This is a genomic window from Streptomyces sp. CNH189 (assembly GCF_000527195.1).
In genome coordinates, this window is record NZ_AZUS01000001.1 from 171382 (window position 1) to 227596 (window position 56215).

Annotated in this window: 54 protein-coding genes and 1 riboswitch (1 of these 55 cut by a window edge); of the genes, 22 read left to right on the top strand and 32 right to left on the bottom strand. The window is 73.4% G+C overall.

What is annotated here, in order from left to right; genetic code table 11:
- The 3 genes from B100_RS0100755 to rsmH form a co-directional block, all read right to left on the bottom strand.
- Positions 1 to 17 carry the 5' end (the start) of a penicillin-binding transpeptidase domain-containing protein gene (locus B100_RS0100755; RefSeq protein ID WP_024882562.1) on the bottom strand. Its footprint begins 1942 nt before the window's first position, so 17 of the gene's 1959 nt are visible here — the first part of the coding sequence; its start codon is at positions 15 to 17; the stop codon falls past the left edge of the window.
- 5 nt (positions 18 to 22) lie between these two features.
- The gene (gene ftsL / locus B100_RS0100760) at positions 23 to 517 is read right to left on the bottom strand and encodes a cell division protein FtsL (RefSeq protein WP_024882563.1); all 495 of its coding nucleotides are present in this window, start codon (positions 515 to 517) and stop codon (positions 23 to 25) included.
- A gap of 86 nt (positions 518 to 603) precedes the next feature.
- Positions 604 to 1557, bottom strand: coding sequence for a 16S rRNA (cytosine(1402)-N(4))-methyltransferase RsmH (rsmH, locus tag B100_RS0100765; protein WP_486585574.1), 954 nt, complete (start codon positions 1555 to 1557; stop codon positions 604 to 606).
- A gap of 412 nt (positions 1558 to 1969) precedes the next feature.
- On the opposite strand from rsmH, the gene B100_RS0100770 reads away from it, so the two are divergent.
- The 4 genes from B100_RS0100770 (at position 1970) to B100_RS0100785 (ending at position 7595) form a co-directional block, all read left to right on the top strand.
- Entirely contained in the window at positions 1970 to 2518 is a 549-nt protein-coding gene (locus tag B100_RS0100770; protein ID WP_024882565.1) for a beta-class carbonic anhydrase, read from the top strand.
- 261 nt (positions 2519 to 2779) lie between these two features.
- On the top strand, positions 2780 to 3850 hold the full coding sequence (locus B100_RS0100775; protein WP_024882566.1) for an AAA family ATPase: 1071 nt from the start codon (positions 2780 to 2782) through the stop codon (positions 3848 to 3850).
- On the top strand, positions 3850 to 5211 hold the full coding sequence (locus B100_RS0100780) for a DUF58 domain-containing protein (protein ID WP_024882567.1): 1362 nt from the start codon (positions 3850 to 3852) through the stop codon (positions 5209 to 5211). Before B100_RS0100775 ends, B100_RS0100780 begins: the two co-directional genes overlap by 1 nt.
- Positions 5208 to 7595 carry a transglutaminase TgpA family protein gene (locus B100_RS0100785; RefSeq protein ID WP_024882568.1) on the top strand — a complete coding sequence of 796 codons (2388 nt, stop codon included), beginning with the start codon at positions 5208 to 5210 and terminating at the stop codon, positions 7593 to 7595. The genes B100_RS0100780 and B100_RS0100785 overlap by 4 nt, the downstream gene beginning before the upstream one ends.
- A 328-nt stretch (positions 7596 to 7923) precedes the next feature.
- Here B100_RS0100785 and B100_RS0100790 read toward each other — a convergent pair whose 3' ends face one another.
- The 3 genes from B100_RS0100790 to B100_RS0100800 form a co-directional block, all read right to left on the bottom strand.
- Positions 7924 to 8331: a DUF3040 domain-containing protein gene (locus B100_RS0100790; RefSeq protein WP_024882569.1), complete on the bottom strand. Its 408-nt coding sequence runs from the start codon at positions 8329 to 8331 to the stop codon at positions 7924 to 7926.
- Between the two features lie 287 nt (positions 8332 to 8618).
- Complete coding sequence (locus tag B100_RS0100795) at positions 8619 to 9389, bottom strand: methyltransferase (protein ID WP_024882570.1); 771 nt, start codon at positions 9387 to 9389, stop codon at positions 8619 to 8621.
- 134 nt (positions 9390 to 9523) lie between these two features.
- Positions 9524 to 10087: an SAV_6107 family HEPN domain-containing protein gene (locus tag B100_RS0100800; protein ID WP_024882571.1), complete on the bottom strand. Its 564-nt coding sequence runs from the start codon at positions 10085 to 10087 to the stop codon at positions 9524 to 9526.
- Positions 10088 to 10259: 172 nt separating this feature from the next.
- Between B100_RS0100800 and B100_RS0100805 the strand changes: the two genes are divergently transcribed.
- From B100_RS0100805 to B100_RS0100820, 4 genes are all read left to right on the top strand, one after another.
- Positions 10260 to 11189: an ATP-binding cassette domain-containing protein gene (locus B100_RS0100805; RefSeq protein ID WP_024882572.1), complete on the top strand. Its 930-nt coding sequence runs from the start codon at positions 10260 to 10262 to the stop codon at positions 11187 to 11189.
- The gene (locus tag B100_RS0100810) at positions 11161 to 13245 is read left to right on the top strand and encodes a YhgE/Pip domain-containing protein (protein ID WP_024882573.1); all 2085 of its coding nucleotides are present in this window, start codon (positions 11161 to 11163) and stop codon (positions 13243 to 13245) included. Before B100_RS0100805 ends, B100_RS0100810 begins: the two co-directional genes overlap by 29 nt.
- Before the next feature lie 35 nt (positions 13246 to 13280).
- A complete protein-coding gene (locus B100_RS0100815) occupies positions 13281 to 13910 on the top strand; it encodes a TetR/AcrR family transcriptional regulator (protein ID WP_024882574.1) in 630 nt (209 codons plus the stop codon).
- A 429-nt stretch (positions 13911 to 14339) separates the two neighbouring features.
- The gene (locus B100_RS0100820) at positions 14340 to 15827 is read left to right on the top strand and encodes a phytoene desaturase family protein (protein ID WP_037722357.1); all 1488 of its coding nucleotides are present in this window, start codon (positions 14340 to 14342) and stop codon (positions 15825 to 15827) included.
- An 81-nt stretch (positions 15828 to 15908) separates the two neighbouring features.
- Here B100_RS0100820 and B100_RS0100825 read toward each other — a convergent pair whose 3' ends face one another.
- From B100_RS0100825 to B100_RS0100845, 5 genes are all read right to left on the bottom strand, one after another.
- Positions 15909 to 16844, bottom strand: coding sequence for an SCO2102 family sporulation regulator (locus tag B100_RS0100825; protein WP_024882576.1), 936 nt, complete (start codon positions 16842 to 16844; stop codon positions 15909 to 15911).
- Between the two features lie 56 nt (positions 16845 to 16900).
- Positions 16901 to 17824, bottom strand: coding sequence for a methylenetetrahydrofolate reductase [NAD(P)H] (metF, locus tag B100_RS0100830; protein WP_024882577.1), 924 nt, complete (start codon positions 17822 to 17824; stop codon positions 16901 to 16903).
- 127 nt (positions 17825 to 17951) lie between these two features.
- On the bottom strand, positions 17952 to 18611 hold the full coding sequence (thiE, locus tag B100_RS0100835) for a thiamine phosphate synthase (protein ID WP_024882578.1): 660 nt from the start codon (positions 18609 to 18611) through the stop codon (positions 17952 to 17954).
- A 317-nt stretch (positions 18612 to 18928) separates the two neighbouring features.
- The gene (locus B100_RS0100840; RefSeq protein ID WP_024882579.1) at positions 18929 to 19294 is read right to left on the bottom strand and encodes an Rv2175c family DNA-binding protein; all 366 of its coding nucleotides are present in this window, start codon (positions 19292 to 19294) and stop codon (positions 18929 to 18931) included.
- Between the two features lie 87 nt (positions 19295 to 19381).
- Entirely contained in the window at positions 19382 to 20611 is a 1230-nt protein-coding gene (locus B100_RS0100845; protein WP_024882580.1) for an FAD-dependent oxidoreductase, read from the bottom strand.
- A gap of 152 nt (positions 20612 to 20763) precedes the next feature.
- Positions 20764 to 20875: riboswitch (TPP riboswitch) on the top strand.
- Here B100_RS0100845 and thiO point away from each other — a divergent pair.
- From thiO to B100_RS0100870, 5 genes are all read left to right on the top strand, one after another.
- Positions 20873 to 22039, top strand: coding sequence for a glycine oxidase ThiO (gene thiO, locus B100_RS0100850; RefSeq protein WP_024882581.1), 1167 nt, complete (start codon positions 20873 to 20875; stop codon positions 22037 to 22039). Its footprint overlaps the riboswitch before it by 3 nt.
- Complete coding sequence (thiS, locus tag B100_RS0100855; RefSeq protein WP_024882582.1) at positions 22036 to 22257, top strand: sulfur carrier protein ThiS; 222 nt, start codon at positions 22036 to 22038, stop codon at positions 22255 to 22257. The genes thiO and thiS overlap by 4 nt, the downstream gene beginning before the upstream one ends.
- Before the next feature lie 2 nt (positions 22258 to 22259).
- The gene (locus B100_RS0100860; RefSeq protein WP_024882583.1) at positions 22260 to 23054 is read left to right on the top strand and encodes a thiazole synthase; all 795 of its coding nucleotides are present in this window, start codon (positions 22260 to 22262) and stop codon (positions 23052 to 23054) included.
- A gap of 111 nt (positions 23055 to 23165) precedes the next feature.
- Positions 23166 to 25091: a Stk1 family PASTA domain-containing Ser/Thr kinase gene (gene pknB / locus B100_RS0100865; protein ID WP_024882584.1), complete on the top strand. Its 1926-nt coding sequence runs from the start codon at positions 23166 to 23168 to the stop codon at positions 25089 to 25091.
- 48 nt (positions 25092 to 25139) lie between these two features.
- Positions 25140 to 26018, top strand: coding sequence for a deoxyribonuclease IV (locus tag B100_RS0100870; RefSeq protein ID WP_024882585.1), 879 nt, complete (start codon positions 25140 to 25142; stop codon positions 26016 to 26018).
- A gap of 41 nt (positions 26019 to 26059) precedes the next feature.
- On the opposite strand, the gene B100_RS0100875 is transcribed toward B100_RS0100870, so the two are convergent.
- Positions 26060 to 26707, bottom strand: coding sequence for a sulfite oxidase-like oxidoreductase (locus B100_RS0100875; protein WP_024882586.1), 648 nt, complete (start codon positions 26705 to 26707; stop codon positions 26060 to 26062).
- 185 nt (positions 26708 to 26892) lie between these two features.
- On the opposite strand from B100_RS0100875, the gene bfr reads away from it, so the two are divergent.
- Positions 26893 to 27411: a bacterioferritin gene (gene bfr / locus B100_RS0100880; RefSeq protein WP_024882587.1), complete on the top strand. Its 519-nt coding sequence runs from the start codon at positions 26893 to 26895 to the stop codon at positions 27409 to 27411.
- Between the two features lie 18 nt (positions 27412 to 27429).
- Here the strand turns inward: bfr and B100_RS0100885 are convergent, their stop codons facing one another.
- Both B100_RS0100885 and B100_RS0100890 read right to left on the bottom strand, forming a co-directional pair.
- Positions 27430 to 27666, bottom strand: a complete 237-nt coding sequence (locus B100_RS0100885; protein WP_024882588.1) for a (2Fe-2S)-binding protein — start codon at positions 27664 to 27666, stop codon at positions 27430 to 27432.
- Between the two features lie 154 nt (positions 27667 to 27820).
- Positions 27821 to 29173, bottom strand: a complete 1353-nt coding sequence (locus B100_RS0100890) for a class II 3-deoxy-7-phosphoheptulonate synthase (RefSeq protein ID WP_024882589.1) — start codon at positions 29171 to 29173, stop codon at positions 27821 to 27823.
- Between the two features lie 96 nt (positions 29174 to 29269).
- Between B100_RS0100890 and B100_RS35115 the strand changes: the two genes are divergently transcribed.
- Entirely contained in the window at positions 29270 to 29326 is a 57-nt protein-coding gene (locus tag B100_RS35115) for a trp operon leader peptide (RefSeq protein WP_078493144.1), read from the top strand.
- Positions 29327 to 29433: 107 nt separating this feature from the next.
- Positions 29434 to 31317 (top strand): anthranilate synthase family protein, encoded by a 1884-nt coding sequence (locus tag B100_RS0100895; RefSeq protein WP_024882590.1) that lies wholly within the window; start codon positions 29434 to 29436, stop codon positions 31315 to 31317.
- Here B100_RS0100895 and B100_RS0100900 read toward each other — a convergent pair.
- From B100_RS0100900 to B100_RS0100920, 5 genes are all read right to left on the bottom strand, one after another.
- Complete coding sequence (locus B100_RS0100900) at positions 31269 to 32264, bottom strand: 2-hydroxyacid dehydrogenase (RefSeq protein WP_024882591.1); 996 nt, start codon at positions 32262 to 32264, stop codon at positions 31269 to 31271. The two genes, B100_RS0100895 and B100_RS0100900, sit on opposite strands and share 49 nt — an antisense overlap.
- Before the next feature lie 280 nt (positions 32265 to 32544).
- A complete protein-coding gene (locus B100_RS0100905) occupies positions 32545 to 33573 on the bottom strand; it encodes a 6-phosphofructokinase (RefSeq protein ID WP_024882592.1) in 1029 nt (342 codons plus the stop codon).
- Positions 33574 to 33699: 126 nt separating this feature from the next.
- Positions 33700 to 34392 carry a response regulator transcription factor gene (locus tag B100_RS0100910; protein WP_024882593.1) on the bottom strand — a complete coding sequence of 231 codons (693 nt, stop codon included), beginning with the start codon at positions 34390 to 34392 and terminating at the stop codon, positions 33700 to 33702.
- Positions 34389 to 35627, bottom strand: a complete 1239-nt coding sequence (gene macS, locus B100_RS0100915) for a MacS family sensor histidine kinase (protein ID WP_024882594.1) — start codon at positions 35625 to 35627, stop codon at positions 34389 to 34391. Before macS ends, B100_RS0100910 begins: the two co-directional genes overlap by 4 nt.
- Before the next feature lie 35 nt (positions 35628 to 35662).
- The gene (locus B100_RS0100920) at positions 35663 to 36466 is read right to left on the bottom strand and encodes a lysophospholipid acyltransferase family protein (protein ID WP_024882595.1); all 804 of its coding nucleotides are present in this window, start codon (positions 36464 to 36466) and stop codon (positions 35663 to 35665) included.
- 196 nt (positions 36467 to 36662) lie between these two features.
- Between B100_RS0100920 and B100_RS0100925 the strand changes: the two genes are divergently transcribed.
- Both B100_RS0100925 and B100_RS0100930 read left to right on the top strand, forming a co-directional pair.
- On the top strand, positions 36663 to 37460 hold the full coding sequence (locus B100_RS0100925; RefSeq protein ID WP_024882596.1) for an alpha/beta fold hydrolase: 798 nt from the start codon (positions 36663 to 36665) through the stop codon (positions 37458 to 37460).
- Positions 37453 to 38037, top strand: coding sequence for a hypothetical protein (locus B100_RS0100930; RefSeq protein WP_024882597.1), 585 nt, complete (start codon positions 37453 to 37455; stop codon positions 38035 to 38037). The genes B100_RS0100925 and B100_RS0100930 overlap by 8 nt, the downstream gene beginning before the upstream one ends.
- 28 nt (positions 38038 to 38065) lie before the next feature.
- On the opposite strand, the gene B100_RS0100935 is transcribed toward B100_RS0100930, so the two are convergent.
- The 6 genes from B100_RS0100935 to B100_RS0100960 form a co-directional block, all read right to left on the bottom strand.
- Positions 38066 to 38821 (bottom strand): endonuclease/exonuclease/phosphatase family protein, encoded by a 756-nt coding sequence (locus tag B100_RS0100935; protein WP_024882598.1) that lies wholly within the window; start codon positions 38819 to 38821, stop codon positions 38066 to 38068.
- A gap of 83 nt (positions 38822 to 38904) precedes the next feature.
- Positions 38905 to 39858 (bottom strand): ROK family glucokinase, encoded by a 954-nt coding sequence (locus tag B100_RS0100940; RefSeq protein ID WP_024882599.1) that lies wholly within the window; start codon positions 39856 to 39858, stop codon positions 38905 to 38907.
- 133 nt (positions 39859 to 39991) lie between these two features.
- The gene (locus B100_RS0100945; RefSeq protein WP_024882600.1) at positions 39992 to 40528 is read right to left on the bottom strand and encodes a DUF5304 domain-containing protein; all 537 of its coding nucleotides are present in this window, start codon (positions 40526 to 40528) and stop codon (positions 39992 to 39994) included.
- A 58-nt stretch (positions 40529 to 40586) separates the two neighbouring features.
- Positions 40587 to 41747 carry an ArsA-related P-loop ATPase gene (locus tag B100_RS0100950; RefSeq protein WP_024882601.1) on the bottom strand — a complete coding sequence of 387 codons (1161 nt, stop codon included), beginning with the start codon at positions 41745 to 41747 and terminating at the stop codon, positions 40587 to 40589.
- Positions 41748 to 41842: 95 nt separating this feature from the next.
- Positions 41843 to 42280, bottom strand: coding sequence for an SRPBCC family protein (locus tag B100_RS0100955; protein ID WP_024882602.1), 438 nt, complete (start codon positions 42278 to 42280; stop codon positions 41843 to 41845).
- Positions 42281 to 42422: 142 nt separating this feature from the next.
- Positions 42423 to 43220 carry a metallophosphoesterase gene (locus B100_RS0100960; protein ID WP_024882603.1) on the bottom strand — a complete coding sequence of 266 codons (798 nt, stop codon included), beginning with the start codon at positions 43218 to 43220 and terminating at the stop codon, positions 42423 to 42425.
- Positions 43221 to 43516: 296 nt separating this feature from the next.
- On the opposite strand from B100_RS0100960, the gene B100_RS0100965 reads away from it, so the two are divergent.
- Positions 43517 to 45313, top strand: coding sequence for an AMP-dependent synthetase/ligase (locus B100_RS0100965; protein WP_024882604.1), 1797 nt, complete (start codon positions 43517 to 43519; stop codon positions 45311 to 45313).
- Positions 45314 to 45499: 186 nt separating this feature from the next.
- Here the strand turns inward: B100_RS0100965 and B100_RS0100970 are convergent, their stop codons facing one another.
- Positions 45500 to 46642 carry a glycosyltransferase family 4 protein gene (locus B100_RS0100970; RefSeq protein WP_024882605.1) on the bottom strand — a complete coding sequence of 381 codons (1143 nt, stop codon included), beginning with the start codon at positions 46640 to 46642 and terminating at the stop codon, positions 45500 to 45502.
- 121 nt (positions 46643 to 46763) lie between these two features.
- Here B100_RS0100970 and B100_RS0100975 point away from each other — a divergent pair, with 121 nt between their 5' ends.
- Complete coding sequence (locus B100_RS0100975) at positions 46764 to 47999, top strand: glycosyltransferase family 87 protein (protein WP_024882606.1); 1236 nt, start codon at positions 46764 to 46766, stop codon at positions 47997 to 47999.
- Between the two features lie 141 nt (positions 48000 to 48140).
- On the opposite strand, the gene B100_RS0100980 is transcribed toward B100_RS0100975, so the two are convergent.
- From B100_RS0100980 to B100_RS0101000, 5 genes are all read right to left on the bottom strand, one after another.
- Positions 48141 to 49331, bottom strand: coding sequence for a hypothetical protein (locus tag B100_RS0100980; RefSeq protein ID WP_051489901.1), 1191 nt, complete (start codon positions 49329 to 49331; stop codon positions 48141 to 48143).
- A 33-nt stretch (positions 49332 to 49364) separates the two neighbouring features.
- Positions 49365 to 50378 carry a C40 family peptidase gene (locus B100_RS0100985; RefSeq protein ID WP_024882608.1) on the bottom strand — a complete coding sequence of 338 codons (1014 nt, stop codon included), beginning with the start codon at positions 50376 to 50378 and terminating at the stop codon, positions 49365 to 49367.
- A gap of 187 nt (positions 50379 to 50565) precedes the next feature.
- Entirely contained in the window at positions 50566 to 51606 is a 1041-nt protein-coding gene (locus B100_RS0100990; RefSeq protein WP_024882609.1) for an NlpC/P60 family protein, read from the bottom strand.
- 231 nt (positions 51607 to 51837) lie between these two features.
- Positions 51838 to 53181: an NYN domain-containing protein gene (locus B100_RS0100995; protein WP_024882610.1), complete on the bottom strand. Its 1344-nt coding sequence runs from the start codon at positions 53179 to 53181 to the stop codon at positions 51838 to 51840.
- Positions 53182 to 53248: 67 nt separating this feature from the next.
- A complete protein-coding gene (locus tag B100_RS0101000) occupies positions 53249 to 53488 on the bottom strand; it encodes a hypothetical protein (RefSeq protein ID WP_024882611.1) in 240 nt (79 codons plus the stop codon).
- Positions 53489 to 53644: 156 nt separating this feature from the next.
- Here B100_RS0101000 and B100_RS0101005 point away from each other — a divergent pair, with 156 nt between their 5' ends.
- Together B100_RS0101005 and B100_RS0101010 are read left to right on the top strand one after the other, a co-directional pair.
- Positions 53645 to 54370 (top strand): rhomboid family intramembrane serine protease, encoded by a 726-nt coding sequence (locus B100_RS0101005; RefSeq protein ID WP_024882612.1) that lies wholly within the window; start codon positions 53645 to 53647, stop codon positions 54368 to 54370.
- Entirely contained in the window at positions 54367 to 54648 is a 282-nt protein-coding gene (locus tag B100_RS0101010) for an Lrp/AsnC family transcriptional regulator (protein ID WP_024882613.1), read from the top strand. Before B100_RS0101005 ends, B100_RS0101010 begins: the two co-directional genes overlap by 4 nt.
- A 34-nt stretch (positions 54649 to 54682) precedes the next feature.
- Here B100_RS0101010 and B100_RS0101015 read toward each other — a convergent pair whose 3' ends face one another.
- Entirely contained in the window at positions 54683 to 56059 is a 1377-nt protein-coding gene (locus B100_RS0101015) for an aminotransferase class V-fold PLP-dependent enzyme (RefSeq protein WP_024882614.1), read from the bottom strand.
- Between the last annotated feature and the right edge of the window lie 156 nt (positions 56060 to 56215).

Genomic DNA, 56215 nt, shown 5'->3' on the forward strand with positions numbered 1-56215 from the left:
GGTTCCCTGTCGGACACTTCCGTCACCTGCCGGGGGTCGTTGCGTGCGGGGAACGGGGGGCGGACGCCGAGGCGGGGGGCGGGGCCGTCGCCGTGGCCAGCGCCTCGGGGGCGAGGACCAGGGGGGCGCGGGCGCCGGAGACCTCGCTGGGCACGCCCTTGACCTTGCCGTCGGGGCCGAGGAAGGCGGGGTCGCCGCCGGGCACCATGCCCAGCTCGCGGGCGCGGCGCTGGAGGGCGTCGGGGGCGGAGTAGGCGTCGATGTCTCGCTGCAGGGCCTGCTCCTCGTCCGTGAGTTCCTTGGTCTCCTGCTGGAGGTCGTCGAGCCGGAACGCGCCCTCGCTGAGCGCGGAGTTCAGCACCAGCAGGCCGATCAGGCCGCCACCGAGGAGCAGGACCACGAGCAGGACGAAGGGGGTGCGGGCCGCCTGGGCACGGCCGGTGGGCAGCAGGTGCGCGAGCCGGGCCGCTCTCCCCCGCAGCTCGGGCCGCCCCTTCAGTTCGGGTTTCCTACTCACTCACGCTCCCCTGAGTTCGCTCGTCCCGCCCGTCCGCCCGGCCGTCACCCGCCCTCGGGTCCGGCCGGTGCCTCACCGCGGCCGCCTCACTCCACGTCCTCCCGGATCCGCTGCGCGCCGCGCAGCCGCGCGGGGGCCGCGCGGCGGTTCTCGGCGATCTCCTCCTCGGTGGGAAGTTCGGCACCACGCGTGAGCAGCTTGAGCCGCGGCTGGTACTGCTCGGGGACGACCGGCAGCCCGGGCGGGGCGGTGGTGGCGGCGCCCGCCGCGAACACCTGCTTGACCAGCCGGTCCTCCAGGGAGTGGTACGACAGCACGGCGATGCGTCCGCCGACGTCGAGGGTCTTCACGGCCGCCGGGACGGCCCGCTCCAGCACCGACAGCTCGCCGTTGACCTCGATGCGCAGTGCCTGGAAGGTGCGCTTGGCCGGGTTGCCGCCGGTGCGCTTGGCCGCCTGGGGCAGCGCGTCACGGATCAGTTCGACCAGACGGGCGCTGTTGTCGAACGGCTCCTTCTCGCGCTCCCGCACGACCGCGGCGACGATCCGCTTGGCCTGCTTCTCCTCGCCGTAGGCGCGCAGGATGCGGACGAGTTCGCCGGGCGGGTAGGTGTTGAGGACCTCGGCGGCGCTGACGCCGGTCGTCTGGTCCATGCGCATGTCGAGGGGGGCGTCCTGGGCGTAGGCGAAGCCGCGGTCGGCCTCGTCGAGCTGCATGGAGGACACCCCGAGGTCGAACAGGACGCCCTGGACGCGCGCGATGCCGAGGCGGTCGAGGACGTCGGGGAGTTCGTCGTAGACGGCGTGCACCAGGGTGGCCCGCTCGCCGAAGGGGGCGAGCCGCTCGCCGGACAGGCGCAGCGCCTCCTTGTCGCGGTCCAGGGCGACGAGCCGCGCCTCGGGGAAGCGGGTGAGCAGCGCCTCGCTGTGGCCGCCGAGGCCCAGCGTGCAGTCGACCACCACCGCTCCCGGCCGCTCCAGGGCGGGTGCCAACAGGTCCAGGCACCGCTGGAGCATCACCGGGACGTGTCGCTGGCTCAAGAGGCCCTCTCAATTCCGGCACGGCGCTCACGCACTGCCGGGTTCCCGCCCTCCCCGGGTGAGGGGGCGGCCGGCGCCGGAGGCGTCGGCCGGGCGGCGGCGGGAGGAGGCCGAGCCGTACGTACGCGCCGCGCACGCGGGAGATCCCCTGGTCGTGGCCGGGGGATCGGGGAAGTCACAGCGGCGGGCAGTCTCGCCTCCCGCTTCGCGTCACTTTAGTCCACGGTCCGGCCCGGTCAATCAACCGGACTGCGCGTCGCGGCCCGCGCGGGTCAAGGGGTGGATCGGACACATCACCCGGAGGAAGGGGGTCACACCACTCCTGTGGGTTACCTCACACCAAGGTGCGCTGACGTTCTTTGTCGCCTGTCACAGCGGGCCTCACGCCCCTGTGACCATTACCGTCATAGGTATGACGACTTCTGCATCCGTACCCGCCGGTTCCGGAAACGCCGGGGCCGACGCCGGCACCGTGACCGACCGTCTGGTCGAAGCCAACGAGCGTTACGCCCACGCGTTCACCGATCCCGGGATGGACGCCCGTCCCGTCCTCCACGTCGCGGTCGTCGCCTGCATGGACGCCCGCCTCGACCTGCACGACGCGCTGGGCCTCTCCCTGGGTGACTGCCACACCATCCGCAACGCGGGCGGCGTCGTCACCGACGACGTGATCCGCTCGCTGACCATCAGCCAGCGGGCGCTGGGCACGCGCAGCGTGGTCCTCATCCACCACACCAACTGCGGCCTGGAGTCCCTCACCGAGGAGTTCCGGCACGACCTCGAGATGGAGGTGGGACAGCGTCCGGCGTGGGCCGTGGAGGCCTTCCGGGACGTGGACCAGGACGTCCGCCAGTCGATGCAGCGCGTGCGGACCTCGCCGTTCCTGCCGCACACCGACGACGTGCGCGGGTTCGTCTTCGACGTGAAGACGGGTCTGCTGCGCGAGGTCGACCCCACCTGATCCGGCCGTCCGACCCGGGACCGGCCGCACCCGGGGAGCCGTCGAACGTCGTAAGAGCTGACATATCGCTGTCAGTTGTCCACAGGCGAGTGACACGAAACGGTAACGGCGGCAAGAATGCGGAAGTGGTGTCACGCGGAACTTTTCCAGCGTGACACCCGTGATTCGGGGTGGGCCGGTCCGCCGGGCGTGGGATCGGCCGGAACATTTGGGGAACCCCCCGCTTCATTGCGGAGCGCGGGAAAGGCCGAGGAGGGCCGGGTGACGACCTATGACGATCGTGCGAGCCATGGGGGCGCCCCCGACCGGGCATACGGGGCGGTCGGGGAGGACCTGACCGCCGTCGTGGAGCGCGTGCGCGGTTCGGTGGAAGGCGTGATCGAGGGAAAGCCCGAGGTCGTACGGCTCTCGCTGACCGTGCTGCTCGCCGAGGGACATCTGCTCATCGAGGACGTCCCGGGAGTCGGCAAGACGATGCTGGCGAAGGCACTGGCGCGGTCGATCGACTGCTCCGTGCGGCGCATCCAGTTCACACCGGACCTGCTGCCCTCGGACATCACCGGTGTGTCCATCTGGGACCAGCAGCGCCGTGACTTCGAGTTCAAGCCGGGCGCCATCTTCGCCCAGATCGTGATCGGGGACGAGATCAACCGCGCGTCGCCGAAGACGCAGTCGGCGCTGCTGGAGTCGATGGAGGAGCGCCAGGTCACCATCGACGGCAACACTTACGAACTGCCCAGCCCCTTCATGGTGGTGGCGACGCAGAACCCGGTCGAGATGGAGGGCACCTACCCGCTGCCGGAGGCCCAGCGCGACCGTTTCATGGCCCGCGTCTCGGTCGGCTACCCGAGCGCGGAGGCCGAGCTCCAGATGCTCGACGTGCACGGCGGCGTCTCCCCGCTGGAGGACCTCCAGCCGGTGGCGCACGCGCACGACGTCGTGAAGCTGATCGAGGCGGTGCGCGGCGTGTACGTCGCCGAGCCGATCCGCCGGTACGCGGTCGACCTGGTGTCCGCCACGCGCACGCACCCCGATCTCAGACTCGGGGCCTCCCCGCGCGCCACGCTGCATCTGCTGCGCGCGGCGAAGGCGGCGGCGGCCCTCGCGGGCCGTGACTACGCGCTGCCGGACGACGTGCAGGCGCTCGCCGTCGCCGTGCTCGCGCACCGCCTGCTGCCCACCGCCCAGGCCCAGCTCAACCGCCGGACCGCCGAGCAGGTGGTGCAGGAGATCCTGCAGCGCACCACGGTACCCGCGGCCGCCGGCCGGCCCGTCGGGTTCGGCGGCCTGGGCCGCCCGGACTACGGCCAGCAGCCGCCGCGGAGGCTGTGATGACAGCCGTCGGCGCGGTCCACGCCGAGGGCGACCGCGGCGACCGGAGCGGGGTGAGGACCGCCCTGGCGGGGCTCACCACCCGCGGGCGCTCCTTCCTGGCGGCCGGGGTGGCCGCCGCGATCTGCGCGTACGTGCTGGGGCAGAGCGACCTGCTGCGGGTCGGGCTGCTGCTGGCGGGGCTGCCGCTGGTGTGCGCGGCCGTGCTGTACCGCACCCGCTACCGGGTCGCCGGCAGCCGCCGGCTCTCCCCCGGCCGGGTGCCGGCCGGCTCCGAGGCGCGCGTACACCTGCGGATGGACAACGTCTCCCGGATGCCCACCGGGCTGCTGATGCTGCAGGACCGGGTGCCGTACGTCCTCGGCCCGCGACCGCGGTTCGTACTGGACCGGGTGGAGGCGGGCGGACGCCGCGAGGTGTCCTACCGGGTCCGCTCCGACCTGCGCGGCCGCTATCCGCTGGGCCCGCTCCAGCTGAGGCTGTCCGACCCGTTCGGGATGTGCGAGCTGAACCGCTCGTTCTCCACTTTCGACACGCTGACCGTGATCCCCCGCGTGGAGCCGCTGCCGCCGGTGCGGCTGAGCGGCGAGGCCAAGGGGTACGGCGACGGCCGGCAGCGTTCGCTGGCCCTGGCCGGCGAGGACGACGTGATCCCGCGCGGCTACCGCTACGGCGACGACCTGCGCCGGGTCCACTGGCGCTCCACCGCCCGCTACGGCGAGCTGATGGTGCGCCGCGAGGAGCAGCCGCAGCGCGCCCGCTGCACGGTGCTGCTGGACACCCGGGGCATCGCCTACGAGGGCGCGGGACCGGACTCGGCGTTCGAGTGGGCGGTGTCGGGCGCGGCCTCGGTGCTGGTGCACATGCTGGAGCGGGGCTTCTCGGTGCGGCTGTTGACCGACACCGGCAGCGTGGTGCCCGGCGAGGGGTCCGACGGCTTCTCGGGGATCCATCAGGAGTCGGCGGACGCCGCCGGGCTGATGATGGACACGCTGGCCGTGGTGGACCACTCCGACGAGGAGGGCCTGTCCCGCGCCTACGACGTGCTCCGTTCGGGGGGCGAGGGGCTGCTCGTGGCCTTCCTCGGCGACCTGGACGAGGAGCAGGCCGCGGTACTGGCCCGGATGCGGCAGCGCAGCGGGGGCGCCGTCGCGTTCCTGCTGAACAGCGAGGACTGGCTGCGGGAACCGTCGGACGTGCCCGGCGCGTCGGACCCGGGCGAGGAGCGGCTGCGGATGCTGCGCGAGTCGGGGTGGACGGCCGTGGCGGTGCCGCGGGGCGTCCCGGTGGAGCACGTCTGGCGGCAGGCGGACCGTGAGCGCTCGGGCCTGACGGTGGCGAGCGGTGGGGAGGGACCGTGATCAGCGGGCGGGCCAGACTGACGGTGCGCGCGTGGGCGGCCACCCTGCTGGCGGCGTGCGCGCTGCTGCCGCTGGTGGAACCGGCGACCTGGATCCTCCAGGCGGCGCTGCTCCTCGCGGTGCAGGCGGGGGTGGGCGCCGGGGCCCGACGGGTGCCGCTCGGGCGGCCGCTGACGATCCTTGCGCAGGTGGTCGTCACCCTGCTGCTGCTCACCCTGCTGTTCGCGCGGGAGCACGCCGTGGCGGGGCTGATACCCGGCCCGGACGCCCTGCGCTTCTTCGGCGAGTTGCTGGAGCAGGGCGGCAACGACGTCAACCGGTACGCGATACCGGCGCCGCTGACCGACGGCATCCGCCTGATGCTGATCGGCGGTGTCCTCGTCATCGGCCTGCTGGTGGACGCCCTCGCGGTGACCTTCCGCAGCGCCGCACCGGCCGGGCTGCCGCTGCTGGCGCTGTACTCGGTGGCCGCGGGCCTGGCGGACAACGGCATCGACTGGCTGTGGTTCCTGCTGGCGGCGGCCGGTTATCTGATGCTGCTGCTGGCCGAGGGGCGGGACCGGCTCTCCCAGTGGGGCCGGGTGTTCGGCGGAGCGGCCCGGACCCGGGGCGCGGAGACGCCCGGGACGCTGGCACCGGTGCGTTCGGGGCGCAGGATCGGGGTGCTGGCGCTGGGCATCGCCCTGGTGGTGCCGCTGGCCCTGCCCGCGATGGACGGCGGCCTGCTGGACCCCGCCGGCCGGGGGGTCGGCGCGGGCAGCGGCGGGGGCGGCACCATCTCCGCGGTGAACCCGCTGGTGTCGCTGCGCGACTCGCTGAACGTGAACGAGGACCGCCAGGTGCTCTCGGTGCGCACCGAGCTGGCGAACACCTCGGACCTGTACTTGCGCATCGTGTCCCTGGACGACTTCGACGGCACCACGTGGAAGCCGTCGAAGCGGGCCATCACACAGGTGCCGGACGGCTTCCCGATCCCGCCCGGTCTCGGTCCCGACGTCGCGCGCGCGGAGGTCGGCACGATGATCTCCACCGCGGACTGGTACGGCCAGGACTGGCTGCCGATGCCGTACCCGCCGAGCAGCGTGAGCGTGCGGGGCGACTGGCGCTACGAGCCCGTCGGGATGACGCTGGTCGGCGACCACGGACAGAACACCCGGGGGCTGACGTACGAGGTGCGCAGCCTGGACGTGCAGCCCACGGCGGAGCAGCTGGCCGACGCGCCGGAGCCGTCGTCCGCGCTGCTGCGCGAGTACACGGAGCTGCCCGACTCGCTGCCCTCGGTGGTGTTCAGCACCGCGCGTGAGGTGACCGAGGGCGCTCGGACCGCCTACGAGCAGGCGGTCGCCCTCCAGGAGTACTTCACGCTGAACGGCGGCTTCGAGTACGACACCCAGGTGGACGTCGGCAGCGGCTCGGGGGCGATCGCCCGCTTCCTGCGGGACAAGGAGGGCTTCTGCGTCCACTTCTCCTTCGCCATGGCGTCCATGGCGCGTTCGCTGGGCATCCCGGCCCGCGTCGCGGTGGGCTTCGCGCCCGGCACCCCGCAGGCGGACGGCTCGATCTCGGTCGGGCTGCGGGACGCGCACGCCTGGCCCGAGCTGTACTTCGAGGGGGTGGGCTGGACCCGCTTCGAGCCGACCCCGACCCGGGGTTCGACGCCCCCGTACACCGTGCCGGACACGGGGAACGAGGCGGTGCCGGACCCGGCCCGTCCGTCCCAGGCCGCGCCGACCGAGTCGTCGGCGGCGCCGTCGCAGAGCTCGGAGTGCTCGGCGCAGGACAAGAAGCTGGAGGCCTGCGACAGCGAGTCGCCGCAGGCGGCCCTGCCCGCGGGCGGCGACGGCCCGAAGTGGCACGTGGTGCTGCTGTGGGCGCTGGCCGGGCTGCTGGTGCTGGTGCTGCCGCTGGCCCCGATGCTCTGGCGGACCAGGACACGGGCGGTACGGCTCGGCGGTCACGGCCGCTCCGAGGCGGACGCCGTCCCGCATGTGCTGGCCGTCTGGGAGGAGCTGACGGACACGGCGTGGGACCACGGCATCCCGCCGGACGAGTCGCTGACCCCGCGCGGTGCGGCCGACCGGATCGTCCGGTCCGGCCGGCTGGAGGGGGACACGGCGGCGGCGGTGCACCGGGTGGCCGGGGCGGTGGAGCAGGTGCTGTACGCGCCGCGGCCACGGCCGGTCATGGGCCTGGGGGACGACGTGCGCCGTGCGTCGGCCGCGTTGCGGGCGTCGGTGAGCCGCAGGACGCGGCTGCGGGCGGTGCTGGCGCCGCGGTCGGCCGTGCGGGTGGTGTGGGCGGTGTCCGACCGCTGGGTGGTCCTGCGGGACCGTCTCACGGCCCTCCGCCCCGACTGGCACCTCCCCACCCGCCAACGCGGCTGAGGTTCGTTGCAGCCGAGGGCTGCCCCGCTCGTCCGGGTGGGGCAGCCGCGGGCCGTCTTGAGCCGTTCGCGCAGTTCCCCGCGCCCCTGAGGATGCCGCGGTGACCTGCGCCCCTCAGGGGCGCGGGGAACTGCGCGAGCAACCACGACGAGCCGCGGGCAGGATCACGAGCCAGCGCCTGAGGGGCGCGGGGAACTGCGCGAACGGCCACGACGCACCCGCAGGTGGCGCCGAGCGCTGGTGGGGTCGGGGCCCGTTGCGGGGGGACGTACGCCTCAGGGGGTGCCCACAAACGTGGGCACCCCCTGAGACAAAGCTTGCGAGGGTCTCAGCGACCGCCGTCCCCCTGCTCGTCACGCCGCCGCTGCCACCGCTCCTCGATGCGGTTCATCATCGAACGACGCTGTCTGCCCTGCCGGCCCGCCCGCGGAGCGGCAGTCGCACCGGCGGCCTGCTCACCCGGCTTGGGTGCCTTGCGCCAGCCGGTCACCGCGAGGACGGCGCACCCCAGCATCACGAGGAAGCCCACGACGCTGAGCCACACCTGCTGGGCGACCATACCGGCCATGAGGAGCGCAATACCTACGAGGAAGCCCGCGACCGCCTGGTAGACCCGTCGCCGGGTGTACGTACGCAGCCCGCTTCCCTCGAGCGCCGTCGCGAACTTGGGATCTTCGGCGTACAGCGCTCGCTCCATTTGCTCGAGCATGCGCTGCTCGTGCTCCGAGAGCGGCACGGAGTCCTCCTCATCGTGCAGTCGCCGGGGCGACCCGGGGGGTCCCTTCAGGATAGGCAGGGAATCGCCCCCGTGAAACCCGCCCCTCTGCGCCAATTGCCGACCGGTGTCCGCCATCACGTCCCGGTCCGCTGAGGCTGTCATTCCCCGGCGGCCGACCCGTCATGCCGGGCGGTCTCCTTCGATCATACGGCGCCAAGCCGCCATTCGGGGGGCCTGTGGCACAGTCCATGCGGCCCGGGGCCGCCGGACGCGTCGCTGATCAGCGCCGTGCCACGGACGACGTCTCACGCCTCGGCGGCCTCACGGGCCTCACCGAGCACATGAAGCTGCGTGGCCACGGAGTGGAACGCGTCGAGTTCGGCCGCGGCGGCCTCCAGCTTCAGCAGCGCCTCCAGGGCGCCGGGCTCGGTGTCGACGAGCACGCCGGGGACGAGGTCGGCGAAGACCCGCACGCCGTGCACGGCGCCGACCTCCACGCCCGCGCCGCGCACGAGCCCGGTGAGCTGGTCGGCGGTGAAGCGGCGCGGCACGGGGTCGCCGGTGCCCCATCGGCCGTTCGGGTCGTCGAGCGCCTGCCGGGCCTCCGTGAAGTGCCCGGCGAGGGCGCGGGCGAGCACCGCGCCGCCCAGGCCGGCGGCGAGCAGACTGAGGACGCCTCCGGGGCGCAGGGCGGCCACCGTGTTGCGCACACCCTCCGCCGGGTCGTCGACGTACTCCAGGACGCCGTGGCACAGCACGACGTCGTAGCCGCCGCGCTCCGCGACGTCGAAGAGACCGCGGGCGTCGCCCTGGACGCCGTGGACCCGGTCCGCGACGCCCTCCTCGGCGGCCCGGCGTTCGAGGGCGAACAGGGCGTTGGGGCTGGGGTCGACGACGGTGACCCGGTGGCCGAGCCGGGCGAGGGGCACGGCGAAGTTGCCGCTGCCGCCGCCGGTGTCGAGGACGTCCAGTGCCTGTCGTCCGGTGGCCTTGACCCGGCGTTCCAGGGCGTCCTGGAGGACGTCCCAGACAACGGCGGTACGGAGAGCGGCGCGGGGGCGCATCGGGTCCGACACGGTGGTGACTCCTCGGCGGGGCACCGCCTGGGGTGGGGCGGGGCGAGCGGATTTCAGGCGCTCTCCACCCTATGGCCTGGGGAGCGGCCGCCGGTCACCCGGTGGCCGCCTGCCCGGGGCGCCCCTCAGCCCGGTCAGCCCGCGTCGGGCAGGTCCCCGCGTGGGCCGGTGTCCGGGCCGTCCTGGTCGGGGCGGGGCTGGGGCAGCACCGGCTGGGGCACCAGCATCCGCTCCACCAGGCGGAGGAACATCGCCACGTCCCGGGTCAGGTCGTCGGCGTCCCGGACGGTGGCCGCGCCCTGGATGCCCGCCTCGGCCCGGGCCCGGCGCCGCGCCCCGGAGGCGAAGAGGGCGCTCCACTCGGTGAGTTCGGGCGCGATCTCGGGAAGCACCTCCCACGCACTTCGTATCTTGGCCCGCGCCCGGGGCGAGGTCTCGGGCCTGCCGCGGGCGGCGAGGACGGCGGCGGCCGTGCGCAGGGCGGCGAGGTGGGCCGTCGCGTAGCGCTCGTTGGGGGTGTCGAGGACGGCGGCCTCGTCGAGTCCGGCACGGGCCTGGGCGAGCAGGTCGAGAGCGGCGGGCGGGGCCGTGGCACGGCGCAGCACGGGGTGGATGTCGCTCGCCGGGCCGTTGTTCAGTGAGGGGGCAGGGCCGGCTGCGCGGCGCCGACGGGCGGCGGCTGCGGACGAGTGGGCCATGACGAACCTCCTGTCGTCTTCGTGACGGCACGCCATGAGGCGAGTGCCGTATGTGCACATCGTGCGGTATGGCACTGACAATCCGTTCTGACCTGCGACGTTGCCTCGTTCGCCCGTTCGAGCTAGCTTTTGCACTGACCAGTCAGTTCAAAAATCGTCCCAGGGGGAAGACGTGGACGATCCGAGCGGACTCGCCGTCACGGCCGACGGCCTCGGCCTGAGAGGACCAAGGGGCTGGGCGTTCCGCGACGTCTCGGTCGACGCGGAGCCCGGCGCGCTGATCGCGGTGGTGGGGCCGTCCGGCACCGGACGCACCTGCCTGCTGCTCGCGCTCACCGGGCGGATGCGGCCGACGGAGGGGCGGGCCGCCGTCGGCGGGCTGGAGCTGCCCCGGCGCATGGCCGCCGTACGGCGCCGCAGCGCCCTGGCGCACGTCGCCGGTGTGACCGACCTCGACCCGGCCCTCACCGTGGCCGAGCACCTGCGCGAACAGGAGCTGCTGCGCCGCCGCTTCGACGGCGCCCTCCCCCGGCCCCGGCAGCTGCTGCGCCCGCGCGGTGAGCGCCGGCGGGAGCGGCGCCGGCACATCGACGAGGCGCTGGCTGCCGCCGGGCTCGACCTCGCCGCCCTGCCCAAGGGCGGGCGGACCGCCGTACGGGATCTGGAGCGGGTGGAGGCGCTGCGGCTGTCGCTTGCGCTGGCGTCGCTGGGGCGGCCCCGGCTGCTCGGGGTGGACGACACCGATCTGAAGCTGTCGTCCGCCGAGCGGGAGGAGGTCTGGGCCCTGCTGCGGTCCGTCGCGGCCACCGGCGTCACCGTGCTGGCCGTGTGCAGCGAGCCTCCGGCCGACGCGGTGGTGGTCCGTACGGCCACCGCCCGTCCGGCTCCGGCCGGCCAGGCGGCCGAACCGGCTGAACCGGCCGCAACGGCAGATGACGGCGACGCGGAGGCCGAGGAGCCCGCCGCACCCGCGGAGCCCGCCGAACTCACCAGAACCGCCGAGTCCGCCGGCACCGGCCACCCCCACCAGGACCACGACCACCACGACCACGACGCGAAGGAGGCGGCGGCCGATGCGCTCGCCGAAACTGGCCGCTCTTGAGCTCCGGCGCTTCGGCCGGGGCACCCTGCCGCGCGCGGCCCTCGTCGCCCTGCTGGTGCTGCCGCTGCTCTACGGCGCCCTGTACCTGTGGTCGTTCTGGGACCCGTACAGCAGGCTGGACCGGATCCCGGTGGCCCTGGTCAACGAGGACGAGGGGGCGAGCGCGAACGGCAGGAGGATCGCCGCGGGTGACGACATCACCGAGGGCCTGCGCGACAGTTCCACCTTCGACTGGCGCGAGGTGAGCGAGGAGGAGGCACGGCGCGGCGTCGAGGACGGCACGTACTACCTGTCGCTGACCGTGCCCGCCGACTTCAGCCGCCGTATCGCCTCCAGCTCGGGCGACACCCCCGAGTCCGGCGCCCTGCGGGTGCACACCAACGACGCGAACAACTACATCGTCGGGCAGATCTCCCGGACGGTCTTCGGCGAGGTGCGCCGGGCGGCGTCCACGAAGACCTCGCGGTCCTTCCTGGACCAGATCTTCGTGTCGTTCTCCGACATCCACGGCGAGACGGTGAAGGCGGCGCAGGGCGCCGACAAGCTGAACGGGGGCATCGGGAAGGCCGAGAAGGGCTCGAAGGACCTCGTCGACGGCCTGAAGGACGCCCGCTCGGGCAGCGGCAAGCTGTCCCAGGGCCTGGAAGACCTGCACAAGGGCGCCGGCTCCCTGGAGGACGGCTCCGGGAAGGTCGCGGACGGCACGCGCCGGCTCGCCGAGAAGGTGGACGCGCTGAACGCCGAGGCGGGCCCGTTCCTGAAGGACAACGAGAAGGCCATCGGCGCGACGGCCCGCTTCGTCGCCGACTCGGCGGGACGGCTCCGCGACGACCTGGACGCGCTGGTGGAGCAGGCGCCGGCCGCCGCGAAGGACGCCCGCGAGGCGTCCGCGACCATGGACGCGCTGTACCGCGAGCGCTGCGAGGACGCCGACGAACCCGACCCCGCCTGCGCGGACCTGAAGAAGGCCCAGGAGGCGGTGGCCACCGCCTCGGACGTCGCAGCCGACGTCGGCGCGCTGGTCACCGGCCACCGGGCCGACCTGAAGAAGCTCGACGGGCAGCTCGCCACCCTGGAGAAGCAGGCGCGGGCGCTCGCGAGGCGCGCGCCGCACCTCTCCGAGGACCTGGAGGACGCCGTCGGCAAGATCAACACGTTGAACACCGGCGCCGGCAAGGTCGCCGCCGGGGCGAAGAAGCTGAACAAGGGGCTCGCCACCGCCGAGACCGGCGCCCGCAAGCTGGACAAGGGCGTCGGCGAGCTGAAGACGGGCGCGGACGACCTCAGCGGCGGACTCTTCAAGCTCGTCGACGGGTCCGAGGAGCTCGCCGGCGGCCTGCACGAGGGCGCCGACAGGATCCCCGACTACGACGAGCGGGACCGCGACGTACGCACCGGCGTGATGTCCGACCCGGTGCGGCTGGTCTCCAGCGACCTGCACAAGGCGCCCAACTACGGCACCGGTTTCGCCCCGTACTTCATCCCGCTGTCGCTGTGGGTGGGCGCGATGGTGGCATACATGCTGATCGCGCCGATGAACCGGCGGGCGCTCGCGGCGGGCGCCTCCGCCTGGCGGATCGCGCTGGCGGGCTGGCTGCCGGTGGTGGCGATCGGGGTGCTGCAGACGGTGGCGCTGATGTCGGTGCTGCACTGGGCGCTCGGGCTGCAGATGGCGCGGGCGGCCGGCACGGTGGGCTTCCTGTTCCTGGTGACGGCGTGCTTCGCGGCGATCGTGCAGTGGCTGAACGCGCGCTTCGGCGCGGCCGGCCGGATCCTGGTGCTCGCGCTGCTGATGCTCCAGCTGACCTCGGCGGGCGGCACGTACCCCGTGCAGACCAGTCCGGCGTTCTTCAACGCGCTGCACCCGTTCCTGCCGATGACGCATGTCGTGGAGGCGCTGCGGCGGCTCGTCACGGGCGGCGGCCTGGAACCGGTGTGGCTGGCCTGCGCCGTGCTGGCGGCCTTCACGGCCGGCGCGCTCGCGCTGACCGCGCTGTCGGCCCGCCGCAGGCAGGTGTGGACGCTCGACCGGCTGCACCCGGAGCTGAGCCTGTGAACCGGCCGGCCGGAGCTCCTGTGAGAATCAGGGCCATGGAACGCAGCAGCACCACGCCGGGCGGCAGCGCCCGCCGCGAGGCCACCCGGCAGAAGCTCTACGAGGCGGCCGTCACCCTCATCGCCGAGCAGGGGTTCTCCGCCACCACCGTGGACGAGATCGCCGAGCGGGCGGGCGTCGCGAAGGGCACCGTCTACTACAACTTCGCGAGCAAGTCCGTCCTCTTCGAGGAGCTGCTGCGGCACGGGGTCGGTCTGCTGACCGCCTCGCTGCGGGAGGCGGCCGAGCGCACGGCCCGGGAGGGGCGCGGGAAGGTCGACGCCCTGGACGCCATGATCCACGCGGGACTGGTGTTCATCGACCGGTACCCGGCGTTCACCCAGCTGTACGTGGCCGAGCTGTGGCGCACCAACCGGGCCTGGCAGTCCACGCTGATGGTGGTGCGGCAGCAGGCTGTCGCGGTGGTCGAGGGCGTGCTGCGCGAGGGGGTGGCGGCCGGTGAGTTCAGCGAGGAGATCGACGTCCCGCTGACGGCCGCTGCGCTGGTGGGCATGGTGCTGGTGGCGGCGCTGGACTGGAAGTCGTTCCAGCCGGAGCGCTCGCTGGACGACGTGCACGCGGCCCTGTCCCGGCTGCTGCAGGGGCGGGTCAGCGGCCGCGGCTGACGTCCGCCGCCAGATGTGAAGGCGCCGGTCCGGCGGTGGCCGCGTCCCCCGCGGGCCACCGGTCGGACCGGCGCCTCCTGCTTCCCCCCGTACGTCCCCCCGTGGAACCCCCGTTCACGGTCGTTCCCCCGGGTCCCCCCGTGCCTCGCTCCCGCCGGTGGTGCCGGCGGAAGGAGCGGATCGCGGGCCCGGCCCCCGTTCCGGCGCCCCGTGCCGCCGGTGCCGGGAGGCCGTGCCCCTCTCCGTGGTCCCCACTCTCCCGTTCCCGCAGATCCGGACCCATCCGCCGGCGTACTCATCTCGCCGGCTAGGTACGGGTACTCACCCCTGCGCACCCGGGCCCATCACGGCGTGCGTCCGGACGGTCACCCGACGGGGGTGCGGGTACTCGGGGACCGCCCCTGAGCAGGGGCGGATAAAGTCCCTGACATGGCACGGATTGCGGTGATCGGCGCCGGGATGGGCGCGCTGGCGGCCGCCGCCCGGCTGGCCGTCGCGGGCCACCGGGTGGCGGTGTACGAGCGGACGGAGACGTACGGCGGTGCGCTGCGCCGCCGGGAGCGGGACGGGTTCGCCTTCGACACCGGGCCGGGACTGCTGCCGCTGCCCGCCGTCTACCGGGACCTGTTCGTGAAGACCGGCCGGGAGCCGCTGGAGGAGTGCGTCGAGCTGGTGCAGGCCGACCCGTCGTCGCACCACGTCTTCGCGGACGGCACCCGGCTGTCCTTGCCGAACGCCTCCCGCGCGGGGGTGGTCTCCGCGATGGAGGAGGCGCTGGGCGCGGACGCGGCACGGCGCTGGGGCGACTTCCTGGTGCGGGCCCGCGAGGCCTGGGACCGGGCGCGCCGCCCGCTGCTGGAGGAGCCCCTGTGGCCCAACTGGGAGGTGCTGGCCGGGCGTGAGCCCTACCCGGCGGTCCCGCACCGCCGGCTGCTGCGCGCGCGCCGGGCGGCCACGCTGGCCGAGGTGGGCGACTGGGAGCTGCGCGACCCCCGGCTGCGAGCCCTGCTGGAGAGCCACGCCCTGGCGTTCGGCCTGGACCCCCGGCACACCCCGGCGAGCGCGGCGGTGCTGCCGTACATGGAGCACGCCTTCGGCACCTGGTACGTGCGCGGCGGCCTGCGGGAGCTGGCGCGGGCGGTGTACGAGCGGTGCGTGGCCCGCCGGGTGGAGTTCCACTTCGGCGCGGAGGTGACCGGGGTGCGGGAGAGGGACGGCCGGGCCGCGGGCGTGGAACTCGCCGACGGCACGGTGGCGGAGGCGGACCTGGTGGTGGCGGGCGTCGACGCGGGGGTGCTGGACCGGCTGTGCGGCACCCGGCTGCGCGGGGAGGGCGACGTGCCCGCCCGGCGGGGCGGGGCGAGCCGGGTGACGGTGCTGATGGCGCTGCGCGGCGGGCGTCCGTCGGGGACCCCGCACCGGACGGTCGTGCACACCCGGGACCGCGCGGCGGAGCTGGAGGCGCTGTCCGGCGCGGTCGGCCTGCCCGCGGAGCCCACGGTGGCGGTGCTGCGGCCGGACGACCCGGCCCTGGTCCCGGACAGCGGCCACGAGGCGGTGACGGTGACGGCGGTGGTGCCCGCCGGGGCGGCCGGTACCGAGGAGTACGCGGAGCGGATGGTCGCGGCGGCCGGGCGCGCGGTGCGGGACCTGCGGGACCGGCTGCTGTGGCACGAGGTGCGCACGCCCGCCGACGTCGCGCGGGAGACGGGCGCGGAGGGCGGAGCGGTGCCGGTGCCGGCGCTCGCCGCGGCGGACGGCCGCTTCCTGCACGCCGCCAACAGCACACGCCTGCCGGGGCTGTTCACGGTCGGCGGCTGGTCGCACCCCGGCGGCGGTCTGCCGCACGCCGGGATGTCGGGGGCCCTGGTGGCCGGACTCGTCGTCGAGGGGCCGGAGTTCCGCGGTTCGCAGTGAACCGGGGCCCGCGCGCACGCCGTTCGGGGTGACCGGGGGTCACCCCGAACGGGGTCGGCGGTCAGGTCGGCCGCCGGCCGCTCAGTAGCGGTACTGCTCGTCGTACCCGTTGCCGTGGGTGCCCTGCGCCTGTCCGTCGCCCTGGTACGGATACTGCTGCTGCTCCGGCGGGAGCTCCCCGCCGTAGGGGTCGTCGGTGCTGCGCTGCTGCGGCACCCACAGGCCGCCGGCCGGGGTCTCGCCGCCGTAGCCCGCCGCCGCGTACGGGTCCTGGGCCGCGTAGCCCTGCTGGGCGTACTGCTGCGGGTCCGTGTAGCCGGTGTCGTAGGTGCCTCCGCCGTACGTGGTGTTGCCGATGTACGGATCGGAGTAGGCGGCGTACTGCTGGCCCGTGGTGTCGTAGCCCTGCTGCTGGCCGTAACCGGAGTAGTCGTAGGCGTAGTTCTGGTCGGTGCCCTGGGCGGTCGCCGCGTACTGGTCCTGCGTCGCGTAGCCCTGGTCGCCGTAGACGCCGTAGGAACCGGTGTCGTCGGGCATCGGCTGCGGCTCGTAGACGGAGGTGGTCTCGGCGGCCTGCGGGCGGTCCGCCGCCGGCGTGAAGACGTCGTCGCGCTCGTAGTCGTCGTCGGCGCCGTAACCGGCGGGCTGCGGGCGGGAGTCGAACGCGTCGGCGTGGCCGGCGGACGTCTCCGGATCGCCGGCCTCCGGGCCCGGTTCGTCGTCACCGCCACGGCCGCGTCCGCCCTTGACGGCGGACAGCATCGGCGCGTTGACCGCCCAGCCGGACTGGAAGCCGCGGCGGAACGACAGCGTGACGTAGGTCTGTCCGACGGCGAAGGCCGCGGCGCCCAGCCCGATGACGACGACCGACGGGATCAGCACGCCGAACACGACGCCGAGGAACCCGGCGAAGGCGAGCAGCCTCCAGCGCAGGCGCGCCTTGTACTGCAGCAGCACCTCACCCAACAACCACAGCGCGACGATGCCGAACGCGATGTAGAGGACCGTCCAGCCCATGTACGCCCCTCTCCCAATGGTCGTTACGCAGTGTGTCGTATGTGCGTGCGACCGGTCTAGGCCTGCGGGGGGTGGTGCAGGCCCAGGTTCTCGTAGATTTCCAGCGTCGCCGTGGAGTTGTTGAGCGTGATGAAGTGCAGACCGGGCACTCCCTCGGCCAGCAGCCGCGCGCAGAACTCCGTGGCGAAGTCGATACCGATGGAGCGTACCGCCGCCGGATCGTCCTTCGCTGCGAGGATCCGCTCTTTGAGGGCGTCGGGGAACGCCGCATTACTGAGCTTTGGCAACCGTTCCAACATCTTCACGCTGGTCACGGGCATGACCTCGGGGATCACGGGGGTCTCGCAGCCCGCCGCGTCGACTCGGTCACGCAGCCGCAGGTACGACTCGGGCTGGAAGAACATCTGGGTGATCGCGTAGTCGGCGCCGGCCCGGCACTTGTCGACGAAGTGGGCGACGTCGGTGTCCCAGTCGGCCGACCGCGGGTGCATCTCGGGGAAGGCGGCGACGCCCACGCAGAAGTCGCCCGACTCCTTGATGAGTCGGACCAGTTCGGCCGCGTAGGTGAGACCCTCGGGGTGCGGCACCCAGTCGGCCATGGGGTCGCCGGGCGGGTCGCCGCGCACGGCGAGCATGTTGCGGATCCCGGCGTCGGCGTACTGGCCGATGATGTTGCGCAGCTGGGCGACGGAGTGGTCCACCGCGGTGAGGTGCGCGACCGGGGTGAGGGTGGTGTCGGCGGCGATCTGCTCGGTCGCCTTCACCGTGCCGGCGCGGGTGGAGCCGCCGGCACCGTAGGTGACGGAGACGAAGCTGGGCGCGACGGCCTCGACCCTGCGGAGCGCGTTCCACAGGTTGCGCTCGCCCTTCTCGGTCTTGGGGGCCCAGAACTCGAACGAGTACGTCGTCTTCCCGGCGGCGAGCATGTCGCGCACGGTGCGTGCGCGGTCCGTCCTGGTGGATGCGGTTCCGAGGGCCATACGGGCAGGTTAGCCACGGGGCGGCGGTCCCCCAACCAGAAGCGGGATATTTGTCTGATTTGCCGACTTGCTGTCCACAGTGTGGACAAACTTGAGACGCCATGGGCTCCCGCGCCGGCCGCGGGGGTCAGCCCGCGTCCGCGGCCTCCCGCACCCGGCGGGCCAGGGCGGAGGCCGCCGCTCCCGGGTCGTCGGCCTCGGTGAGGGCGCGGACCACGACCACCCTGCGGGCACCGGCGTCCAGCACCTGGTCGAGGTTGGCCAGATCGATCCCGCCGATGGCGAACCAGGGGCGGCCGGTGCCGAGCCCGGCGGCGTAGCGGACCAGGTCCAGGCCGGGGGCGTGGCGGCCGGGCTTGGTGGGGGTGGGCCAGCAGGGACCGGTGCAGAAGTAGTCAACGCCGGGCTGGACGGCGGCCGCGGCGGCCTCGGACTCCGCGTGGGTGGAGCGGCCGATCAGGACGTCGTCGCCGAGGAGCGCGCGGGCGGCGGGGACGGGCAGGTCGCCCTGGCCGAGGTGGAGCACGTCGGCGCGGGCGGCGTGGGCCACGTCGGCGCGGTCGTTGACCGCGAGCAGCGTGCCGTGCCGGGCGCAGGCGTCGGCGACGACCGCCAGGTGCTCCAGCTCCTCGGCGGCCTCCATGCCCTTGTCCCGCAGCTGCACGATGTCGACGCCGCCGGCGAGCACGGCGTCCAGGAACTCCGGGAGGTCCCCCTGCCGCTTGCGGGCGTCGGTGCACAGGTAGACACGGGCGTCGGCCAGCCGGGCGCGCACGGTGTCGGTCATGGGGTCCCCCCGAAACGGTCTCGACGGCACGGGTCGGCCCCGCGCATACCGGCAGCCCGGCCCACCACGACCCGACCCGCCGCCGGAACCCTATGCCGTCCCCTCGGCCACCAGCCCCCTCAGGGGGCGCGAGGAACTACGCGACCAGCCCCGAGGAACGCCTCACCCACAACCCCGCAGGAACAGCCCCCTCCAGGGGCGCGGGGAACTGCGCACCCAGCCACAGCGGACCCGCACGGCCCCGCGCCCACGGCGACCCGCCGACCAGGGCACCGGGCCCCGGCCGGCGGGAACGCCGACAGGCGGTGGGCAGGGGTTCAGACCGCGAGAGCCTGCGCCCGACGCTTCACCTCCGTGCCACGGTTCTCGCTCAGCGCCTGCGCGGGCGTGCCCGGCAGGCTGGGGTCGGGAGTGAACAGCCACTCCAGCATCTCTTCGACCGTGAAGCCGTCGTCCCGCAGGAGCGTCACGGTCCCGGTCAGGCCCTTGACGATCTTGTCCCCGTCGATGAAGGCGGCGGGGACGTGCAGTGCGCGGTTCTCACCCCGGCGTACGGCGATGAGCTGGCCGTCCTTCACCATCTGCCGGACACGCGTCACCTCGACGCCGAACTGTTCGGCGATGTCGGGAAGGGTGAGCCAGGCGGGGACGAGAGCATCGATCTTTGCGTCAATCTCGGTCACGGGACAAGCCTGCCACCTGCCACCGACAGTCGGAAGCCGACCCCGTCCGGCCGGGCGGGCGCGTCGTGCGAGGAGGCGCGCCCGGGGTCACGCCGTCGCCGACTTGAGCGGCCGCGACGGGTCCGCCACCCGCTCCGGGTCCATCGCGGCGCCCGCCTCGATCAGCCGGCGTCCCTGCGCCAGGTCCCGGGGCCGTCCCACCGCGAGCAGCGCGACCAGGCGGTCCCCGCGCAGCCAGCACACGCTCCACGCCGGGCCGGCCGGGTCCCCGCGCCACACCGTGCGGTCGGCGTCCGCGTGGTGGCCCGCGTACTGCACGAACCGGCCGAACTGCTCGGACCAGAAGTACGGCACCGGGTCGTACACCTCGCCGCCCCCGCCGACGATGTTCGCGGCGACCGTGCGGGGGCCCTGGAGGGCGTTGTCCCAGTGGTGGACCAGCAGGCGCTCGCCGTAGCGGCCGGACGGGAAGGACGCGCAGTCGCCGACGGCGTACACGTCGGGCAGGGAGGTCGCCAGGTGCTCGTCCGCGACGACCTCGCCGTGCGCGCCGAGGGCGATCCCGGAGCCGGTCAGCCAGGCCGTGGCGGGGCGGGCCCCCATGCCCACGACCACCGCGCCGGCGGGCAGCCGCGTGCCGTCGTCGAGGACCACGGCACCGGACTCGACGGCCCGTACGCGCGCGTGGGTGCGCAGCGTGACCCCGGCCTCGGCGTACCAGGCGGCCATCGGCGCGGCGACCTCGGCGGGCAGTGCCCCCACCAGCGGCCGCTCCTCGGCCTCCACGACGGTGACCGCGCAGTCGGCCTCGCGGGCCGCCGTGGCGAACTCCGCGCCGATCCAGCCGGCGCCGACCACCACGACGTCGTGCTGCGCGGCGAGCACCGGCCGCAGCCGTGCCGCGTCGTCCAGGGTGCGCAGCAGATGCACCCCGGGGACGCCCTCGGTGCCGGGCAGCCGGAGCGGTTCCGCGCCGGTGGCGAGCACCAGCACGTCGTACGGGACGGGCCCGGCCTCGGTGTCCAGTTCGTGGTCGCCGGGGCGCAGGCCCAGCACCTCGCAGCCCAGCCGCAGCGCGATGCCGAGGTCCTCGAAGTCGACGTCGAACGCGGAACTCTCGGCCGTGCCCAGCAGCACCGCCTTCGACAACGGCGGCCGGTCGTACGGCTGGTGGGGCTCGGCCCCGATCAGCGTCACCTCGCCGTCGAAGCCCTGCTCCCGCAGCGCGGCCGCGGTCCGCACGCCCGCCATGCCCGCGCCCGCCACCACGACCCGCCGCGGCGCGGCCCCTCCCGGTTCCTGCGTTTGCTCGCTCACCCGCTCACCATAGACACCCGCGCCCGCCGCACCGGACCCTCACCGCTCCCCTGCCGCACCGCCGCCGCCCCTCCCCCGCGGGGACCCCCGCCGCCCCTCCCGCGCGGGGTCTCTTACGGGCGCCGCGTGGTGCGGGCTAGGGTGGCCCGCGTACACGCACTCGCGGGAGCCCGGACGCACCGGGCTGAGAGGGAGGCTGGCGGCCTCCGACCGTACGAACCTGATCCGGGTCATGCCGGCGAAGGGAGGGGCTGGACGCCCATGTCGCCCACGCGTAGCGCAGACGTCCTCGTCGTCGGGGGCGGGATCATCGGTCTGGTCACGGCCTGGCGGGCCGCGCAGGCCGGACTCGCCACGGCCGTCGTGGACCCCGAGCCGGGCGGCGGCGCCGCCCGGGTGGCCGCCGGGATGCTGGCCGCCGTCACCGAGCTGCACCACGGCGAACAGACGCTGCTGGGCCTCAGCCTGGCCTCGGCGCGCCGCTACCCGGCCTTCGCCGCCGAGCTGACCGAGTACACCGGCCAGGACCTCGGCTACCGCCGCAGCGGCACCCTCGCCGTGGCGCTGGACGCCGACGACCGCGCGCATCTGCGCGAGCTGCACGCCCTGCACCAGCGCTCCGGCCTGGACTCGCAGTGGCTGTCCGGACGGGAGTGCCGCCGCCTGGAACCGATGCTCGCGCCGGGCGTGCGCGGCGGACTGCGGGTGGACGGCGACCACCAGATCGACCCCAGACGGCTGGCGTCCGCCCTCGTGGCCGCCTGCGAGCGGGCCGGTGTCACCCTCCACCACACGTGGGCCGAGCGGCTGGTCGTCGCCGGCGACCGGGCGCGCGGTGTCGTCACCGCGGCCGGTGACGAGCTGGGCGCGGGTCAGGTGGTGCTCGCCGCGGGCAGCTGGAGCGGCAGGCTGGCGGGCGTCCCGCAGGACGTGCTGCCCCCGGTGCGGCCGGTCAAGGGGCAGGTGCTGCGGCTGGCGATGCCCGACCGGCCCGAGCCCTTCCTGAGCCGCACCGTGCGGGCCGTGGTGCGCGGCAGCCACGTCTACCTGGTGCCACGTGAGAACGGCGAGCTGGTGATCGGCGCGACCAGCGAGGAGATGGGCTGGGACACCACCGTCACGGCGGGCGGCGTCTACGAGCTGCTGCGCGACGCCCATGAGCTGGTCCCCGGCATCACCGAGCTGCCGCTGACCGAGACGATCGCCGCTCTGCGCCCCGGCTCCCCCGACAACGCGCCGCTGCTCGGCCCGACGCGGCTCGCGGGGCTGCTGCTGGCCACCGGCCACCACCGCAACGGCGTCCTGCTGACGCCCGTCACCGGCGACGCCATGGCACGGGCGCTGACCACCGGCGACCTGCCTCAGGAGGCCCTTCCCTTCACGCCCCGGCGCTTCGGCGCCCCCGTCCTCGCGGAGCAGCCCGTATGACCACCCGGGTCACCACCGTCACCGTCACCGTCAACGGCGAGCCCCGCCGGTTCCCGCCCGGCACGGCCCTGGACCTCGTCGTCAGGTCGCTCACCGCCGCCCCCTCCGGGGTGGCCGCCGCCCTCAACGAAACCGTCGTCCCGCGCGCCCAGTGGCCCGCCACCCCCCTGACCGAAGGGGACCGGGTGGAGGTCCTCACCGCGGTCCAAGGAGGCTGACCATGGCCGACGATCCCTTCGTCCTCGGCGGCCGGACGTTGACGTCCCGCCTGATCATGGGGACCGGCGGGGCGCCGAGCCTCGACGTGCTGGAGCGGGCGCTGGTGGCGTCCGGGACGGAGCTGACGACCGTCGCCATGCGGCGGGTGGACCCCTCGGTGCACGGGTCCGTGCTGTCGGTGCTGCGGAAGCTGGGCATCGGGGTGCTGCCGAACACCGCCGGGTGCTTCACCGCCGGGGAGGCCGTGCTCACCGCGCGGCTGGCCCGGGAGGCGCTCGGCACGGACCTGGTGAAGCTGGAGGTCATCGCCGACGAGCGCACCCTGCTGCCGGACCCGGTCGAGACGCTGGACGCGGCGGAGACGCTGGTCGACGACGGCTTCACGGTCCTGCCGTACACCAACGACGACCCGGTGCTGGCACGGAAGCTGGAGGACGTGGGCTGTGCGGCGGTCATGCCGCTCGGCTCGCCGATCGGGTCGGGTCTGGGCATCCGCAACCCGCACAACTTCGAGCTGATCGTGGAGCGGGCCGGGGTGCCGGTGATCCTGGACGCCGGGGCGGGCACCGCCTCCGACGTGGCGCTGGCGATGGAGCTGGGCTGCGCGGGCGTGATGCTGGCGTCCGCCGTCACCCGCGCCCAGGAACCGGTGCTGATGGCGTCCGCGATGCGGGGCGCGGTGGAGGCGGGACGGCTCGCGCGGCGGGCGGGACGCATCCCCCGGCGGCACTTCGCGCGGGCCTCCTCCCCCGTCGGGGGCCGGGCCGCGCTGGACCCGGAGCGGCCCGCCTTCTGACCCCGCGTCCCGGCCCGCGTTCGGACGCGGTCGGGTAACACAGGTCACAGGTCCGCTCCAACGGCGGTTGATCGGGCCGGAGCTGTCCTCGCGGACTCGTAGACTCGCTGCGTGGACACGACCCTTCAGGACCCGCTGGTCGGGCAGGTGCTCGACGGCCGCTACCGCGTCGACGCGCGGATCGCCGTCGGCGGGATGGCCACGGTCTACCGGGCCCTGGACACCCGTCTCGACCGCATCCTCGCGCTCAAGGTGATGCATCCCTCGCTCGCCTCCGACGCCTCCTTCGTGGAGCGCTTCATCCGCGAGGCCAAGTCCGTCGCCCGGCTGGCCCACCCCAACGTCGTCCAGGTCTTCGACCAGGGCGCCGACGGGGCGTACGTCTACCTGGCGATGGAGTACATCGCGGGCTGCACCCTGCGCGACGTGCTGCGGGAGCGCGGGGCGCTCCAGGCGCGGGCGGCGCTGGACATCCTGGAGCCGGTGCTGGCCGCGCTGGGCGCCGCCCACCGGGCCGGGTTCGTGCACCGCGACATGAAGCCCGAGAACGTGCTGATCGGGGACGACGGCCGGGTCAAGGTCGCCGACTTCGGTCTGGTCCGCTCGGTGGACACGGTGACCAACAGCACGGGCACCGTGCTGGGCACGGTGTCGTACCTCGCCCCTGAGCAGATAGAGCACGGCACCGCGGACCCCCGCGTCGACGTGTACGCCTGCGGCATCCTGCTGTACGAGATGCTGACCGGTGAGAAGCCGCACGACGGCGACTCCCCCGCGATCGTCCTCTACAAGCACCTGCACGACGACGTGCCGCCGCCCTCGGCGGCCGTGCCCGGTCTGGCCCCCGCGCTGGACCAGCTGGTCGCGGCGGCGACCGCGCGTGAGCCCGGGGCCCGCCCGGCCGACGCGGTGGCGCTGTTCGCCCGGACCCGTGAGACGCGGGGCCGGCTCAGCGACGAGCAGCTCGACGCGATGCCCCCGCAGGCGCTCACCTCCGAGCACGACAACGCCGACGACCGCACCAGCGTCATCCCCCGCGCGCTCACCGTGCCGCGCCCCCTCCCGGTGAACGAGGACGACGGCACGGATCCGGTGAACCGGACCAGCCGTTTCCGCTCCCCGCCGCCGCTGCCGCCCCGCCGCCGCACGGCGCTGCGGCGCGGACCCGCGGCGATCGTCGTGGCCGTGCTGCTGGTGCTGGGCCTCGGCGCGGGCGTCTGGTACATCAACTCCGGGCAGTTCACCAAGGTCCCGCCGCTGCTGTCGAAGACCGAGCAGGAGGCCCGGGACCGGCTCGCCGAAGCCGGCCTCGACGTCGGTGAGGTCAAGGAGCGGTACAGCGACTCCGTCGAGCGGGGCAAGGTGATCAGCACCGACCCGGCGGCGGGCGCCCGTGTGCGCGGCAGCGCCTCGGTGTCGCTGACCCTGTCCAAGGGGCCGCAGACCGTGCGGGTGCCCGACCTGGACGGCTATCCGCTGGACAAGGCGCGCTCGCTGCTGGACGACGAGGGCCTGGAGCCGGGCATGGTCACCCGCGAGTTCAGCGACTCCGTGCCCAAGGACGCGGTGGTCTCCACCGAGCCGGGCAAGGGCACCAAGGTCCGCGCGGGCTCGGCGGTGAAGCTGACCGTGAGCAAGGGCAGCCCCGTGGACCTGCCCGACGTGACCGGTGACGACCCCGAGGACGCGCGCGCCGAGCTGGAGGAGGCCGGGCTGAAGGTGGAGATCGCCACCGAGCGGGTCAACTCCGAGCACGACGCGGGCAAGGTGGCCCGGCAGACCCCGGGTGCCGGCGGGCAGGCCGCGGAGGGCGACACCGTCACCCTCACACTGTCCAAGGGCCCGGAGATGGTCGAGGTGCCGGACGTCGTCGGTGACAGCGTGGACGAGGCCCGGGAGAAGCTGGAGGGCGCCGGGTTCGGGGTGAAGGAGGACCGCGGTCTGCTGGGCCTGTTCGGCGACACCGTCAAGGACCAGTCGGTGGACGGCGGCGAGACCGCGCCCAAGGGCTCGACGATCACCCTCAGGATCAGGTGACGGAGGGGGCCGTCCGGGTGACGCGCGCGTCCGTGCCACCCTTGACGGGTGAAGAGTCACCCGTCCGGCCCCGCCCGTAACCCGATCGGCAGTCACGTCCCCGTGGCCGGCGGTCTGCATTCCGTCGGCCTGTCCTACGCCCGTGACCTGGGGGCGGAGACCGTGCAGGTCTTCGTCGCCAACCCGCGCGGCTGGGCCACCCCGGCCGGCAACCCCGTGCAGGACGAGGCGTTCCGCGCGGCCTGCGCCGAGGCGTCCATGCCCGCGTACGTGCACGCCCCGTACCTGATCAACTTCGGGTCCCACACCCCGGCGACCGTCGAGCGGTCGGTGGAGTCGCTGCGGCACTCGCTGCGGCGCGGCCGGGCGATCGGCGCGCTCGGCGTGGTGGTGCACACCGGCAGCGCGACCGGCGGACGGGAACGGGCGGTGGCGCTGGAGCAGGTGCGGGAGCACATGCTGCCGCTGCTGGACGAGCTGACGCGCGACGACGACCCGTTCCTGCTGCTGGAGCCGACCGCGGGCCAGGGCGCCTCGCTGTGTTCCCTGGTGGAGGACCTGGGCCCGTACTTCGCGGCGCTGGACGCCCACCCGAGGCTCGGGGTGTGCCTGGACACCTGCCACGTCTTCGCGGCCGGGCACGACCTGGCCGGGCCGGGCGGCGCGCACCGGACGCTGGACGAGCTGGTGGCGACGGTCGGCGAGGGGCGGCTGAGGCTGATCCACGCCAACGACTCGATGGACGTGGCCGGCGCGCACAAGGACCGGCACGCCGGCATCGGCGCCGGGCACATCGGCGAGGACCCGTTCCGGGAGCTGATGACGCACCCGGCGACGGCGGGCGTGCCGCTGGTCATCGAGACACCGGGCGGCAAGGAGGGGCACGCGGCGGACGTGGAGCGGCTGAAGAAGCTCCGCGACGGCTGAGCCGTACGCGCGGCCGTCGCACGCGCGGCCGTCGTACGAGGTCAGAGCTCGGGGCCGTCCCCGGGCTCCTCCTGGTAGGAGTAGCGCTGTTCCTTCCAGGGGTCGCCGAGGTTGTGGTAGCCGCGCTCCTCCCAGAAGCCGCGGCGGTCGGTGGTCATGTACTCCACGCCGCGGACCCACTTGGGGCCCTTCCAGGCGTACAGGTGCGGCACGATCAGGCGCAGCGGGAAGCCGTGCTCGGCGGTGAGCAGTTCGCCGTCCTTGTGGGTGGCGAACAGGGAGCGGTCGGACGTGAAGTCGTCGAGCCGCAGGTTGGAGCTGAATCCGTACTCCGCCCACACCATCACATGGGTGACGTCGGGCGCGGGCGGGGCGATCTCCACGACGGTGCGGGCGGGGATCCCGCCCCACTCCGCGCCGATCATGCTGAACTTGGTGACGCAGTGCAGGTCGGCCTCGACGGTGGTGTACGGCAGCGCCGTGAACTCCTCGTGGGTCCAGCAGTGCTTCTCGCCGTCGGCGGTGGCGCCGAAGATCCGGAACTCCCAGCGCTCCGGGCGGAACTTGGGGACCGGCCCGTAGTGGGTGACCGGCCAGCCCTTCTGGAGCCGCTGCCCCGGCGGGAGCTGGAGATCCACCGCTCCTCGTGTCGCGCGCTCCCCCGATTCGCGTTCCGCCGGCTGACCCATGTCTCCATCCTGACAGACCGGTGGCCATGCTCCTGAACCGGGCCCCGCAGATTCGGTCAATCATCCTCAAAAAAGACCAAGTATGGGTTTACTTACTAAGCAGGTACTTACTGGACGATCTTCCGCGCCGGTGCAATCATGCGCGCGACCCGCTCATTTCCCCCCACGCGGAAGGAGCCCGTGCCATGCAGGGCGATCCCGAGGTCATCGAGTTCCTCAACGAGCAGCTGACCGCCGAGCTGACGGCGATCAACCAGTACTTCCTGCACTCCAAGCTCCAGGACCACAAGGGCTGGTACAAGCTCGCCGAGTACACCCGCGCCGAGTCCTTCGACGAGATGCGCCACGCCGAGCTGCTCACGGACCGCATCCTGCTGCTCGACGGCCTGCCGAACTACCAGCGACTGTTCCACGTCCGCGTCGGGCAGACCGTCACCGAGATGTTCCAGGCCGACCGGGAGGTCGAGCTGGAGGCGATCGACCGGCTCCGCCGAGGGGTGGAGGTCATGCGCAACAAGAACGACATCACCTCCGCCAACATCTTCGAGGCGATCCTGGCCGACGAGGAGCACCACGTCGACTACCTGGACACCCAGCTGGAGCTGATCGACAAGCTGGGTGAGGCGCTGTACCTGTCGACGGTCATCGAGCAGTCCCAGCCGGACCCCTCGGGCCCCGGGACACACGGCTTCAAGACGCCCTGAACGACAGCGGGAGACCGCCTACGCGGCTTCCTTGGCCTCCGCCACGAGCGGCTGCTCGCCCTGGTCGACGAGCTGCCGCCGAGGGCAGGCACCGCGGCCGAGCAGCGCCTGGATGCGCCGGACGCAGCCGCCGCAGTCGGTGCCGGCCTTGCAGGCGGAGGCGATCTGCCGGGGCGTGCAGGCGCCGGCGTCCGCGTGGCTCTTCACCTGTTCCTCGGTCACGCCGAAGCAGCTGCAGACGAACACGCGGGTCACCTCCCGACGGAGTACAGGGTCGTGCCGTACCGACCCTCCGTCGGTGAGGCAAACCTAACCTTACCTGCGCCCTCGAAGGGCACGAAAGAGGGGTGGGGCGTGATCCGGTGTGAAACACGCCCCACCCCTGACGGCCGGCGACCGGCCGTGCCGGTCACTGGTCCCGGTACATCTCCGCGACCAGGAAGGCCAGGTCGAGCGACTGGCTGCGGTTCAGCCGCGGGTCGCACGCCGTCTCGTAGCGCTGGTGCAGGTCGTCGACGAAGATCTCGTCGCCGCCGCCCACGCACTCGGTGACGTCGTCACCCGTGAGCTCCACGTGGATGCCGCCCGGATGGGTGCCGAGCTCCTTGTGGACCTCGAAGAAGCCCTTCACCTCGTCCAGCACGTCGTCGAAGCGGCGGGTCTTGTGCCCGGAGGCCGCCTCGAAGGTGTTGCCGTGCATCGGGTCGGTCACCCACGCCACGGTCGCGCCGGACGCGGTCACCTTCTCGACCAGCTCGGGGAGCTTGTCGCGGATCTTGTCCGCGCCCATCCGGACGATGAACGTGAGCCGTCCGGGCTCCCGCTCCGGGTCGAGGCGGTCGATGTACCGCAGCGCCTCCTCGGCCGTCGTGCTCGGGCCGAGCTTGATGCCGATGGGGTTGCGGATCCGCGAGGCGAACTCGATGTGCGCGTGGTCCAGCTGCCGGGTGCGCTCACCGATCCACACCATGTGCGCGGACACGTCGTACAGCTGTCCCGTGCGGGAGTCGACCCGGGTGAGGGCCGACTCGTAGTCGAGCAGCAGCGCCTCGTGCGAGGAGAAGAACTCGACGGTCTTGAACTCCTCCGGCTCCGCGCCGCACGCCTGCATGAAGTTCAGCGCCTGGTCGATCTCGCGGGCCAGCTGCTCGTAGCGCTGGCCGGACGGGGACGACTTGACGAAGTCCTGGTTCCAGGCGTGCACCTGGCGCAGGTCGGCGTAACCGCCGGTGGTGAAGGCGCGCACCAGGTTCAGCGTGGAGGCCGACGCGTTGTACATCCGCTTCAGCCGCTCGGGGTCCGGGACCCGGGCCTCCTCGGTGAAGCCGAAGCCGTTCACCGAGTCGCCGCGGTACGTCGGCAGCGTCACGCCGTCACGGGTCTCGGTCGGCTTGGAGCGCGGCTTGGAGTACTGGCCGGCGATCCGTCCGACCTTCACCACGGGCACCGAGGCCGCGTAGGTGAGGACGGCGCCCATCTGGAGGAGCGTCTTGAGCTTGTTGCGGATGTGGTCCGCGGACACGGCGTCGAAGGCCTCGGCGCAGTCGCCGCCCTGGAGGAGGAACGCCTCTCCCTTGGCGACGGAGGCCATCCGGGCGCGCAGCTGGTCGCACTCGCCCGCGAAGACGAGCGGCGGATACGACTCGAGGTCCGCGATGACTGCGCGCAGAGCCTCGGGGTCGGGGTACTCGGGCTGCTGCGCCGCGGGCAGATCTCGCCAGGTGTTGCCAGCGCTCGCGCTGGTCTTAGCGTTCACGGTCACGGAACCCACATTACGGGGTCGGAACGGTCGTCCATCCCGACGCCCAACAAATGAGACAGGGCCCGCACCGACGCGCGATGCGCTAGGGTCGGGGCCATGTTCGCGCACTCGACCCGCACCTGGTGGTGGACCGCTCATCCGGCGGCCCACTGACTGCGCGTACGCACCGACTTCGCGAAGGCCGCCCGAGGGGCGGCCTTCGGTGGTTTCCGGGGCCGTTCCTCACCGCTCATGACAGCGACGAAAACGAGGAACGCCCCATGGACCTGCTGGCCCGGCTCCCGCACGACGACCGCCCCTTCGCCCTGCTGCGCCGCCGCACCCCCGGCCACGACCACGACGTGGTGGAACTGCTCACCGGCCCCGTCGCCGCCCACGACCGCCTGGCCGACCTGCCCGACGAGGGACTGGCGCTGGTCCCCTTCCGGCAGATCCGCGAGCGCGGCTTCGACGTCCGCGACGACGGCACCCCGCTGCTGGTGCTGACCCCCGAGGAGCGCCACGAGATCCCGCTCACCGAGGCGCTCCGGGCGCTCCCCGCGCACGACGTGCGCGTCGAGGGCGGCGGCTTCGACGTCGGTGACGAGGAGTACGCGCGGATCGTCGGACGGGTCCTCGACGAGGAGATCGGGCGGGGCGAGGGCGCCAACTTCGTCATCCGCAGAACGTACGAGGGCGGGATCCCCGGGTTCGGGCGGGCCGACGCCCTCGCGCTGTTCCGGCGGCTGCTGGAGGGCGAGCGGGGCGCGTACTGGACGTTCGTCGTGCACACCGGCGACCGCACCCTGGTCGGGGCCAGCCCCGAGGTGCACGTACGGGCGTCGGGCGGGACGGTCGTGATGAACCCCATCAGCGGCACCTACCGCTACCCCGCCGAGGGCCCCACCCCCGAGCACCTGCTCCGCTTCCTCGCCGACGGCAAGGAGATCGAGGAGCTGTCGATGGTCGTCGACGAGGAGCTCAAGATGATGTGCACCGTCGGCGACATGGGCGGCGTGGTCGTCGGACCCCGGCTGAAGGAGATGGCGCACCTCGCGCACACCGAGTACGAGCTGCGCGGCCGGTCCTCCATGGACGTGCGCGACGTGCTGCGGGAGACCATGTTCGCGGCGACCGTCACCGGCTCGCCGGTGCAGAACGCCTGCCGGGTGATCGAACGCCACGAGGCCGGCGGACGCGGCTACTACGCGGGGGCGCTGGCCCTGATCGGCCGGGACGAGGGCGGGGCCCAGACGCTGGACTCCCCCATCCTGATCCGCACCGCCGACATCGACGCCACCGGGCGGCTGCGGGTGCCGGTCGGGGCGACCCTGGTACGCGGCTCGGACCCGGCGGGCGAGGTGGCGGAGACCCACGCCAAGGCCGCGGGGGTGCTGGCCGCGCTGGGGGTGCGTCCCGGGCGTCCGCGCACGGAGTCCGTACGTCCGAAGCTCGCGGACGACCCGCGGGTGCGGGCGGCGCTGGACGGGCGCCGGGCCGCGCTGGCGCCGTTCTGGCTGCGGATGCAGGAGCGATCCGACGCGCTGACCGGGCACGCGCTGGTCGTCGACGCGGAGGACACCTTCACCGCGATGCTCGCCCATGTGCTGGGGGCGGCCGGTTTCGAGGTGACCGTACGCCGCTACGACGAGCCCGGACTGCGGGACGCGGTGCTCGCGCACGAGGGCCCGCTGGTGCTGGGGCCCGGTCCGGGCGACCCCTCCGACACGGCCGACCCGAAGATGCGCTTCCTGCGCGCGCTGACCGCCGAGGTCGTCGCGGGCCACCGGCACCGCGTCCTCGGCGTCTGCCTCGGCCACGAGCTGCTGGCGGCCGAGCTGGGCCTGGACATCGTCCGCAAGGAGGTGCCCTACCAGGGCGCGCAGACGGAGATCGACCTGTTCGGGCGGCCGGAGACGGTCGGCTTCTACAACAGCTTCGTGGCGCACTGCGACGAGGACGCCGCACGGGAGCTGGCCGCGCACGGCGTCGAGGTGAGCCGCGCGGCGAACGGCGAGGTGCACGCGCTGCGGGGGCCCGGTTTCGCTGGCGTGCAGTTCCACCCCGAGTCGGTGCTCAGCCTGAACGGCGCGGCCGTGGTGCGGGAGCTGATGGGTCAGCTGCGCGGCACCAGCACGTTGCCGGAGCGGCGGCCGGCGGTGTAGTCGAGGACGTTGTCCACCGTCGTGGCGACGATCTGCGCGACGGCGTCCCGCGTGTAGTACGCCTGGTGGGAGGTGACCAGGACGTTCGGGAAGGTGACGAGGCGGGCCAGGGTGTCGTCGTCGACGGCCTCCAGGGACTTGTCGAGGAAGAACAGGCCCGCCTCCGCCTCGTACACGTCCAGGCCCACGCCGGCGAAGCGGCCGGCGCGCAGTTCGTCGACGAGGGCGGCGGTGTCGACGAGGCCGCCACGGCTGGAGTTCACCAGGATCGCGTCGTCCCGCATGGTCCTCAGGGCGGTCGCGTCGACGAGGTGCCGGGTGCCGGCCAGCAACGGGACGTGCAGGCTGACCAGGTCGGACTCGGCGAGCAGTTGCTCCTTGGGGACGTACGTCATGCCGAGCTCCCGGCAGGCGGGGTTCTCCGTGACGTCCCAGCCGAGCAGCCGCATGCCGAAGCCGTGGGCGATCCGGGCGAAGGCCTCGCCGATCTTCCCGGTGCCGAGCACGCCGGCGGTGCGGCCGTGCAGGTCGCGGCCCATCAGCCCGTCGAGCCGGAAGTCGAAGTCACGGGTGCGGGTGGAGGCGCGGACGATGCGGCGGTTCACCGCCATGGCGAGGGTCCAGGCGAACTCGGCGACGGAGTACGGGGAGTAGGAGGAGACGCGGGCGACGGTCAGGCCGAGGCGTTCCGCGACGTCGAGGTCGACGTTGTTGAAGCCGGTGGAGCGCTGGGCGACCATCCGGGTGCCGCCGGCGGCGAGGTTCGACAGGACGTCGGCGCCGAGGTCGCAGTTGACGCTGGTGGAGATGATCTCGTGGCCGGCGGCGATGGGGGCGGTGTCCGTGTTGAGGAAGACGTCGAGGGTGCGGGTGGGGTGATGGTCCGCGAAGGCTTGCTCGATGAGGGGCTTTTCGTCTGCCTGTACGCCGAAGGCGAGGATCTCCACGGGGCCCTCCGGGGGGTGTGCCGGTTTGCTTCCCTGGGGGAGCATACGGGGCCGTCGGTGAGCTTGACGTGGGCCGAAGGGCCCTCGGTGTCGGTGCGGGGCGGGGGGTGTGCGCAGCCCGGCGTTTCGCGGGGTGCCGCCGCGCCCACCCGTGCCGCCCTGCGGCACGACTGCCCGCGGCTGGGGCGGCGGCGGGTTGCTGTCAGCGGGCCGCGGCGGAAGCGCCCCTCAGGGACGCGGGGAACTGCGCGACCAGCCACGGACTGCCCGCGGCCAGGCGCTACCCGAAGAAGACCCCCACCTCCTCGTAGAGAGACGGCGGAACCGTCTTCAACTGGGCCGTCGCGTCCGCTATCGGGACGCGGACTATGTTCGTGCCGTCGAGGGCGACCATCTTCCCGAAGTCGCCGTCGCGGACGCAGTCGATGGCGTGCAGGCCGAAGCGGGTGGCGAGCCACCGGTCGAACGCGCTGGGCGTGCCACCCCGCTGCACGTGTCCCAGGACGGTGGTCCGCGCCTCCTTCCCCGTGCGTTTCTCGATCTGCTTGGCCAGCCATTCGCCGACCCCGGAGAGCCGGACGTGTCCGAAGGCGTCCAGGGACCGGTCCTTGAGGACCATGTCGCCGTCGCGCGGCACCGCGCCCTCGGCGACGACCACGATCGGGGCGTAGGAGGCGCGGAACCGTGAGGTGACCCAGGCGCAGACCTGGTCGACGTCGAAGGGGTGCTCCGGGAGGAGGATGACGTTGGCGCCGCCGGCCAGACCCGAGTGCAGGGCGATCCAGCCGGAGTGGCGTCCCATCACTTCGACGACCAGGACCCGCATGTGGGACTCGGCGGTGGTGTGCAGCCGGTCGATGGCCTCGGTGGCGATGCCGACGGCGGTGTCGAAGCCGAAGGTGTAGTCGGTGGCGGACAGGTCGTTGTCGATGGTCTTGGGCACGCCCACGCAGGGCATGCCGTACTCGTCGGCCAGGCGGGTGGCGACGCCGAGGGTGTCCTCGCCGCCGATGGTGATGAGCGCGTCCACGCCCAGCGCGGCGAGGTTGTCCTTGATCTTGCGGATGCCGTCGTCCTCGTTGAGCGGGTTGGTGCGCGAGGAGCCGAGGACGGTGCCGCCGCGCGGCAGGATGCCGCGGACCGCGGGGATGTCGAGGGGGACCGTGCGTCCTTCGAGGGGACCGCGCCAGCCGTCCCGGAATCCGGTGAACTCGTAGCCGTACTCCTGTACGCCCTTGCGGACGACGGCCCGGATGACGGCGTTGAGCCCGGGGCAGTCGCCGCCGCCGGTCAGTACTCCGACCCGCATGGAAGTGTCCCTTCGCCATGGTTGACGGAATGCCGTTCGTTCCCACCTGGCACGGTAAGGGTGATCGGGGTCACATCGACATGGCCGGGACGGTAAATCCCGGGACAGGACGGGGCGTTGGGGCGGCTACGCGTCGTCGAGGCCGCGCTCGATGGCGTACCGGACGAGCTCCACACGGTTGTGCAGCTGGAGTTTGCCGAGGGTGTTCTGGACGTGGTTCTGCACGGTGCGGTGGGAGATGACCAGCCGTTCGGCGATCTGCTTGTAGCTCAGTCCCTTGGCGACCAGGCGCAGCACCTCGGTCTCGCGCTCGGTCAGCCGGGGCGCCCTGGACTGCTCCGCGCCGCCGGCCGGGCCGGCCGGTTCGGAGGCGAGGCGGCGGTACTCGCCGAGGACCAGTCCGGCCAGGCCCGGGGTGAACACCGGGTCGCCGGTGGCCGTGCGGCGCACCGCGTCCCGCAGTTCCTCGGTGGAGGCGGACTTCAGCAGGTAGCCGGTGGCGCCGGACTTCACGGCCTCCAGGACGTCGGCGTGCTCGCCGCTGGCGGAGAGCACCAGGACGCGGACTGCGGGGTCGGCGGCGACGACCTCCTTGCACACCTGGACGCCGGGCTTGCCGGGCAGGTTCAGGTCGAGGACGAGGACGTCGGGGGCGGCGGCCTTGGCGCGGCGCACCGCCTGGTCGCCGTCGCCCGCGGTGGCGACGACCTCGAAGCCGGACTCGGACAGGTCGCGGGCGACGGCGTCCCGCCACATGGGGTGGTCGTCGACCACCATCACCCTGATCGGCGTCCCGGTGCCGACGGTCGTCCCGCTCATCGCTGTTCCGCCTTCCCCCGTGGGTCGTTCGTGTCCTGCCGGTGCCTGGGCACCCTGAGTTCGACCTCCGTGCCCTGGCCGGGCACCGAGATCACGTCGGCGCTGCCGCCGAGGTCGCCCAGCCGGCCACGGATGGACAGGGCGACCCCGAGCCGCCCCTCCCCCTCGGCCTGGGCGAGCCGTCCCTCGGGGATGCCGGGGCCGTCGTCGCGGACGGTGACGATCACCTCGTCCGGTTCGTCCTCGACCAGGATCCAGGCGCGGGCCTGCTCCCCCGCGTGCCGGCGGACGTTGTCCAGGGCGGCACCGACGGCGGCGGCCACCTCCCGCGCGGCGGCCGGGGGCAGCGTCACGGGCGCGCCGGGTTCGGCGAGACCGACCCGGGATCCGGCGTGCGGGGCGAGCAGGGACCGCAGGTCCACCGGCCCGTCGTCCGCCGGCTCGTCCTCCTCGACGGTCCGTACGACCGCTCCCAGGGCCGCGTCCTCGGAGGCCCGGGAGACGGGCACCAGGCCGCCGGAGACGAGGGTGCGCAGCGCGACCTCCTGCTCGCCGGCCATCCGGCCCAGTTCGGCGGCCTCGCCGCCGATCACCGCGCCGCGCCGCTGCACCATCGCCAGCACCTGGAGCACGCTGTCGTGGATGTCCCGGGCCAGGCGCTCCCGCTCGCGGGTGGCGGCCTCGATCTCCAGGGCGCGGGCGAGGGTGCGTTCGGAGGCACGGGCGACCTCGACGACGTAGCCGATGGCGATGGAGGCGACCCAGACGAGGACGACGTTGTGCACGGTGTCGCGGGCCGGGTTGCCGCGTTCGACCAGGTTGGCGACGGCGACGAGGGTGGAGGCGAGGGCCGCCCAGCGCCAGCCGCCCTTGACGGCGAAGGCGAGCACCGACCCGGCGGTCCAGATGGACGGCAGGGTGGGACCGCCCTCGTGGACCCGTTCGGCGGCGTCGGCGATCGGGGTGATCAGGATGCCGGTGACGGCGATGGTGAGGTCGACGGCGAGGAACGGCTTGGTGCAGGCGGCGGCGCTCGCGACCCTGGGCAGGGTGGCGAGGGTCCACACGCCGAGGACGGCGAAGTAGGCGACGGCGAGCCAGGGACGGGTGAACCCGTCGTGGGCGGCCGCGAACAGGCCGATCGCGTACACCATGGCGAGCAGCCGGTATCCGGCGAGGGCACGCCACAGCGGCTGCTCCACCGACATACGCATGACTCTGTCGCGCTGGGCCATGATCCCCCCACTCCCCCGGTGCGACCCGGTCGCGGCTACCGCTCGGAACGTCCCCCGGTCCGTCCCCGGTCCGCCTCTTCCATGGCCGCCTTCAGCTTCTCCGCCTGTTCCCTGTCCGCCCGGACGAGGGCGGCCTTCGCCGCCTTCTCCGCTTCCTTCTCCGCCTTGGCCGCCTCCGCGAGCTGCCGCTTCATGGCGGTGGCGTACATGTCGACGTACTCCTGGCCGGACAGCTTCATGATTTCGTACATGACCTCGTCCGTCACGGCGCGGAGCACGAAACGGTCGTGCTCCATGCCCTGGTAGCGGCTGAAGTCGAGGGGCTTGCCGATCCGGATACCGGGGCGCATCAGCTTGGGCATCACCTGCCCCGGGGGCTGGATCTTCTCCGTGTCGATCATGGCGACGGGGACGACCGGCGCCCCGGTGGCCAGCGCCACGCGGGCCAGACCGCCGGGCTTGCCGCGGTAGAGGCGGCCGTCGGGCGAGCGGGTGCCCTCGGGGTAGATCCCGAACAGCTCACCGCGCTCCAGCACCTCTATGCCGCTCTTGATCGCCGCCTCGCCCGCGCCGCGCGCCCCGGAGCGGTCCACGGGAAGCTGGCCCACGCCTTTGAAGAAGGCGGCCGTCAGCTTCCCCTTCACTCCGGGCGTGGTGAAGTACTCGGCCTTGGCGATGAAGGTGACCTTGCGGTCGAGCATCACCGGGAGGAAGAAGGAGTCGGAGAACGACAGGTGGTTGCTGGCCAGGATCGCGGGGCCCTCGGCGGGGACGTTCTCCAGGCCCTCCACCCAGGGCCTGAAGGCAAGCTTCAGCGGCGCTCCGATGGCGACCTTCATCGTGCCGTACAACAACCGAGTGCCTCCTGTGCGTGTTGGTCAGACCATATCCCGGAGCGCGCCCGAAGGCCCCGACGGCCCTGGTCGGTGTCAGTGCGGTCGCGTACGGTGAAGGTCCTGCAAACCGTGGCCGGCCCCGTGCCGGCCGTCATGACGTGCCGGACCTTCCCCGAGTCCCACGAACAGGAGGCCGAAGGTGCCGCTCCTGACCGGAGCCGAGCCGTTCCGTCACGAGGGCGGGGAGACCGCCGTCCTCCTCTGCCACGGCTTCACCGGCTCCCCCCAGTCGCTGCGCCCGTGGGCGGAGCATCTCGCCGAGCGCGGTCTGACGGTCTCGCTGCCGCTGCTGCCCGGGCACGGCACCCGCTGGCAGGATCTGGGGGTCACCGGCTGGCAGGACTGGTACGCGCAGGTGGAGCGCGAACTGCGGCTGCTGCGGGACCGCCGCGAGCGGGTGTTCGTGGCCGGGCTGTCGATGGGCGGCGCGCTGGCGCTGCGGCTGGCGGCGCGGCACGGCGACGCGGTGAGCGGGGTGATGGTCGTCAACCCGGCGAACAAGGTGCACGGGGTGGCGGCGCACGCCCTGCCCGTGCTCCGCCATCTCGTCCCGGCGACCAAGGGCATCGCGAGCGACATCGCCAAGCCGGTGAGCCGTGAGCTGGGCTACGACCGGGTGCCGCTGCACGCGGCGCACTCCCTGCGGAACTTCTTCCGGATCGTCGACGGCGAGCTGCCGCAGGTCACGCAGCCGCTGCTGCTGATGCGCAGCCCGCAGGACCATGTGGTCCCGCCCGCGGACGCGGCGCGGATCCTCGGCCGTGTGTCGTCCGTGGACGTGACGGAGATCCTGCTGGAACAGAGCTACCACGTGGCGACGTTGGACTACGACGCGGAGCGGATCTTCCGGGAGAGCACCGCGTTCATCGACCGGCTCGCACCCGGCGCCGTCAAGGAGCCCGGTCTCGGCAACGAAGGGACGACCGCAGGTGGCTGAGCACGACTCGGACCGTGAGGGCCGCGAGCCGGAGGAGAAGGGCGTCCCCTTCGACGAGGCCGCCGCCTGGGAGGCGATCGTCGCCGGGTTCGGCGAGGAGCCGAAGGACCCGCCGGGCGCCAAGCCGTTCAAGTCGGTGGAGGACCTGGCGCTGCTGGAGACCGAGACCAACGACGAGGACGGCGCCGGGACCAAGGCGCCGCCGCGCAAGACGGAGGAGGACGAGCCGGCCAGGCCGCTGGGCGGTTCCGTGTCCTTCGCCCCCGGGGTCGGCCCCCGCGACTACAGCGTGGCCGAGCCGGCGGAGGAGGACCTCGGCGGGAGCGACGAGGGGCACTTCGTGCCGCCGGAGCCGCCGCCGCTGCCGGAGGCGGACGTCACCTCCAAGTTCGCCTGGCTGGGAGTGCTGGGCGCCCCGGTGCTGCTCCTGCTGGCGATACTGCTGGGCTGGGAGATGACCTGGTGGCTGACCACCCTGTGCATCGGCGGTTTCCTGGGCGGCGCCGTCACACTGGTGACCCGGATGCGCACGGACGACGAGGACGACGACGACCCGGGCCGGGGCGCGGTGGTCTGAGGCCGGGCCAGGGCCTGTCCGACGGGCCTCAGGAAGCGGGGATCTTCAGGGCGGCCAGCACCGGCAGGTGGTCGGTGGCCGCCCTCAGGTCCGCCTCCGTCACCCCCGGCTGGTCGTGAGGCACCCCGCAGCCCAGCACCTCGACGCCCTTCGTGACGAACAGGGCGTCGATACGCTTGGGCGGGTCGCTGTGCGTCCAGGTGTGCTCGCCGCCCCAGGGCGCGGCGGTCCGGCAGTCGGTGAGGGTGCCGGCCAGCCGCCGGAAGGTGCGCCCGGCCGGCTCGTCGTTGAGGTCCCCGCCCGCGACGACGTGGTCGACGCCCATCCCGGCCACCCGGTCCAGCAGCATCCCGCCCTGCTCGTGGCGCTCGTCGGCACGCAGGGAGAGGTGACAGCTCAGCACCCCGAGCCGCGCCCCGCCGAACCGTACGACGGCGGTGGCGAAGCCGCGCCGGTGCTGCCCGGGGGTGAGCGGCAGCAGCACGTCCTCGGTACGTTCGACGGTGGCCCGCAGCGAGCACAGAAGGGCGGGCCCGGCGGCGGTGGCCCCGCCGGAGAGCGTCACCAGGCCGGAGTCGGAGGCGAGCCGGGCGAGCTTCTTGCGCCAGCGGAAGAACCGCGGCGCCTCCTGCAGCAGCACCAGGTCGGGTGCGCAGGCACCGATCACCCGGGCGAGGGCGGCGGTGTCGTCCTTCAGGGAGCGGATGTTGTAGCTGAGCACCCGGACGACGGCCGAGCCGTCGGCCTCGGTCCGGGATCCTGGCAGCAGCGGAGTCGTCGCCATGACGATCAAGATACGCCGGAAACGGCGACGCCCGCCGTCCCCCGGGGAGGGTCGGGCGGGCGTGGCCACATGCCGTCGCGCCGTCACATGATCGGGTCGGGCTCCCGGGCCAGGTCGGCCGCGCCGACCAGGCCGGCCTTGTTGCCGAGCTGGGCGCCGAGGACCTCGGCGACCGGGCGCCAGTTGCCGCCGACCAGCCAGCGTCGGTACGACTTGCGGATCGGGCCGAGGACCAGTTCACCCTCGTCGGAGAGGCCGCCGCCGACGATGAACGCGGAGGGGTCGAAGAGGGAGGCCAGGTCGGCGAGTCCGGCGCCGACCCAGCGGGCCAGCTCCCGGTAGGAGTCGACGGCCACCCGGTCGCCCTGGCGGGCGGCCATGGAGACGTGCTTGCCCTCGATGCCCTCGGGGGTGCCGTCACCGAGCGCGAGCAGGGTCTGGGCCTGGTCCGGGGTGGCGTTGGCGCGCTGCTTGGCGTACCGGACCAGGGCGCGGCCCGAGGCGTACTGCTCCCAGCAGCCCTGCGAGCCGCAGCCGCACAGCAGGCCGTCCGGCACCATGCGGATGTGGCCGAACTCGGCGGCCACGCCGAAGTGGCCGCGGCGCAGCTTGTTGCCGATGATCACGCCGCCGCCGAGGCCGGTGCCCAGGGTGATGCAGATGACGTTGCGGTGGCCCTTGCCCGCGCCGAACTTGTACTCGCCCCAGGCCGCGGCGTTGGCGTCGTTCTCCACGACGACCGGGAGGCCCACGCGGGCCTCGACCTTCTCCTTGAGCGGCTCGTTGCGCCAGAGGATGTTGGGGGCGAAGTAGACCTCGGAGCGCTGGCGGTTGACGTATCCGGCCGCGCCGATGCCCACGCCGACGATGTCGTGTCCGGCGCGTGCTCCTTCCACCGCGGAGGCGATGGCGTCCACGATCTCCTCGGGCGTGCCCGGGGTCGGCACCTTGTGGGTCGAGAGGATGGCGCCTTCCTCGTCGACCACGCCGGCCGCGATCTTGGTGCCGCCGATGTCGACGCCGATGGTGAGTCCCATGAATCCCTCAGTTCCGGTCGAGCCCCGCTACGCCAACGGTACCCGAGGCGACGGGCTCGCCGTCCCTGTGTCCGCAGGCCGGGCGGCCCGGCGGGGATCATGGGCGCCCCGCCGGTGACCGGTGCCGCCGGGGTCAGTCCAGGTCGATGCGCTCGCCGGGACCGGTGCCGGGATCGTCACCGGGGTCGCGGCGCTCGTCGGGGTCGCGCGGGGCGGTGTCGCGCGCCGTCCAGCGGCGTTCCTGGTCCTGCACGGCGGAGCGGTAGGCGGCGAGCAGTTCGCCGCCCGCCGCGGCGAGGTGGTCGAACACGTCGGGGTTGCGCTCGATGACCGGTTCGACGGCGGCCTTGGCCTGCTGGACGACCTGGCGGACGACCTGCTGGGCGGCGGGTCCGGCGACCGCGCCGAGCAGCGGGGACTGCAGCCCGGAGAGCTTGTCCGCGACGGCGTCGACCAGCTTGCGCAGTTCCTCGGCGGCGGAGCCGGGGGGCGGGCCGTAGCGGGCGCGGCGGCGGGCCCGTTCCTCTTCGAGGTCCTCGGCGGCCGCGGTCGCCCAGGCGTCGGCGTGGGCCTCGGCACGGTCCGCGCGGGCGTCGTCCACCGGCGTGCCGACGGTGTCGTCCTTGGCCTGGTTCGCGGCGTCGTCGGGCGGTGGGAGCTGTTCGCTCATGACGGACTCCTTGACTGCGGGTGGCCCCCTCGACGGTACCCGAACGGCCGTCGCCGCTTCACCGGGTGCGCGGCCAGAGCGCCGGATCGGGCCGGAACCTGACGCGCAGCTCGCCCTCGCGCAGGGCGGCGCCGTCGACGGTGCAGCGGCGCAGCGCGGAGGGCAGCGGGACGACGCGGCGGAACGGCTCGGCGGTGACGACCAGTTCGTCACCGCGCCGGACGAGGTCGAGGGCGTCCCGGCGGGCGCCGGGCAGCGGCACGTGCCAGATCAGGACGCCGTCCTCGGCGAGCCGGTCGGTGACCGGCCACTCGGCGGTGCCGGTGGCCGTGGGGGCGGCGGGCACGACCGGTACGGCGAGCACGGCGAGGTCGTCGGCGCCGCGCGGGTCGCGGCCGAGGTGGGCGACCGGGTGGACGTCGTGTTCCTCGCGCCACTCCTCCAGGGTCTTGCGCTGCTGGGCGACGGGTCCGGCCAGCCAGCTGTCGGCGTCGCTCTCCGGCAGGACGCGGTTGGCGATCACGGCGTCCAGGCGCAGTCCGCGCAGGGCGACGCCGAGGGCGGCGGTGCGCAGGGCGTCGGCGCCCGCCGGGCCCGGTTCGGCGACCAGGCGTACGGCGGTGCCGCGGTCGGCGAGGAGGGCCTCGACGGCGGCGAGCTGGAGGTCGAGGCGGGTGGCCGTCTCGTAGATCCACTCGGCGGGCATCGGGACGCCGGCGAGCCGGCCGAGCACCGGGCGCAGGGCGCGGGCGGCCTGCCGTTCGGGCGGCAGGAGGCGGTGCAGCGCGCGGCGCAGTTCGTCGGGGAGCGCGAGGAGCGAGATCGCCCGGGGGGTGGCGGGGAGGTCGACGACGAGGAGGTCGTAGCTCTCCTCGTCGCGTGCGGCGTCCCGCAGGGCGCGCAGGACGGCGAGTTCCTCGGCGCCGGGCAGCGGGCTGGTCTCCTCCGGGACCAGCCGGGAGGCGCCGAGCAGGTCCAGGGCGCCGCCCGCGCGGTCCTGGAGGGCCGCGAGGTCGGCCCGGAAGCCCGCGTCGGGGTCGGTCCGGCGCACGGTGAGTCCGGGTACGTCCCGGTCGCCGAGGACCGGTCCGAGGGTGTCCGTGCGGTCGGTGCCGAGCAGCAGGGTGCGGGCGCCTGAGCGGGCGGCGGCGAGCGCGGTGGCGGCCGCGGTCGTGGTGCGTCCGCTGCCGCCGGGGCCCGTGATCAGGAGGGTGCGCATGGGGGTGAACGGTAACGGACGCGGGGCGGGGGCGGGTCCGCGTGCCCGCGCTCGCGGGACGCCTGCCCCGTCGCCCGCCTGTGCCGCCCCGGCGGCTACGGGTGGGACTCGACGCGCTTCTTCAGGCCCGCGAGGGCACGGTCGATGATGACCTTCTCGGCCTTGCGCTTGATCATGCCGAGCATGGGGATCTTGACGTCGACGGTCAGCCGGTAGGTGACCTCGGTGCCGGCACCTGCCGGGGTGAGGACGTAGGAGCCGTCGAGGGAGCGCAGCATCTGCGACTTCACCAGCGTCCAGGAGACCTCGTGCGGACCGCTCCAGGTGTACGCCAGGGTCTGGTCGTCCTTGATCGCGCCGGCGTCCATGACCAGGCGCACCTGCTCGGCGCGGCCCTCGGCGTCGGTCCTGAGGACCTCCGCCTCCTTCACCTCACCCGTCCAGTCGGGGTAGCGGGCGAAGTCGGCGATCACCCCCATCACGTCGGCCGGTGCCGCCTCGATGGTGATGCTCGAGCTGGTGTGTTCCGCCATCGCCGTGGCTCCTCCAGATGCGGGCCGGTAGGTCGTCCTCGCCGTGCGCGCGGTGACGCGGCGCACACGCGTGCAGCGAAGGCTACCGCGCGCCGCACCGGCCGAACTCACCCGACCTGGGGCGACCGCCTCCGGCCGGTCCTCAGAACTCCAGCGCCCAGGGCCGTCCGGTGCTCGCGAAGTGCCCCACGTTCACGCATTCGGTGGCGCCGATCCTCATCCGCCGCACCAGCGGCTGGTGGACGTGGCCGAACAGCGCGTAGCGGGGGCGGGTGCGGCGTATCGCCTCCAGCAGCGCCGTGCTGCCGCGTTCGAAGCGGCGGGCGACGGTGTCGTAGACCAGCTCGGGGACCTCCGGCGGGATGTGCGTGCACAGCACGTCGACCTCGCCGACGGCCTCGATCTTCGCCGCGTACTCCTCGTCGTCGATCTCGTAGGGCGTGCGCATCGGGGTGCGCAGGCCGCCGCCGACGAAGCCGAAGGTCCAGCCGCCGATCTCCACCCGCTGCCCGTCGAGCACGGTGGTGCCGGGGACGGCGTACTCCGCCCACAGGGGCGGCACGTCGACGTTGCCGTAGGTGGCGTACGTCGGGGTGGGGAAGGCGGCGAACAGCTCGGCGTACTGCTTGCGCACCGCCGTCTCGATCGCCGTGGCACGGTCGACGCCGATGCCTGCCCACAGGCCGCGCTGGAACTCGCGTGCCTCCTCGAAGCGCCGCGCGGTGCGCAGCTCCACGATGCGGTGGGCGTTCTCCGTGCCGAACAGGTCGGGGAAGATGCCGCGGGAGTGGTCCGCGTAGTCGAGGAACAGCACCAGGTCACCGAGGCAGACCAGGGCGTCGGCGCCGTCCTTGGCGCGGGCCAGGCCGCTCGCGTTGCCGTGTACGTCGCTGACCACGTGGACGCGGGTGCGCCGGTCTCCGCCGGGTGTGGGTGCCATGGTGATCAAGCGTAATCCTGTGGGGCATACGTGAACAATGGCGGGCCTACCTGCGGTTACTGGCTCGCCGCTTCGGCCGTGGACTACTGTGCGCAATGAAACACCAACCTGTGTGACGCAGCGAACATCTGGCGGGGCCCCCCTGTCGTGACAGCCATACCGGCGGGTAACGTCCGGGCAGTCCAGTCGTGCTCGGGATTTCAACCAGTGAATTCGCGAGCACCCGCCCGAGTCTTGGACCGCACCGTCGCATCGCACAACGTCGTGGCGCCGGCGCCCTAAGAGGAGCAGCAGTCTTGCGCGAGTTCAGCCTTCCGGCCCTGTACGAGGTCCCCGCGGACGGCAATTTGACCGACATCGTCCGCAGAAACGCCGCGCAGCATCCCGATGTCGCCGTCATGGCCCGCAAGGTCGGCGGAGCGTGGCAGGACGTGACGGCCACCACCTTCCTCGCGGAGGTGCGGGCCGCCGCCAAGGGCCTGATCGCCGCGGGCGTGCAGCCAGGCGACCGGGTCGCCCTGATGTCGCGCACCCGTTACGAGTGGACGCTGCTGGACTTCGCGATCTGGAGCGCCGGCGCGGTGACCGTGCCGGTGTACGAGACCAGCTCGGCGGAGCAGGTGGCGTGGATCCTCGGCGACTCCGGCGCCACCGCCTGCCTCGTGGAGCTCGACACCCACACGGCGACCGTGGAGTCCGTACGCGACCGGCTGCCCGCGCTGAAGAACGTGTGGCAGATCGAGGGCGGCGGCCTGGAGGAGCTGGGCCGCCTCGGCGCGGACGTCAGCGACGAGACGGTCGAGGAGCGCTGCTCGGTCGCCAAGGCCGACGACCCGGCGACCATCGTCTACACCTCCGGCACCACCGGCCGCCCCAAGGGCTGCGTGCTGACCCACCGCAGCTTCTTCGCCGAGTGCGGCAACATCGTGGAGCGGCTGCGTCCGCTGTTCCGCACCGGTGAGTGTTCGGTGCTGCTGTTCCTCCCGCTCGCCCACGTCTTCGGCCGGCTGGTGCAGATCGCGCCCATGATGGCGCCGATCAAGCTGGGCTGCGTGCCCGACATCAAGAACCTCACCGACGAGCTGGCCTCCTTCCGGCCCACGCTGATCCTGGGCGTGCCGCGGGTGTTCGAGAAGGTCTACAACTCGGCGCGCGCCAAGGCGCAGGGCGAGGGCAAGGGCAAGATCTTCGACAAGGCCGCCGACACCGCGATCGCCTGGAGCCAGGCGCTGGACACCCCGTCGGGTCCCTCGTTCGGCCTGAAGGTCAAGCACAAGGTCTTCGACAAGCTGGTCTACGGCAAGCTCCGCGCGGTCCTGGGTGGGCGCGGCGAGTACGCCATCTCCGGGGGCGCCCCACTGGGTGAGCGCCTCGGCCACTTCTTCCGCGGCATCGGCTTCAGCGTGCTGGAGGGCTACGGCCTGACCGAGTCCTGCGCGGCCACCGCCTTCAACCCGTGGGACCGGCAGAAGATCGGCACGGTCGGCCAGCCGCTGCCGGGCTCGGTCGTGCGCATAGCGGACGACGGCGAGGTGCTGCTGCACGGCGAGCACCTGTTCAAGGAGTACTGGAACAACCCGGCCGCGACCGCCGAGGCGCTCGCCGACGGCTGGTTCCACACCGGGGACATCGGCACCCTGGACGAGGACGGCTACCTGCGGATCACCGGCCGGAAGAAGGAGATCCTGGTGACGGCCGGCGGCAAGAACGTCGCCCCGGCGGTCATCGAGGACCGCATCCGGGCGCACGCGCTGGTCGCGGAGTGCATGGTGGTCGGCGACGGGCGGCCCTTCGTGGGCGCGCTGGTCACCATCGACGAGGAGTTCCTCGGGCGTTGGTGCGCGGAGCACGGGAAGCCCGCGGGGTCGACGGCGGTGTCGCTGGGCCAGGACCCGGATCTGCTGGCGGCGATCCAGGCGGCCGTGGACGACGGGAACGCGGCGGTGTCGAAGGCGGAGTCGGTGCGGAAGTTCCGGATTCTTCCGGCGCAGTTCACCGAGGAGTCGGGGCATCTGACGCCTTCGCTGAAGCTGAAGCGGAATGTTGTGGCGAAGGACTACGCGCACGAGATCGAGGCGATCTACGCCAAGTAGCGGCAACTGGGGTGGGGGTGCTCGCCGTGGCGGGTGCCGGTTCGTGGGGGTCGGTCGCGCGGTTCCCCGCGCCCCTGGAGGGTGATTCCCGCCCGTCGTGCGAGTGCCCCGCCGTGGAAGCTGGTCGCGCGGTTCCCCGCGCCCCTGGAGCGGAAAGCCGCCCTCGGTCTGAGGGCGGCTTTCGCGTCAGAGGAGGGTTTTCAGCTTGTCGGCAAGGAGGTCCCAGCGCCACTTTTCCTCGACCCATTGCCGGCCCCGTCGGCCCATGCTGCGGCGGAGTTCCTCGTCGGCCAGGAGGGCGATGACGCGTTCGGCCGTCTCCTCGGCCGAGCCGCCTCGTACGACCCAGCCGGTCTCGCCGTCGAGGACCGCGTCCGGGGCGCCGCCGGAGTCGCCGGCGACGACGGGCAGACCGGTCGCTGACGCCTCCAGGTAGACGATGCCGAGGCCCTCGACGTCCAGGCCGCCGCGGCGGGTCCGGCAGGGCATCGCGAAGACGTCCCCCGCACCGTGGTGCGCGGGCAGTTCGGACCAGGGGACGGAGCCGGTGAAGCGGACGGAGGCGGCGACGCCGGTGTCCGCGGCGAGCCGGCGCAGGTCCTTCTCGTAGGGACCGCCGCCGACGATCAGCAGCACCGCGTCGGGCTCGGCGGCGAGGATCGCGGGCATCGCCCGGATCAGCGTGTCCTGGCCCTTGCGCGGCACCAGCCGCGAGACGCACACCACCACCGGCCGGCCGGCCAGTCCGAGGCGGGCGCGCACCTCGTCGCCGCCCGAGCCCGGGTGGAAGGCCTTCTCGTCGACGCCGGGCGGCAGTTGCACCATCCGCGCGGCCGCCTCGGGGGTGAGCGCGCCGGCGATGCGGGACCGGGTGTACTCGCCCAGGTAGGTGATCGTGTCCGTGGACTCACCGATGCGGCGCAGCAGTTGGCGTGCGGCGGGCAGCTGGGCCCAGCCGGCCTCGTGGCCGTGGGTGGTCGCCACGATCCGCTCGGCGCCCGCGCGGCGCAGGGCCGGGGCCATCAGGCCGAGCGGTGCCGCCGCCCCGAACCACACCGAGGTGCACCCGTGCTCGCGCAGCAGCCCGGCGGCCCGCCGGGTGACGGCGGGCGTGGGCAGCAGCATCGTGGTGCGGTCCCGTACGACGGTGAAGGGCTGCTCGGCGTCGAAGGCGGCTGTCGCCTCGACGCCCTCCCGGGTGCGCTTCCAGGTGGACGCGTAGACGACGAGGCGCTCCGGGTCCAGCCGCAGCGCCATGTTGTGCAGGAACGCCTGGATGCCGCCGGGGCGGGGCGGGAAGTCGTTCGTGACGATCAGGGTCTTGTGCATCGCGGCCGACCCTACCGAACGGTTGTTGTGCCGTCCGCCACGGCGGTGCTCGGTGGCATGTGCACGGGTTTCCGCGCCATCATGGCCCCTCACGACCGCGACACCGACAGGCAGGGATCACGTGGAACCGACGGCCGCACGAGGGTCCCTGGCACCGCTGCTGGGCCTCTGGGGGGTGACGCGTGCGGCGCTGCTGCTGTGCGTGCTGAAGGTGGTGGTCTTCCCCGGCCCGGACGTCACCAGCGACGTCTCGGCGATCTACCGGGGCTGGTACGACGTCCTGGTCACCGGAACGTTTCCGCTGGACGACGTGACCTGGCAGTACCCGCCGGCCGCGGCCCTGGCGATCCTCTCCCCCGCCGTGCTGCCGTTCCTGGAGTACGCCACCGCCTTCTTCGTGCTGGCGCTGGTCGCCGACCTGGTGACGCTGGCCCTGCTGCTGCGCGGGGCGCGCGGCGCCGGCCGGTCCCGCCGCGGGGCGTGGATGTGGGTGGCGGGCGTGCCGCTGCTCGGACCGACGGTGTACGCCCGCTACGACGTGATGGTGACCGCGGTGGCGGTGGCCGCGCTGCTGGCGGCCGGCCGGCACCCCCGGCTGGCGGGGGCGCTGGTGGCGTTCGGGGCGCTGCTGAAGGTGTGGCCGGCGCTGCTGCTGCTCGCGGTGCGCCGGCGCGGCGCGTGGGTGTCGGCGGCGGTGACCGGCGTGGTCGTGGCCGGGCTGTTCGCGCTGCTGATGCCGGGGGCCTTCGCGTTCCTCGGCTTCCAGCGGGACCGGGGCACGGAGGTCGAGTCGCTGGGCGCGCTGGTGTTCCACGTGGCCCGGCACCACGGCTGGGACGGCGAGGTGCTGCTCAACTACGGCTCGGTGGAGTTCCTCGGCCCGTACGTGAGCTGGGTGAGCACCGGGGCGCTGTTCCTGACCGGGGCCGCGCTGGCCTGGCTGGTGCTGTGGCGGCTGCTGGCGACCCGGTTCGAGCCGCACACGGCGGCGGACGCGGCGTTCACGGCGGTGCTGATGTTCACCGTCACCAGCCGGGTGATCAGCCCGCAGTACATGGTGTGGCTGGTGGGGACGGCGGCGGCCTGCCTGTGCTTCCGGGAGAGCCGGATGGGGCGGCCGGCGGTGCTGGTGCTGGTGGCGTGCCCGGTGACGGTGCTGGAGTTCCCGGTGTACTTCGGGAACGTGGTGGCGAGCGACGGACTGGGCATCACGCTGCTGGTGCTGCGCAACGGCCTGCTGGTGGCGGCGACGCTGCTGGCGGCGCGCATCCTGTGGTGCGCGTCGGTGCCGGGGCGCCGGAAGGTCCCCACGGCGCCCGGCCCGTCCTGGGCGGAGCGGACCACGGTGCCGTCCTGACCCCGGGACGCGACCAGCGCCCCCAAGGGGCGCGGGGAACTGCGCGCCCAGCCCCCGACGCCCCGCACCCGGCGACGAAGCACGGCCCCGGCCCCACGGGCCCCACCGCCCCACCGGCGGAGCCGTCCCGACACCGAACCTTCAACGCAACGCGTCCCGTACGTAGTCACGCCATTGGAGGGTGAAGTCCTCCGGCGTGGTGCCGAGGACCCGATCCATGGCATCCCGCACCGCACCCTCCCGGTCCCGATGCGCGCCCACAGCGCGGTAGAAGGCGCCGAGGCGGTCCTCACCCCAGCGGTCGGCGATCATCCGGCAGGCCAGCCAGCTGCCCTCGTAGGCCCGGGCCAGCCCGTCCGCGTCGCCGGTGAAGCCGAAGTCGTCGTCCTCGGGCAGCGCGCCCGGCACCTCTCCCCGGCCCACGGCGTGGGCGAGCTCCGGTGCCGCCTCGGCGGGGGTGCGGCCGGCGTCGCGGTAGCCGACCCAGTCGGCGTACCCCTCGGACAGCCACAGCGGGGTCGCGGCGGAGGTGTGCGCGCGGGTGGCGACATGGGTGGTCTCGTGGGTGAGGACGACCTGCCGTCCTGAGTCGCCGAGCAGGCCGAAGGCGTCCGGGTTGACGATGACCCGGTCCGCCGGGGCCCGGGGGCCGGCCCCGGTGGCCCCGGTGGTGACGGCCGCGATGCCCCGGTAGGAGGACGGAGGCGAGCCGAGCAGGCCCGCCATGCCCTCCAGCGTCCGGGGGACCAGGACGACGACGCCGCGGGCCCACCGCGCGCCCCACGCGTCGGAGACGGCGGGCACCGCGCGGTCGGCGAGCTCCGCGTAGTCGCGCAGGGCCCCGGCGGACTGCCCGACGCCCAGCACCAGGCTCCGCTCGCCGCGGACGGCCTGGGCCCGGCCCTGGTCCCACAGCTGCTCCCCGGAGTCGTCGGCCGGGCGGTCGGCGTCCACCGACCAGTCGCCGTCCCGGTCCCGGCTCAGGCTCAGGGTGCGGGCGGTGACGACCGGGGAGGGGTCGTGTCCTTCGACGCGGTAACTGAGGTCGGCGGCGGCGGTGGCCCGGTCGCCCGTGCGGTCCAGCGCGGTGACGCGGTAGGACCAGTCCGCGAGCGGCACGGCGCGCAGGTTGTCGAACCCGTCCCGGGTGCCGGTGCGGGCGTAGGCGGCGGCGTCCCGGTCGAGGACCGCGTCCGCGCGCCGATCGAGCAGGGACTGCACCTGCGCGCGGGCGGCGTCCACGGCGGGCCCGCCACCGCACCCCACGAGGGCGACGAGCAGCAGACACAACGCCGCCACCGCCGCCCCGGACACCCGCGTTCGACCAGCCACCTTTCCGAGGGTACGGGCGCGGGGCCGCCGGGGTCAGACCCTGGTGACCGACGAGACCGGCATCATGCCCACCGGGTCGTAGCGCACGGGGGCGCCCGGGTAGGGCGCGTGGATCACCTGGCCGTTGCCCATGTACATCCCCACGTGGGAGGCGTCGGCGCGGTAGAGGACCAGGTCGCCGGGGCGGGCCTCGGACAGCGGGACCTGCCGTCCGGCGTACCGCTGGGCCTGCGAGGTGCGCGGCAGCGCGACGCCGGCCTGGGCGTACGCCCACTGGGTCAGTCCGGAACAGTCGAAGCCCGAGGGGCCGTTGGCGCCCCACACGTAGGGCTTGCCGAGGGCGGAGCGGGCGGCGGCGACGGCGGCGGCCGCGCGTCCCGAGGCGGGGGCGCCGCCGGGGCCGAGCAGGTCGGCGCGGGCGGAGCGGGAGGCCCGGTCCCAGGCGGCGCGTTCACCGGCCGGGAGGGAGTTGAGCAGCCGGCGGGCCTCGGCGAGCTTGCCCTCCACGGTCCGCTTGTGGGTGGCGGCGGCCTTGCGGCTGCGCTCCAGCGCGCCGAGCCGTCCGGACGCCTCGGCGCGGTCCTGGGCCAGGGAACGCAACGTGCCGCGGAGCTTCTTCAGTTCGGCGCTCTGGTGGACGCCGATCCGGTCGAGCGCGGAGGCCTTCTCGAGGTAGTCCTCCGGGTCGTCGGAGAGCAGCAGGGCCAGGGTGGGCTCCAGCCCGCCGGAGCGGTACTGCGAGCCGGCGAGCGAACCCAGCGACTCCCGCATGGTGTTGACGCGCTGCTGCTTGCGGGCGATCACGTCCTGGACGTCGGCGATCTCCCGGCGCAGGGTTTCGGCCCGCTCCCCGGCCGCGTTGTACGCCTCGGTGGCCTTCTCCGCCTCCTCGTAGAGGCGGTCGACCTCGGCCCGGGTGTCCTCCTGCGGCGCGGCCGTGGCCGGCACCGCGCCGAGCGCGGTGGCCGCCGCGGAGAGCAGGCCGAGGGCGAGGACGGTGCTCCGGTCGGATCCTGAAGACGGTGCGGTACGACGATGGGACCCCACGGGAAGCCGCGCTCCTTCCGCTGGCGGACAGGGAAACGCGGCAGACAGTAGCCTCCAGGGCCGCCGTCATATCCACGGCCAGGGCGGGTACACACGGTGACGCCCCGCCTGTGACCTGGGGTCGAGGCGGGGCGTGGGACGGAGCCGGACCGCCGGGAATCCCCCGAACGGGGGCACCCGGGTCGGGTCAGACGCGCACGCCGAACATGAAGGGGCCGCCGATGGTGTTCATCGACTCGTAGCGCACGACGGTGCCGGTGCGGGGGGCGTGGATGATCTGGCCGTTGCCCGCGTAGAGGCCCACGTGGTGCAGGTCGTTGAAGAAGAACACCAGGTCGCCGACCTTGAGCTGGTCCACCGAGTAGATCTTGGTGCCGGCCCCGGTCTGGGCCTCGGAGGTACGCGGGATGCCGACGCCGGCCTGCGCGTACGCCCAGGAGGTCAGGCCCGAGCAGTCGTAGGAGGACGGACCGGTGGCGCCGTAGACGTACGGGGTGCCGAGCTTGCTCTGCGCGGCGGCGAAGGCGGCGGCGGCGCGGCCGGAGCCGGCCGGGACGTTGACCGAGAGGGCGTCGCGCTCGCTGGCGCGGGTGGCGCGGCTCTGCTCGTCGGCGAGCTGCGCCTTCTCAGCGGCGGTGAGGCTGTTCAGCAGCTTCTGCGCGCTGGCGAGCTTGCCCTGGACTTCCTTCTTCTTCTTGCCCAGTTCGGCGCGGGTGGAGGAGAGGTCCTTGAGCTTCTCGGCGGCCTCGGAGCGCTGCTGGGCGAGCTCGCGCTGCTTCTCCTGAATCTTCTTCAGACCCTCGACCTGCTGGGCGCTCAACTGGTCGAGCGTGGACGCCTTGTCGAGGTAGTCGTCCGGGTCGGCGGAGAGGAACAGCTGCACCGACGGGTCTATGCCGCCGCTGCGGTACTGGGCGCTGGCCATCGAACCCAGGCCGTCGCGCAGGTCGTTGAGCTCCTGCTGCCCCTTCGCGACGTTGTCCTGGATGGTGGAGATCTCCTTCTGGAGCTTCTCCTGCTTCTCCTTGGCGCCGTTGTACTTCTCGGTGGCCTGCTCGGCCTGCTCGTAGAGCTTGTCGACCTTGGTCTTGACCTCGTCCTTGCTCGGCTTCTCGCTCGGGGCGGCGTTGGCAGCCTGCGAGCTCATGACGACGGCGGCAGCGGCGGCGGTGGTGAGCACAGTCACGCGTGCGCGGCTCGGCTGCTTGGGACGACGGTGGGACGCCACGGAGACGAGCTCCTTCTCGAGAGTGATCGCGCGAGCGAGGGTTCGAAGGCTGACCCTAGTGATTCTCTTGTGATCAGTTCAAATCCCTGGGCACAAAATCTCCGCTACAGCGCGTTTATCGCACCGCAACTCACCTGCAGTGACGTTCTCTTGACGCTACGTTGCGTGACGGTTCCGTCAATTCGGGCATTGATCAGGTACGTTGCACGAGGGACGGATGTGCATCAGATATCAGGAAAGCCTTTTGAGGAGCACGGCGGACGCGACGGGGCGCGCGCCGGCGCGTGCGACCCCGTCGGCGACCTCGCGGTCGGTGGAGGCGACGATGACCGGCCGCCCCGGAGGCTCTGCGCGCACCAGCTGGCGGATGAGTTCGTCCGCGGTGACGCCCGGCTTGGAGAAGAGCACCCGCACCCCGCGCGGCGGGGCCAGCAGGACCGGCGCGGCGAGTTCGGCGCCGTCGAAGACACAGGTGACCTCGGCGCCGGTCTGCGCGGCGAGTTGCGCCAGCTGCCCCAGCAGGCGCAATCGCTGCTTCTCCAGAGGCATTTGGGGATAGCCGGTCTTGGTGACGTTGTAGCCGTCGACGACCAGGTGCGCCTGCGGCAGCGCCAGCAGCTGGTCGACGATGGCGGGGTCGTCCTCGGACAGCGCGCGGGCGGCGATGTCCTTCGGGGTCATCCGGCCCGGCTCCACGGCGTCCACGGTCTCCGCGGGCCGCACCGACACGGGAGGCAGCGCCAGTTCGCGCCGCAGCCCCTGGGCGGCGTCCAGCACGGTGTCGAGCAGCAGCCGTACCCGCATGTCCTCGACGCTGCGGCCCTCGCGGGCGGCCCGGCGTGCGGCCTCCAGGGCGGCCTCGGTCTCCCCCAGCCGGGCCTTGAGGCGCCGGCTCTCGCTCTCGGCGGCCGACACCTGGGCATGCCCCTCGGCGCGTACGGCCTCCATCTCGCCCCGCAGCTTGCGCACGGCGGCCTCGCCGCGCTTGACGTCCGCGAGGGCGGAGCGCAGCTTGCGGTGGAGCGACTCGGTCTCCTTCTTCGCCGCGTCCAGCTCGGCGCGCAGCCGCTCGGTCTCGGACCTGGTGTGGTCACGGGCCCGGTCCAGTTCGGCGCGCAGCCGCTCCAGCTCGGCGCGGGTCTCCTCGTCGGCGCGCTCGGCGTCGGCGCGCTGGGCCTCCTCGCCGGCGGCGGTGACCAGCTTGACCCAACCGGCCGGGCGGAGCACATAGGCCGCGGCCGCCACATCGAGCGGGTCCGCGGCCGGGGGCGGGGAGCCGGAGTCCAGGGCGCCGGTCAGTTCCGGCTGGGCCTCTCTGAGCTTCTCCCCGATGCGCTGCCGGAACAGCGGGTCGGTCTCCAGCGCCGCCGCCATGGCGTTCCCGGCGAACTTGGCGCGGCGGCTCGGGGTGAACCGTGCGTACTGCCGCAGCTGCGCGGGCAGCTCGGCGACCGTGAGCCCGCCGAAGCCGTCCGCGACGATCTGGACGACCCGGCGGCGCACTCCGTCGGGCAGCGGGCGGTCGAGCACCTCGGCGGTGCCGTCCTGCGGCCCCCCGCCCGTGGTCTCCGCCATCCGTCACACCCCAATGCCTGTGTGCGGCCCCGCCCCGGGGGCCGCCGTCAGCGGGGCCCGCTCCGCTTCAGGAGCCGGCGCCCGGCCTGTCCACGAGTTCCACCTGATCCACGGCGTTGCACCAGCGGCACCGTACCGACTCGATCGTCTCATCGAGCACCTCGCGCTCCTCGACCTTGGGCTCTCCGGCCAGATCGAGGTGCACGTACTCGACGACCTTCGACGAGCGGGTCACGTCGAAACGGGTGAGGTTGCCGCAGAGCGTGCAACGCCACCGCGTCGAGGTGGTCGGCAGAGGAACCGTCATCGTGGCTGTTCGCCTTCCTTCCAGTGTCCGTGACGCACCGGGCGGCCGGTGCGTGTGGCTCGTAACCCTACGGCCTGCCGGGTGCCCGCCGCCCGCCTGTCCACGGCGGCGAGGCGGTCTGCGTGGGTGCGTCCGGTTACGTCATGCTCTGTAGCCATGATCCGCAACTGGGCCGCGGCGGCCGCCGGGGCGATCCGGACCACTCCCGCTCCGGTCACCCGCACCCTGATCGTGCTGTGCTGCCTGGTCTTCCTCGTCGGGCCGGCCTCGGGCCTGCATCCGGCCCACGGCTCCGGGGACGAGCTGCTCGCCGCCCAGCGCGCCTACTTCCGCCGCTGGGGCGTGATCCCCGCAGACCTGTTCGACGGGTCCCTCGCGGCCGTCCTCACCCCCGCCACGGCGCTGTTCGTGCACGGCAGCTGGGTGCACCTGCTCGGCAACATGCTGTTCCTCCACGTGTTCGGACCGATGACCGAGACACGGATGGGCCGGGTGCGGTTCGCCTTGTGCTACGCGGGCTGCGGCTACCTCGCCCTGCTGGGGTACGCCGCCGCCAACGCCGGCTCCGAGCGGTCCCTGGTCGGGGCCTCGGGAGCGATCTCGGCGGTCCTCGGGGCGTTCCTGTTCCTGTTCCCCCGGGGGCGGGTCACCAGTCTCCTGCCGTTCGCCCTCTTCCTGCCGGTACGGCTGCCCGCGTGGGTGGTGCTGCCGTTCTGGGCGGCCCTGCAGTGGGCGGCGGCGGGAGGCGGGCCGGGGGTGGCCCATCTGGCGCACCTGGTGGGCTTCGGCCTGGGGTTCGGCTGCGCATGGGTGTGGCGCGGCGGGGCGACTACAGTGAGGTCCGCCCCTGCTCCGGCTCCCGAGGGAGAGAACCAGCCGTGATCACCGCGATCGTCCTCATCAAGACCAGCGTGGACCGGATCCCCGAGATCGCGGAACAGATCGCCGCGCTGGACAGCGTCAGCGAGGTCTTCTCCGTCACCGGCACGTACGACCTGATCGCCATGGTGCGGGTCCGTGAGCACGAGGACCTGGCGGAGGTCATCCCCGGCCGGATCAGCAAGATCCAGGGGGTCGAGGGCACGGACACGCATGTGGCGTTCCGCACGTACTCCCAGCACGACCTGGAGGCCGCGTTCGCCATCGGTCTGGACAGCTAGCCCACTCCCGGGGCTCCGCTCCGGGCCCCGCTCCTCAAACGCCGGAGGGGCTGTTCGTAGCCGACGTGGCCGGCACGCACCGTCCCTCCACCGTCCGGTAGGACCACCGCGCTCCGTCACGGATCAGCTCCCGCACCGCCCGCACGAACCGCTCGACGTGCTCGTCCGGCGTCCCGGCCCCGAAGCTGACCCGAATCGCGTTGAGCGAGCCCGCGTCCGGCGCCCCGCACTCCCCCTGGCCCCCCGCCTCACTGCCCACCAGCCGCCGCACCAGCGGGTGCGCGCAGAACAGCCCGTCCCGCACACCGATGCCGTACTCCGCGGACAGTGCCGCCGCGAAGTGGGAGCTGTTCCAGCCCTCGACCACGAAGGACAGCACACCGACCCGCGGCGCGTCGTGGCCGAACAGTGACAGGAACCGCACTTCGGGCACGTCCGCCAGCCCCTTCCGCACCGCGCCGACCAGCGCGTCCTCGCGCGCGGCCAGCGCGTCGAAGCCGGCCTCGGTGAGCGCCGCGCAGGCGGAGGCGACGGCGTGGGCGCCGATGACGTTGGGCGAGCCGGCCTCGTGGCGGGCGGCGCCGTCGTGCCACTCGACGTCCACCCCGCCGTCCGCGCGCCGGGTGACCTTGCGGCTGGCGCCGCCGCCCGCGAGGTAGGGCTCGGCCTCGCGCAGCCAGTCGGCGCGCCCTGCCAGCACCCCGGAGCCGAAGGGCGCGTACAGCTTGTGCCCGGAGAAGGCGACCCAGTCGACGTCCAGGTCGCGCACGCTCACCGCGCGGTGCGGGGCGAGTTGGGCGGCGTCCAGCACGATCCGGGCGCCGTGCGCGTGCGCGGCGGCGGCCAGTTCACGGACCGGCCACAGCTCACCGGTGACGTTGGAGGCTCCGGTCACGCAGACCAGGGCCGGGCCGTAGGGGTCGCGGTCGGCTAGGGCCCGCTCCAGGGTCGCGACGGCCTGCGCGGGGCTGCCCGGCGCGTCCAGGTAGGTCACCCGGGCGCCCCGCCAGGGCAGCAGGGAGGCATGGTGCTCGGTCTCGAAGACGAAGACCTCGCACCCCTCGGGCAGGGCGGCGGCGAGCAGGTTGAGGGAGTCGGTGGTGGACCGGGTGAACACCACCTGGTCCTCGATGCGGCAGTCGAGGAACTCGGCGACCGTCCGGCGGGCGTTCTCGAACAGGTCGGTGGACAACTGCGACAGGTACCCGGCGCCCCGGTGGACGCTGCCGTAGTACGGGGCGTACGCGGCCACGTCGTCCCAGACGCGCTGGAGGGCGGGGGCGCTGGCGGCATAGTCGAGCGCGGCGTAGGTGACCTCGCCGCCGGTGACGAGCGGGACGGTGACGTCCCGGCCGAGGACGGGCAGCGGGGCACGGACGGACGGGGCGGCGGCAACGGCGGAGACGGACATGGCGGAACTCCCGTGAGGCAGGACGGATCCCCGCGCGAGCGGACGGCGCGCAGGCGCGGGAAGAAGAGTGAAAGGGGTGTGCGGAGGCGGGGCTCGACGCCCTAGCGCATTCGCTTGCTCACGGAAGGCTCCTCGACGACCAGGACCCCTGGTGTG

Excerpts from the sequence above, each read along its gene's own strand:
- B100_RS0100770 (WP_024882565.1), top strand. The coding sequence starts at position 1,970 with ATGACGACTTCTGCATCCGTACCCGCCGGTTCCGGAAACGCCGGGGCC.
- B100_RS0100780 (WP_024882567.1), top strand. The coding sequence starts at position 3,850 with ATGACAGCCGTCGGCGCGGTCCACGCCGAGGGCGACCGCGGCGACCGG.
- B100_RS0100800 (WP_024882571.1), bottom strand. The coding sequence starts at position 10,087 with ATGGCCCACTCGTCCGCAGCCGCCGCCCGTCGGCGCCGCGCAGCCGGC.
- B100_RS0100810 (WP_024882573.1), top strand. The coding sequence starts at position 11,161 with ATGCGCTCGCCGAAACTGGCCGCTCTTGAGCTCCGGCGCTTCGGCCGG.
- B100_RS0100815 (WP_024882574.1), top strand. The coding sequence starts at position 13,281 with ATGGAACGCAGCAGCACCACGCCGGGCGGCAGCGCCCGCCGCGAGGCC.
- B100_RS0100820 (WP_037722357.1), top strand. The coding sequence starts at position 14,340 with ATGGCACGGATTGCGGTGATCGGCGCCGGGATGGGCGCGCTGGCGGCC.
- B100_RS0100825 (WP_024882576.1), bottom strand. The coding sequence starts at position 16,844 with ATGGGCTGGACGGTCCTCTACATCGCGTTCGGCATCGTCGCGCTGTGG.
- metF (WP_024882577.1), bottom strand. The coding sequence starts at position 17,824 with ATGGCCCTCGGAACCGCATCCACCAGGACGGACCGCGCACGCACCGTG.
- thiE (WP_024882578.1), bottom strand. The coding sequence starts at position 18,611 with ATGACCGACACCGTGCGCGCCCGGCTGGCCGACGCCCGTGTCTACCTG.
- thiO (WP_024882581.1), top strand. The coding sequence starts at position 20,873 with ATGTCGCCCACGCGTAGCGCAGACGTCCTCGTCGTCGGGGGCGGGATC.
- thiS (WP_024882582.1), top strand. The coding sequence starts at position 22,036 with ATGACCACCCGGGTCACCACCGTCACCGTCACCGTCAACGGCGAGCCC.
- B100_RS0100860 (WP_024882583.1), top strand. The coding sequence starts at position 22,260 with ATGGCCGACGATCCCTTCGTCCTCGGCGGCCGGACGTTGACGTCCCGC.
- B100_RS0100875 (WP_024882586.1), bottom strand. The coding sequence starts at position 26,707 with ATGGGTCAGCCGGCGGAACGCGAATCGGGGGAGCGCGCGACACGAGGA.
- bfr (WP_024882587.1), top strand. The coding sequence starts at position 26,893 with ATGCAGGGCGATCCCGAGGTCATCGAGTTCCTCAACGAGCAGCTGACC.
- B100_RS0100895 (WP_024882590.1), top strand. The coding sequence starts at position 29,434 with ATGGACCTGCTGGCCCGGCTCCCGCACGACGACCGCCCCTTCGCCCTG.
- B100_RS0100905 (WP_024882592.1), bottom strand. The coding sequence starts at position 33,573 with ATGCGGGTCGGAGTACTGACCGGCGGCGGCGACTGCCCCGGGCTCAAC.
- B100_RS0100910 (WP_024882593.1), bottom strand. The coding sequence starts at position 34,392 with ATGAGCGGGACGACCGTCGGCACCGGGACGCCGATCAGGGTGATGGTG.
- macS (WP_024882594.1), bottom strand. The coding sequence starts at position 35,627 with ATGGCCCAGCGCGACAGAGTCATGCGTATGTCGGTGGAGCAGCCGCTG.
- B100_RS0100920 (WP_024882595.1), bottom strand. The coding sequence starts at position 36,466 with ATGAAGGTCGCCATCGGAGCGCCGCTGAAGCTTGCCTTCAGGCCCTGG.
- B100_RS0100935 (WP_024882598.1), bottom strand. The coding sequence starts at position 38,821 with ATGGCGACGACTCCGCTGCTGCCAGGATCCCGGACCGAGGCCGACGGC.
- B100_RS0100940 (WP_024882599.1), bottom strand. The coding sequence starts at position 39,858 with ATGGGACTCACCATCGGCGTCGACATCGGCGGCACCAAGATCGCGGCC.
- B100_RS0100945 (WP_024882600.1), bottom strand. The coding sequence starts at position 40,528 with ATGAGCGAACAGCTCCCACCGCCCGACGACGCCGCGAACCAGGCCAAG.
- B100_RS0100950 (WP_024882601.1), bottom strand. The coding sequence starts at position 41,747 with ATGCGCACCCTCCTGATCACGGGCCCCGGCGGCAGCGGACGCACCACG.
- B100_RS0100955 (WP_024882602.1), bottom strand. The coding sequence starts at position 42,280 with ATGGCGGAACACACCAGCTCGAGCATCACCATCGAGGCGGCACCGGCC.
- B100_RS0100960 (WP_024882603.1), bottom strand. The coding sequence starts at position 43,220 with ATGGCACCCACACCCGGCGGAGACCGGCGCACCCGCGTCCACGTGGTC.
- B100_RS0100970 (WP_024882605.1), bottom strand. The coding sequence starts at position 46,642 with ATGCACAAGACCCTGATCGTCACGAACGACTTCCCGCCCCGCCCCGGC.
- B100_RS0100995 (WP_024882610.1), bottom strand. The coding sequence starts at position 53,181 with ATGGCGGAGACCACGGGCGGGGGGCCGCAGGACGGCACCGCCGAGGTG.
- B100_RS0101000 (WP_024882611.1), bottom strand. The coding sequence starts at position 53,488 with ATGACGGTTCCTCTGCCGACCACCTCGACGCGGTGGCGTTGCACGCTC.
- B100_RS0101005 (WP_024882612.1), top strand. The coding sequence starts at position 53,645 with ATGATCCGCAACTGGGCCGCGGCGGCCGCCGGGGCGATCCGGACCACT.
- B100_RS0101015 (WP_024882614.1), bottom strand. The coding sequence starts at position 56,059 with ATGTCCGTCTCCGCCGTTGCCGCCGCCCCGTCCGTCCGTGCCCCGCTG.